The sequence below is a fragment of the Mesorhizobium sp. BAC0120 genome (genome assembly GCF_033542235.1).
Lineage (GTDB): Bacteria > Pseudomonadota > Alphaproteobacteria > Rhizobiales > Rhizobiaceae > JAWRCU01.
On sequence record NZ_JAWRCU010000007.1, the window covers coordinates 168,891 to 224,108 of the forward strand.

Annotated in this window: 57 protein-coding genes and 1 pseudogene (2 of these 58 running past the window's edge); 34 read left to right on the forward strand and 24 right to left on the reverse strand. The window is 63.1% G+C overall.

Annotation, left to right across the window (positions count from 1 at the left end; genetic code table 11):
• Positions 1-93 carry the final stretch of a DUF3592 domain-containing protein gene (locus SAZ10_RS17915; protein WP_318610714.1) on the forward strand. The gene continues 489 nt to the left of window position 1, outside the view, so 93 of the gene's 582 nt are visible here — the last part of the coding sequence; its start codon lies beyond the left edge, outside the window; it ends in the stop codon at positions 91-93.
• Between the two features lie 64 nt (positions 94-157).
• On the opposite strand, the gene SAZ10_RS17920 is transcribed toward SAZ10_RS17915, so the two are convergent.
• Positions 158-994: a helix-turn-helix transcriptional regulator gene (locus SAZ10_RS17920; RefSeq protein ID WP_318610715.1), complete on the reverse strand. Its 837-nt coding sequence runs from the start codon at positions 992-994 to the stop codon at positions 158-160.
• Positions 995-1,421: 427 nt separating this feature from the next.
• Here SAZ10_RS17920 and SAZ10_RS17925 point away from each other — a divergent pair, with 427 nt between their 5' ends.
• The 8 genes from SAZ10_RS17925 (at position 1,422) to SAZ10_RS17960 (ending at position 9,412) form a co-directional block, all read left to right on the forward strand.
• Entirely contained in the window at positions 1,422-2,810 is a 1,389-nt protein-coding gene (locus SAZ10_RS17925; RefSeq protein WP_318610716.1) for a sugar ABC transporter substrate-binding protein, read from the forward strand.
• A 65-nt stretch (positions 2,811-2,875) separates the two neighbouring features.
• Positions 2,876-3,799, forward strand: coding sequence for a sugar ABC transporter permease (locus tag SAZ10_RS17930; RefSeq protein ID WP_318610717.1), 924 nt, complete (start codon positions 2,876-2,878; stop codon positions 3,797-3,799).
• A 4-nt stretch (positions 3,800-3,803) separates the two neighbouring features.
• Positions 3,804-4,622: a carbohydrate ABC transporter permease gene (locus SAZ10_RS17935; RefSeq protein ID WP_318610718.1), complete on the forward strand. Its 819-nt coding sequence runs from the start codon at positions 3,804-3,806 to the stop codon at positions 4,620-4,622.
• Between the two features lie 26 nt (positions 4,623-4,648).
• Positions 4,649-5,704 (forward strand): ABC transporter ATP-binding protein, encoded by a 1,056-nt coding sequence (locus SAZ10_RS17940; protein ID WP_318610719.1) that lies wholly within the window; start codon positions 4,649-4,651, stop codon positions 5,702-5,704.
• Positions 5,701-5,862: a hypothetical protein gene (locus SAZ10_RS17945; protein ID WP_318610720.1), complete on the forward strand. Its 162-nt coding sequence runs from the start codon at positions 5,701-5,703 to the stop codon at positions 5,860-5,862. Before SAZ10_RS17940 ends, SAZ10_RS17945 begins: the two co-directional genes overlap by 4 nt.
• A 40-nt stretch (positions 5,863-5,902) precedes the next feature.
• Positions 5,903-8,170 (forward strand): propanediol/glycerol family dehydratase large subunit, encoded by a 2,268-nt coding sequence (locus SAZ10_RS17950; protein ID WP_318610721.1) that lies wholly within the window; start codon positions 5,903-5,905, stop codon positions 8,168-8,170.
• Positions 8,167-8,586 (forward strand): diol dehydratase small subunit, encoded by a 420-nt coding sequence (locus SAZ10_RS17955; RefSeq protein WP_318610722.1) that lies wholly within the window; start codon positions 8,167-8,169, stop codon positions 8,584-8,586. The genes SAZ10_RS17950 and SAZ10_RS17955 overlap by 4 nt, the downstream gene beginning before the upstream one ends.
• A gap of 19 nt (positions 8,587-8,605) precedes the next feature.
• A complete protein-coding gene (locus SAZ10_RS17960; RefSeq protein ID WP_318610723.1) occupies positions 8,606-9,412 on the forward strand; it encodes an SDR family NAD(P)-dependent oxidoreductase in 807 nt (268 codons plus the stop codon).
• A gap of 62 nt (positions 9,413-9,474) precedes the next feature.
• Here the strand turns inward: SAZ10_RS17960 and SAZ10_RS17965 are convergent, their stop codons facing one another.
• Complete coding sequence (locus tag SAZ10_RS17965; RefSeq protein ID WP_318610724.1) at positions 9,475-10,419, reverse strand: sugar-binding transcriptional regulator; 945 nt, start codon at positions 10,417-10,419, stop codon at positions 9,475-9,477.
• A gap of 22 nt (positions 10,420-10,441) precedes the next feature.
• Positions 10,442-10,816 carry a cupin domain-containing protein gene (locus tag SAZ10_RS17970; protein ID WP_318610725.1) on the reverse strand — a complete coding sequence of 125 codons (375 nt, stop codon included), beginning with the start codon at positions 10,814-10,816 and terminating at the stop codon, positions 10,442-10,444.
• A gap of 173 nt (positions 10,817-10,989) precedes the next feature.
• Between SAZ10_RS17970 and SAZ10_RS17975 the strand changes: the two genes are divergently transcribed.
• The 9 genes from SAZ10_RS17975 (at position 10,990) to mtnA (ending at position 20,504) form a co-directional block, all read left to right on the forward strand.
• The gene (locus SAZ10_RS17975) at positions 10,990-11,997 is read left to right on the forward strand and encodes a BMP family ABC transporter substrate-binding protein (RefSeq protein WP_318610726.1); all 1,008 of its coding nucleotides are present in this window, start codon (positions 10,990-10,992) and stop codon (positions 11,995-11,997) included.
• Between the two features lie 89 nt (positions 11,998-12,086).
• The gene (locus SAZ10_RS17980; RefSeq protein WP_318610727.1) at positions 12,087-13,604 is read left to right on the forward strand and encodes an ABC transporter ATP-binding protein; all 1,518 of its coding nucleotides are present in this window, start codon (positions 12,087-12,089) and stop codon (positions 13,602-13,604) included.
• On the forward strand, positions 13,601-14,668 hold the full coding sequence (locus SAZ10_RS17985; protein WP_318610728.1) for an ABC transporter permease: 1,068 nt from the start codon (positions 13,601-13,603) through the stop codon (positions 14,666-14,668). Before SAZ10_RS17980 ends, SAZ10_RS17985 begins: the two co-directional genes overlap by 4 nt.
• Positions 14,661-15,563, forward strand: coding sequence for an ABC transporter permease (locus SAZ10_RS17990; RefSeq protein ID WP_318610729.1), 903 nt, complete (start codon positions 14,661-14,663; stop codon positions 15,561-15,563). The genes SAZ10_RS17985 and SAZ10_RS17990 overlap by 8 nt, the downstream gene beginning before the upstream one ends.
• A complete protein-coding gene (locus tag SAZ10_RS17995; RefSeq protein WP_318610730.1) occupies positions 15,560-16,876 on the forward strand; it encodes an amidohydrolase in 1,317 nt (438 codons plus the stop codon). The genes SAZ10_RS17990 and SAZ10_RS17995 overlap by 4 nt, the downstream gene beginning before the upstream one ends.
• Before the next feature lie 20 nt (positions 16,877-16,896).
• The gene (locus SAZ10_RS18000) at positions 16,897-17,742 is read left to right on the forward strand and encodes a purine-nucleoside phosphorylase (RefSeq protein ID WP_318610731.1); all 846 of its coding nucleotides are present in this window, start codon (positions 16,897-16,899) and stop codon (positions 17,740-17,742) included.
• Positions 17,743-17,758: 16 nt separating this feature from the next.
• A complete protein-coding gene (locus SAZ10_RS18005; RefSeq protein ID WP_318610732.1) occupies positions 17,759-18,553 on the forward strand; it encodes an SDR family oxidoreductase in 795 nt (264 codons plus the stop codon).
• Positions 18,554-18,577: 24 nt separating this feature from the next.
• Entirely contained in the window at positions 18,578-19,345 is a 768-nt protein-coding gene (locus SAZ10_RS18010; protein ID WP_318610733.1) for an SDR family oxidoreductase, read from the forward strand.
• A 52-nt stretch (positions 19,346-19,397) separates the two neighbouring features.
• Entirely contained in the window at positions 19,398-20,504 is a 1,107-nt protein-coding gene (gene mtnA / locus SAZ10_RS18015) for an S-methyl-5-thioribose-1-phosphate isomerase (protein ID WP_318610734.1), read from the forward strand.
• A gap of 86 nt (positions 20,505-20,590) precedes the next feature.
• On the opposite strand, the gene SAZ10_RS18020 is transcribed toward mtnA, so the two are convergent.
• A complete protein-coding gene (locus SAZ10_RS18020) occupies positions 20,591-21,478 on the reverse strand; it encodes a dihydrodipicolinate synthase family protein (RefSeq protein WP_318610735.1) in 888 nt (295 codons plus the stop codon).
• 53 nt (positions 21,479-21,531) lie between these two features.
• Complete coding sequence (locus SAZ10_RS18025; protein WP_318610736.1) at positions 21,532-23,070, reverse strand: altronate dehydratase family protein; 1,539 nt, start codon at positions 23,068-23,070, stop codon at positions 21,532-21,534.
• A 163-nt stretch (positions 23,071-23,233) separates the two neighbouring features.
• Here SAZ10_RS18025 and SAZ10_RS18030 point away from each other — a divergent pair, with 163 nt between their 5' ends.
• Positions 23,234-23,935 (forward strand): GntR family transcriptional regulator, encoded by a 702-nt coding sequence (locus SAZ10_RS18030; RefSeq protein WP_318610737.1) that lies wholly within the window; start codon positions 23,234-23,236, stop codon positions 23,933-23,935.
• Between the two features lie 152 nt (positions 23,936-24,087).
• On the opposite strand, the gene SAZ10_RS18035 is transcribed toward SAZ10_RS18030, so the two are convergent.
• From SAZ10_RS18035 to dctP, 5 genes are all read right to left on the reverse strand, one after another.
• Positions 24,088-24,534: a hypothetical protein gene (locus tag SAZ10_RS18035; RefSeq protein ID WP_318610738.1), complete on the reverse strand. Its 447-nt coding sequence runs from the start codon at positions 24,532-24,534 to the stop codon at positions 24,088-24,090.
• A 234-nt stretch (positions 24,535-24,768) separates the two neighbouring features.
• Positions 24,769-26,238: an aldehyde dehydrogenase gene (gene aldA, locus SAZ10_RS18040; protein ID WP_318610739.1), complete on the reverse strand. Its 1,470-nt coding sequence runs from the start codon at positions 26,236-26,238 to the stop codon at positions 24,769-24,771.
• A 22-nt stretch (positions 26,239-26,260) separates the two neighbouring features.
• A complete protein-coding gene (locus SAZ10_RS18045; protein ID WP_318610740.1) occupies positions 26,261-27,568 on the reverse strand; it encodes a TRAP transporter large permease in 1,308 nt (435 codons plus the stop codon).
• Positions 27,569-27,610: 42 nt separating this feature from the next.
• Complete coding sequence (locus tag SAZ10_RS18050) at positions 27,611-28,120, reverse strand: TRAP transporter small permease (protein ID WP_318610741.1); 510 nt, start codon at positions 28,118-28,120, stop codon at positions 27,611-27,613.
• On the reverse strand, positions 28,120-29,145 hold the full coding sequence (dctP, locus tag SAZ10_RS18055) for a TRAP transporter substrate-binding protein DctP (protein WP_318610742.1): 1,026 nt from the start codon (positions 29,143-29,145) through the stop codon (positions 28,120-28,122). The genes SAZ10_RS18050 and dctP overlap by 1 nt, the downstream gene beginning before the upstream one ends.
• Positions 29,146-29,304: 159 nt before the next feature.
• On the opposite strand from dctP, the gene SAZ10_RS18060 reads away from it, so the two are divergent.
• Both SAZ10_RS18060 and SAZ10_RS18065 read left to right on the forward strand, forming a co-directional pair.
• Positions 29,305-30,300, forward strand: a complete 996-nt coding sequence (locus SAZ10_RS18060; RefSeq protein ID WP_318610743.1) for a dihydrodipicolinate synthase family protein — start codon at positions 29,305-29,307, stop codon at positions 30,298-30,300.
• A gap of 45 nt (positions 30,301-30,345) precedes the next feature.
• A pseudogene (locus tag SAZ10_RS18065) lies at positions 30,346-30,500 on the forward strand (tRNA-dihydrouridine synthase); the annotation flags it as partial.
• 194 nt (positions 30,501-30,694) lie between these two features.
• Here SAZ10_RS18065 and SAZ10_RS18070 read toward each other — a convergent pair.
• From SAZ10_RS18070 to SAZ10_RS18090, 5 genes are read right to left on the reverse strand one after another with little or no spacing between them, the layout of a single operon-like run.
• Positions 30,695-31,960, reverse strand: a complete 1,266-nt coding sequence (locus SAZ10_RS18070; RefSeq protein WP_318610744.1) for a M20 family metallopeptidase — start codon at positions 31,958-31,960, stop codon at positions 30,695-30,697.
• 51 nt (positions 31,961-32,011) lie between these two features.
• A complete protein-coding gene (locus tag SAZ10_RS18075) occupies positions 32,012-32,980 on the reverse strand; it encodes a sugar ABC transporter substrate-binding protein (RefSeq protein ID WP_318610745.1) in 969 nt (322 codons plus the stop codon).
• A gap of 39 nt (positions 32,981-33,019) precedes the next feature.
• A complete protein-coding gene (locus SAZ10_RS18080; RefSeq protein ID WP_318610746.1) occupies positions 33,020-33,994 on the reverse strand; it encodes an ABC transporter permease in 975 nt (324 codons plus the stop codon).
• Positions 33,991-35,493 carry a sugar ABC transporter ATP-binding protein gene (locus tag SAZ10_RS18085; RefSeq protein ID WP_318610747.1) on the reverse strand — a complete coding sequence of 501 codons (1,503 nt, stop codon included), beginning with the start codon at positions 35,491-35,493 and terminating at the stop codon, positions 33,991-33,993. Before SAZ10_RS18085 ends, SAZ10_RS18080 begins: the two co-directional genes overlap by 4 nt.
• Positions 35,494-35,507: 14 nt before the next feature.
• Positions 35,508-36,365 carry a hypothetical protein gene (locus tag SAZ10_RS18090; RefSeq protein ID WP_318610748.1) on the reverse strand — a complete coding sequence of 286 codons (858 nt, stop codon included), beginning with the start codon at positions 36,363-36,365 and terminating at the stop codon, positions 35,508-35,510.
• Positions 36,366-36,511: 146 nt separating this feature from the next.
• On the opposite strand from SAZ10_RS18090, the gene SAZ10_RS18095 reads away from it, so the two are divergent.
• The 3 genes from SAZ10_RS18095 to dusA all read left to right on the forward strand — a co-directional run bounded on the left by SAZ10_RS18095 (position 36,512) and on the right by dusA (position 39,516).
• Complete coding sequence (locus SAZ10_RS18095) at positions 36,512-37,267, forward strand: DeoR/GlpR family DNA-binding transcription regulator (protein ID WP_318610749.1); 756 nt, start codon at positions 36,512-36,514, stop codon at positions 37,265-37,267.
• 60 nt (positions 37,268-37,327) lie between these two features.
• Positions 37,328-38,290, forward strand: coding sequence for a ribokinase (locus SAZ10_RS18100; protein ID WP_318610750.1), 963 nt, complete (start codon positions 37,328-37,330; stop codon positions 38,288-38,290).
• A 215-nt stretch (positions 38,291-38,505) separates the two neighbouring features.
• On the forward strand, positions 38,506-39,516 hold the full coding sequence (dusA, locus tag SAZ10_RS18105; RefSeq protein ID WP_318610826.1) for a tRNA dihydrouridine(20/20a) synthase DusA: 1,011 nt from the start codon (positions 38,506-38,508) through the stop codon (positions 39,514-39,516).
• A 2-nt stretch (positions 39,517-39,518) separates the two neighbouring features.
• Here dusA and SAZ10_RS18110 read toward each other — a convergent pair whose 3' ends face one another.
• On the reverse strand, positions 39,519-39,950 hold the full coding sequence (locus SAZ10_RS18110) for an Lrp/AsnC family transcriptional regulator (RefSeq protein ID WP_318610751.1): 432 nt from the start codon (positions 39,948-39,950) through the stop codon (positions 39,519-39,521).
• A 144-nt stretch (positions 39,951-40,094) separates the two neighbouring features.
• Between SAZ10_RS18110 and rocF the strand changes: the two genes are divergently transcribed.
• The 5 genes from rocF to SAZ10_RS18135 all read left to right on the forward strand — a co-directional run bounded on the left by rocF (position 40,095) and on the right by SAZ10_RS18135 (position 43,761).
• The gene (gene rocF, locus SAZ10_RS18115) at positions 40,095-41,024 is read left to right on the forward strand and encodes an arginase (protein ID WP_318610752.1); all 930 of its coding nucleotides are present in this window, start codon (positions 40,095-40,097) and stop codon (positions 41,022-41,024) included.
• A gap of 19 nt (positions 41,025-41,043) precedes the next feature.
• Complete coding sequence (rocD, locus tag SAZ10_RS18120; RefSeq protein WP_318610753.1) at positions 41,044-42,252, forward strand: ornithine--oxo-acid transaminase; 1,209 nt, start codon at positions 41,044-41,046, stop codon at positions 42,250-42,252.
• Positions 42,253-42,296: 44 nt separating this feature from the next.
• Positions 42,297-42,608, forward strand: a complete 312-nt coding sequence (locus tag SAZ10_RS18125; protein WP_318610754.1) for a metalloregulator ArsR/SmtB family transcription factor — start codon at positions 42,297-42,299, stop codon at positions 42,606-42,608.
• Positions 42,605-43,054, forward strand: coding sequence for an SRPBCC domain-containing protein (locus tag SAZ10_RS18130; RefSeq protein ID WP_318610755.1), 450 nt, complete (start codon positions 42,605-42,607; stop codon positions 43,052-43,054). The genes SAZ10_RS18125 and SAZ10_RS18130 overlap by 4 nt, the downstream gene beginning before the upstream one ends.
• Positions 43,055-43,125: 71 nt before the next feature.
• On the forward strand, positions 43,126-43,761 hold the full coding sequence (locus SAZ10_RS18135) for an ATP-dependent Clp protease proteolytic subunit (protein ID WP_318610756.1): 636 nt from the start codon (positions 43,126-43,128) through the stop codon (positions 43,759-43,761).
• On the opposite strand, the gene SAZ10_RS18140 is transcribed toward SAZ10_RS18135, so the two are convergent.
• Entirely contained in the window at positions 43,758-44,432 is a 675-nt protein-coding gene (locus SAZ10_RS18140; protein WP_318610827.1) for a TIGR02281 family clan AA aspartic protease, read from the reverse strand. The two genes, SAZ10_RS18135 and SAZ10_RS18140, sit on opposite strands and share 4 nt — an antisense overlap.
• Positions 44,433-44,458: 26 nt before the next feature.
• On the reverse strand, positions 44,459-44,692 hold the full coding sequence (locus SAZ10_RS18145) for a DUF1289 domain-containing protein (RefSeq protein ID WP_318610757.1): 234 nt from the start codon (positions 44,690-44,692) through the stop codon (positions 44,459-44,461).
• Positions 44,693-44,801: 109 nt separating this feature from the next.
• On the opposite strand from SAZ10_RS18145, the gene SAZ10_RS18150 reads away from it, so the two are divergent.
• Positions 44,802-45,815, forward strand: coding sequence for a nicotinate-nucleotide--dimethylbenzimidazole phosphoribosyltransferase (locus SAZ10_RS18150; RefSeq protein ID WP_318610828.1), 1,014 nt, complete (start codon positions 44,802-44,804; stop codon positions 45,813-45,815).
• 124 nt (positions 45,816-45,939) lie between these two features.
• Here the strand turns inward: SAZ10_RS18150 and SAZ10_RS18155 are convergent, their stop codons facing one another.
• Complete coding sequence (locus SAZ10_RS18155) at positions 45,940-47,469, reverse strand: HAMP domain-containing sensor histidine kinase (RefSeq protein ID WP_318610758.1); 1,530 nt, start codon at positions 47,467-47,469, stop codon at positions 45,940-45,942.
• Between the two features lie 92 nt (positions 47,470-47,561).
• On the opposite strand from SAZ10_RS18155, the gene SAZ10_RS18160 reads away from it, so the two are divergent.
• The 4 genes from SAZ10_RS18160 to SAZ10_RS18175 all read left to right on the forward strand — a co-directional run bounded on the left by SAZ10_RS18160 (position 47,562) and on the right by SAZ10_RS18175 (position 50,174).
• Entirely contained in the window at positions 47,562-48,182 is a 621-nt protein-coding gene (locus SAZ10_RS18160; RefSeq protein ID WP_318610759.1) for a thermonuclease family protein, read from the forward strand.
• Positions 48,183-48,341: 159 nt separating this feature from the next.
• Positions 48,342-48,953: a glutathione S-transferase gene (locus SAZ10_RS18165; RefSeq protein WP_318610760.1), complete on the forward strand. Its 612-nt coding sequence runs from the start codon at positions 48,342-48,344 to the stop codon at positions 48,951-48,953.
• A gap of 1 nt (position 48,954) precedes the next feature.
• On the forward strand, positions 48,955-49,596 hold the full coding sequence (locus SAZ10_RS18170; protein WP_318610761.1) for a uracil-DNA glycosylase family protein: 642 nt from the start codon (positions 48,955-48,957) through the stop codon (positions 49,594-49,596).
• A gap of 86 nt (positions 49,597-49,682) precedes the next feature.
• Positions 49,683-50,174, forward strand: coding sequence for an Lrp/AsnC family transcriptional regulator (locus SAZ10_RS18175; protein ID WP_318610762.1), 492 nt, complete (start codon positions 49,683-49,685; stop codon positions 50,172-50,174).
• A gap of 142 nt (positions 50,175-50,316) precedes the next feature.
• On the opposite strand, the gene SAZ10_RS18180 is transcribed toward SAZ10_RS18175, so the two are convergent.
• The 5 genes in view from SAZ10_RS18180 to SAZ10_RS18200 are tightly spaced (at most 14 nt apart) and all read right to left on the reverse strand, a layout consistent with a single transcriptional unit that may run on beyond the window.
• Entirely contained in the window at positions 50,317-51,453 is a 1,137-nt protein-coding gene (locus tag SAZ10_RS18180) for a M14 family metallopeptidase (protein ID WP_318610763.1), read from the reverse strand.
• A 14-nt stretch (positions 51,454-51,467) separates the two neighbouring features.
• A complete protein-coding gene (locus SAZ10_RS18185; RefSeq protein WP_318610764.1) occupies positions 51,468-52,484 on the reverse strand; it encodes an ABC transporter ATP-binding protein in 1,017 nt (338 codons plus the stop codon).
• Positions 52,481-53,497: an ABC transporter ATP-binding protein gene (locus tag SAZ10_RS18190; protein ID WP_318610765.1), complete on the reverse strand. Its 1,017-nt coding sequence runs from the start codon at positions 53,495-53,497 to the stop codon at positions 52,481-52,483. Before SAZ10_RS18190 ends, SAZ10_RS18185 begins: the two co-directional genes overlap by 4 nt.
• Entirely contained in the window at positions 53,494-54,387 is an 894-nt protein-coding gene (locus tag SAZ10_RS18195; RefSeq protein ID WP_318610766.1) for an ABC transporter permease, read from the reverse strand. Before SAZ10_RS18195 ends, SAZ10_RS18190 begins: the two co-directional genes overlap by 4 nt.
• 1 nt (position 54,388) lies before the next feature.
• A protein-coding gene (locus SAZ10_RS18200; RefSeq protein ID WP_318610767.1) for an ABC transporter permease crosses the window boundary here: on the reverse strand, positions 54,389-55,218 show its 3' portion. Its footprint extends 109 nt past the window's final position; 830 of the gene's 939 nt are visible here — the last part of the coding sequence; the start codon falls outside the window, past its right edge; its stop codon occupies positions 54,389-54,391.

The following is a 55,218-nucleotide window of genomic DNA, read 5'->3' on the forward strand; positions in this document are numbered from 1 at the left end:
GCCAAGCGCGGGATCGGCACGATGAACGCGGAGGGCGCCACCGAGCACATCAAGCGCCATCGTGATACGGCGGATAGAAGTCCGCTACCCTGAGATCGGCGCTTTCGACGACGGCTGGCCCTATGACGCCGGTCGGTGATCTCCGTCCTCACCGAAGCTAGGTCCCGGCTCCAGTTGGGCGGACAAAGATCGAGAACAGCTCTCTCTGCGAGGAGATGCGCATCTTGGCGTAGATGTTCTTGCGGTGGATGCGCACTGTGCCCGCTGATATACCGAGGAGATTGGCGATCGACTCGGATGAATGCCCTTCTAGGACCAGGCCGACAACGTCGAGTTCGCGCGGTGTGAGGGGCGGCATTCCGCGCGTCCTGAGCGCTTCCTGGACGGTGCGACGCAACACCTCCTTATCGCCTTCCGTCTGACTTGGCTTGAGGCGTTCGTCCGTGCGCCAGTGCACCTCCGCGATGCGTCGAACGAGCGGCTCTACGGCGCGTAACGTCCGCAAGTCATGTACTGAAAAGGCGGACTGGCTCGGTGCGCGCATCAGCGATGTCACGATGATCCAACTATCCTTGCCGGAGATGAAAAACCCGATTTCGTCCACAGGGCCGGTTTGGACGTAGTAAGTCTTGTAATATTCGCTCTTGTAGAACTGGTCCGGCGCCAGATCCGCAAGCCTGTAAAGGCCTGACCGGACGCCGTTCGCCGTAGCTTTGTAAAGCGGGTCGAGGAGATAGGGACCGATCTCGTATTCCTTTACGTGGATGTCGAACTGTTTCGGCCCGAAGGTGTGGTGCAGGCAGATCGGCTTGGCTGACCCGCTATAGGCAAAGCTGACGGTATAGTCGAAGGGAACCAGGCGCTGGACCGTCGAAGCGAAAGTTTCGGGAAAGTCATGGCTTCCTGCTTGCGAAAGAAGCTCGCCGAGCGCGGCGAACCATTCTGGCTGGGACAGGAGCCGTCTCCGTGACCCGCCCTCGAAACTTTCCTCCATAAATCCATCCTCCTATCTAAAAAGTAATATGCCTTTTGCATTAGTCTGTATGGGAAATATCCCGTGAACTGCACTTACTTGTAAGCTTTATGCCGGCTTGTGGAATATGCCTTTGTTTGGCATCGGTCGCCATCATTGCATATTTCGGTTGCATATGCTGCTGCCCTTCGGGTTCGCTCAGGTGCTTCCGGCCGTTCCGCAAAGAGTGGCTCGGGGGGTGTTCCTCCGGGAACTGGAGGACAGCATTCGACCTCTTCCGCCATACCAATACCTCGGCGTTTCTCGACCTGACCGGCGGCCAAAGCGCTCGCGGCCACGCCAGGTCGCTTGCAGCCTGTGCTGAGCTCCAGCTGTCGATGACAGCCTTCGGCCGGGCGAACGCGCCCGATGACAGATGAAGACAACAATCAATAAAAGGGGAATTCAGATGCCTAAAGTAAGTTTACGGTTACGGACCCTCGTCGCCACATCGGCGCTGTCGGCATTTGTCGCATTCGCCTTCGTCAGCGTCGCGGGCGCCTGGTCGCTGGAGGAAGCGGCGGCGCCCTATAAGGGCGTGACGATCCGCACCATCGGTGAAGCCCTTCCGCCGCTCGAGGCGATGAAGAAACTCGCACCGGAATTCGAGAAGCGCACGGGCATCACGGTCGAGATCGAGATGTATGAGCACTCTGAAGCAGTCAGCAAGGTCATGCTCGACCTCAACTCGCATCGGGGCCGGTACGATTTCATCATCCAGCCGCACCGGGAATTGGGAAAGTTCGTCACGAACGGGCATGTCGAGCCGGTCGAGGATTTCATGACATCGGCCACGCTGCGCGATCCGGAGTTCAAGCCGGAGGAGCAGCTTTATCAGCGGCTGTGGAAGGAGATTTCCTGGTATGACGGCAAGGCCTACGGCTTCCCGTTTACGGCGCTCACCATGTACGAATGGTACCGCTCCGATCTGCTCAACGACCCCAAGGAAAAGGAAGGCTTCAAGGCCAAGTACGGCTATGATCTCGGGCCCGCTCAGGACTGGAAGCAATATCGCGATATCGCCGAATGGTTCACCCGTCCCGACCAGCAGCTCTATGGAACCGCGCTGCAGGGCAAGCGGCACGAGGCGCTCTGGTATGAATGGCTGAACTTCCTTTATTCGTTCGGCGGGGACATGCTCGATGTGAAATCAGGCTCCGAATGCGGTCCGGTCATCGTCAACAGCCCGCAGGCGATCGCCGCCACCGAATACTACAAGGGCCTCATGAAGTTCTCGCCGCCGGACACCCTGAATTACTTCTGGGACGACGTGATGGCGCTGATGCAGCAGGGCAAAGTTGCCGAGCTGATCATGTGGAACGACGCGACCTATGCGGTGGCTGTCGACGAGACCGCATCGACAGTGGTCGGCAAGATGGGCTTCGACCTTGTCCCGCAAGGCGACGGCGGCAAAGTGGCTCAAGTCGAAGGCTGGACCTACCTTGTGCCTACGGACTCGAAGAACAAGGAAGCGGCCTACCTCTTCATCCAGTGGATGATGGCCTACGACCAGCAGCTCAACCAGCATCTCAATGGCGGGGCGACTGCCCGTCCGGATGTCTACGCCTCGGCGGACGTCCAGAAGCTGCCCTATGCGAAGGCGTCCATGCAGTCGAACGAGGTGGCCAGGCCCAAGCCCACGATCCCGCAATCGAGCGAAATGACCGATATCCTCGTGCGCGAGCTGTCATCCTACCTCGCGGACGAAAAGTCGGCAAAGGAAGCGCTCGACCAGTCGGCCAAGGAGATTTCGGCGTTGCTCGGCTCATGCGCGCCTATGAAATATCCGGTCCAATGAATGGGGCGGAGTGATGTGGCGCTTCCCGTGAAGGTGAGATCTCACGGGAGGCGGACGGGGATATCATGAACAAAGCGAACCGACCCTTGCGCGGGCAGCTGATCCTGGATCGCGGCGCATCGCTGCCGCTGATCCTGCCCGCGACCTTGCTTGTCGTCGTCTTTCTTGTCGGGCCTTTCTATTACATGGCCTACACTGCGATGACCGACCTGAGCTTCGCCAATCCGGACCAGAAGGGCGCGTTCGTCGGGTTCGACAATTTCCGCAAGCTGGTCAGGGACGATCCGATCTTTTGGAGCTCGTTCTGGCTCACCATCCGCTTCGTTGTCGCAAGCGTGGCCATTGAGTTCGTGCTCGGTTTCCTGCTCGCTTTGCTCATCTGGCGCTTCATCGAGCGGCAACGCCTGCTGACGACGCTTCTTCTGGTTCCGGTGATGCTGGCGCCGGTCGCCGTCGGCCTCATCTGGCGCCTGCTGCTCCAAGGCGATTTCGGCATGGCGACTTATTACCTGCGCGCCATCGGCCTGCTGTCGCCTCAGAGCGCCGTCTTCTCGACGCCCAGCCTGGTCATGCCGACGATCGTTGCGATCGATGTCTGGCAGTGGACCCCCTTCGTGACGTTGATCATCCTGGCGGGGCTCATGAGCCTGCCGCGATCGCCATTCGAGGCGGCCACCATGGACGGGGCTGCCCCATGGCGTCTGTTCGTCGACATCCTGCTCCCGCTGCTGAGGCCGATCATCGCGCTGGTGCTTCTGCTGCGCGGCATCGACGCGTTCAAGGAATTCGACAAGGTCTTCATCATGACCGGGGGCGGACCGGGCACGGTCTCAGAGCTGCTCTCGATCTACGCATATCGCGTCAACTTCAAGAACTGGAACCTCGGTTACGGCGCCGCCGTCTCCTTCATGGTCTATCTCGTCGTCCTCATCCTGTGCTCGGTCTTCTACAAGGCCATGTACTGGAAGTCGGCAGCGGCAAGGGCGTAGGCCGATGAACAGGTCCTACAAGACCCTCGCGATCGGCGTTCTCGCTTGCGTACTGGTGCTCGCGCTGACGCCGTATGTCTGGATGCTGCTGACCTCCTTCAAAGGCCGGCTGGATATCCTCTCGCCGCAGCCGACCTGGTTCTTCACGCCGACGCTCAGCAATTATCCCGCCGTCTTCATCGACAAGGAGTACCTGCCGCTCGTCTACAACTCGCTGGCGATCTCGCTCGGATCGACCGCGCTCTCGATACTGATCGGCGCGCCGGCAGCCTATGTGTTCGCGCGTACGGACTTCGCGGGCAAGGAAGATTTGTTCTTCTTTTTCCTGACCACCCGAATGGCGCCGCCGGTCTCGATAGCGGTACCGCTCTTCCTGTTCTTCACCACGCTTGGGCTGACCGATACCATCTACGCGGTGGTCATCGCCCACACCAGCTTCAATCTCTCGCTGGTCGTATGGATGATGCGCGGCTTCTTCGCCGAGATCCCCAAGGAGATCGACGAGGCGGCGATGATGGACGGGCGCTCGAAATTCGGTGCCTTCGTGCGCGTCATTGTTCCCCTGGCCGCCCCCGGGCTCGCTGCAACGGCGGTGCTTTGCTTCATCCTGTCGTGGAACGAGTTTCTCTACGCTTTCATCCTTGTGGCCTTCGAGGGACGGCCGCTCACGGTCGGCATTCCCGGCTTGATCACCCCGCATGGAACCCTGTGGGGCCAAGTCGCCGCCGTGGCGGTGGTCGCGACCTTGCCGATCCTGGTTTTCACCTTTCTCGTCCAAAAGCACCTTGTTCGCGGCCTGACCTTCGGTGCGGTGAAGGGCTGAGGCGGCGGACGTAGGCGGAGCGTTCAATGACAGTCTCGTTCAGGCAAGTGACGAAGCGGTTCGCGGACGGAACGACCGCGCTCGACCAGTTGGATCTCGATTTCGAACTCGGCGAGTTCGTCGTGCTGTTGGGGCCGTCCGGCTCGGGCAAAACGACCGCCTGCCGGTTGCTCGCTGGACTCGAGACGCCGACCAGTGGCCGAATAGAGATCGACGGCAAGGATGTTACCGAGGTGCCGCCGCGCTTCCGCGGGATCGGCATGGTGTTCCAGAACTACGCCCTCTATAGCCATAAAAGCGTGTTCGAGAACATCGCCTATCCGCTGCGCATCCGCAAACTGCCGGCATCGGAGATCGAGAGCCAGGTGAAGGCCGTCGCGGGCCTTTTGCGGATCGGCGATTACCTGCACCGCAAGCCAGCGCAGCTCTCGGGCGGTCAGGCACAGCGGGTCGCGGTGGCACGTGCTCTCGTCTGGGAGCCCGCGATCTGCCTCATGGACGAACCGCTTTCGAACCTCGACGCGCTGCTGCGCCTGCACATGCGCACGGAGTTGAACCGGCTACACCGGAAGCTCGACAAGACTTTCGTGTTCGTCACGCACGACCAGGAGGAGGCAATGACCCTGGCGACGCGCATCGCCGTGCTCAAGGATGGCAGATTGGTCCAGTTCGACGAGCCTCGCGCCATCTATCGCCGCCCGGCCAATCGATTTGTCGCGGAATTCATGGGCCGGCCCGCGATGAACACGATCGACGGCAAGGTCGAAGGGGGTGTTTTCCGCGGCGGCGCGATCGTTTGTGCGGTTGACTGCCCGGACGGACCGGTGACGCTGGGGATCCGACCGGAGCAGATCGAGTTCGCGGACGCGGCCGCGCCGGGCGCCGTGCAACTGACTGTTGACGTCAAGGAAGCGATTGAGCCGGACACGCTGCTGATATTCCAGAACAATGGCGGGGCGGCGGTCACCCTGCGGACGCAGAAGAACTGCGACGTGATCGAGCCGGGTCAGCCCGTCGGACTGAGCTTCCCCAAGGATGCGCTGCATTATTTCGATGCCGCAACCGGGCTGAGGCTCGCATGATGCTGGCAAGCTTCGTCCCGCTTCCGCTCGCGGCGATTGTCTGGCTCGGTTTCTGGCGGGTGAACCGAAAGAGGAGGTGGTTCACCATAGGCGAAGTCATCTTCTGGGACGTGATCGTGCTGATCCTGATCCAACTCGTCTGGCTGCGATGGTTCTGAGGCGGAGACGTTTGGAGATGGTTCGCGAGGGAGAGGCAGCATGACTTCGGCACCACGCTGGCGTCGTTTCGACGAATGGGACACGCGGCCATTGCGCCACGACCAGTTCGCGGCCGAGGATCCCGAGGCCGGGTTCGCGACCTTCCACAGTCCGTGGGACCCGACGCCATCCGCACGGGTCGAGAACGGCCGCGTCGTAGAGATCGACGGCAAGCAGGAGGCCGACTTCGATATCCTCGATTCCTTCATCGCGGCACATCATCTTGACCTCGAGGTGATCGAAGAGGCCATGGCGATGGACCCGGCTGAGGTCGCCCGCATGCTGGTCGACATCAACGTGCCGCGAGAGACCCTCGAACAGCTTGCGCGCGGCATGACGCCCGCCAAGCTGGTCTCCGTGGTGTCCCGGATGTCGTCGCTGGAAATCACTTTCGCCTATTCCAAGATGCGCCAGCGCCGCACGCCGGGCAACCAGGCACATGTCACCAACGCCAAGGATGACCCGCTGCAACTTGCGGCCGACAGCGCCGTCGCGGTGGCGCTCGGTTTTGATGAGGTCGAGACGACGATGCGCGTTGCGTCCAACTCCTGGGCCAACGCGATCGCCTGTGCCGTCGGCGCCGCGGTGGGGCGGGGCGGCGTGCTGTTCCAATGTTCGATCGAGGAGGCGGAGGAACTGCGCATAGGCATGGCCGGCTTCACCTCCTATGCGGAGACTGTTTCGGTCTATGGCACTGAAGCCGCTTTCGTGGATGGCGACGATACGCCCTGGTCGAAAGCGTTTCTGACAGCGGCCTATGCCTCGCGCGGCATGAAGGCCCGCTGCACGTCGGGAGCGTCGGCCGAGCTGCTGATGGGGTTCCACGAGCGCCAGTCCGTGCTCTACCTCGAAGCCCGCTGCCTTTGCCTGCAGCGCGCGATGGGCGTTCAGGGGACCCAGAATGGCGGCATCGATGGCGCGCCTCTGACAGCCTCCATGGCCGGCGGCATGCGGGAGCTAATGGCGGAGAACCTCATCGCCGCCTGGCTCGGGCTGGAATGCGCGTCGGGCAACGACACCCGCATCAGTGAATCGGAGATCAGGGTCGGCGCCAAGATCACACCTTTTCTCATGGCGGGCTCCGACCTGCTCTGCTCGGGATTCGGGTCAATCCGCAAATACGACAACTCCTTCAATCCTTCGCTTTTCAATGGCGAGGACATTGAGGATTTCCTCGTTCTGCAGCGCGACTTTGAGGCCGACGGCGGACTGACGCCGGTCGACGAAGGCGACATTCGGGAAATCCGCATGCATGCGATCCGTGCCATAGCGGCAGTGTTTGAGGAACTGGAACTCGCCACCGTTCCGGAAAGCTGGATGGTCTCTGTGGCTGCGGCATCCGGGTCCCTTGAAACGGAAACCTTCCCGACGAGCGAGGTGACGCGTATCAGCGCGGCCATTCGCGACCGTGGGCTGACGGCGGTAGACGTGGTGCGAGCGCTGGAGCGCCGCGGCTTTGCCCGCGAGGCCGAGAACCTGCTGCTCATGCTGCGACAGCGTATCTCCGGCGACTATCTGCAAACGTCTGCCATCCTCCGTGACGGCAGGGTGATCAGCGCGCTGAACGATCCGAACGATTATCGCGGGCCGGGCAGCGGCTACCGCATGTCCGATGCGCGTCGGGATGCGGTTCGCAACGTGCGCGACTTGCAAACGCGCGAGAAGGTGCTCGAGCGCGAACGTCGGTTGGACCCGACCGCCGAACCTTGGCTGATTGTAGCGGGGGAGGCGCAAAAGGGCACCGATCCGCGCGAGGTGGTCATCGGCTTGAGCCCTGCTTTCGGAAACGAGCTGACGCAGACGACGGCTGGACACGATTTGATCGACGTGGTGCTGGCGCTGACCGACGGCATTCGCGAAGGCGGCGGCGCGCCCCGGCTGATCCGCATCCGCCATACCGCCGACACGTCGTTTCTCGGCCTTACCGCGGCGCGCCTGTCGGGCTCGGGTTACGCCATCGGTATCCAGGCCAAGGGCACGGCGGTCATCCATCGCGCCGACCGCCTGCCGCACATGAATATCGAGCTGTTCTCGAACGCTCCGGTGACGACGCTGGAACACTACCGGGCGATGGGCCGCAATGCCGCGCTCTATGCGCGCGGCGAGACTCCGGAGCCGATCATCGTGCCCGTCGACGGCCAGGCATTGGGCGCGCGCTACCACGTCCGCGTCGCCATGCTCTATGCCATCGAGACGGGCCTCGTGGTCCCGGAGGCTGCACCGGTCGATCTCGAAATGAGCATCGGTCAGGGAGGTCTGTCGCGATGAGCTCGCCGCTCGACCTCTATCCCATTTCCGAGAAGGCTCCGGAGCGGGCCGTGTCTGCCTCCGGCATGCCGCTCGACCGGTTGACGCTCGATGCCATCGTCTCGGGGCGCGTCGGCGCCGACGATATCCGCATTTCGGCGGACGTCTTGAAGCAGCAGGCCGCGATAGCGCGCGCCGCCGGCCGCGACCGCCTTGCCTTGAACCTCGAACGCGCGGCCGAGCTGGTGGCTGTCCCGCAGGACATCATTTTGGAAACTTACGAGATGATGCGGCCGGGCCGCCTGCAGGATTCGCGCCTGCTTTCTGCACGCGCCGAGATGCTGCGGCGGGATTACGGAGCCCATGCGATCGCCGCGCTGATCGACGAGGCCGTCGCCGTGTACGAACGCCGCAACCTGTTTCGCCGCCGATATTAGCTGAGAGAAGGGACTTCGGATGATTCTTGAGGGACGGACGGCGATCGTCACCGGAGCTGGCTCCGGCATCGGGCGCGCCGGATCGGAGGCGATGGCCCGGGAGGGCGCGTTTGTCGTGGTGACGGACCGCGATATGGGCGCGGCGCGCCGCACCGTCGACCGGATTCTCGGCGGGGGCGGGCGAGCAGAAGCCCGCGAGTTGGACGTCACGGACGATGCCGCGATCGCCGTGCTGATCGGCGACGTCGCCGAGAGGCACGGCCGGATCGATATCCTTCACAACCACGCCGGTGTCCAGGTTGCGGGCAGCATCGAAGAGATTGACGGCATCGCATTCGATCGGTCGTGGGCGATAAATGTGCATGCCCAGTTCGTGGCGTGCCAGGCCGTACTGCCCTTCATGAAAAATCAGCGCCGCGGCGTGATCCTCAATACCTCGTCGAATTCCGGCGTATTTCTCGATCGCGCGATGACCGCCTACATCACGAGCAAGGCCGCGTCGATCACAATGACGCGCCAGATCGCCCTAGATGTCGCGCGCTATGGTATTCGCGTCAACGCCCTCTGTCCGGGCTGGGTCGATACGCCGTTCAACGATCCGTACACGGCGCAGCTCGGTGGTCGCAAAGCGTTGGAGCACGCGATCGCAAACATCGTGCCGATGGGCCGCTTCGCGACGCCTGAGGAGATCGCCGAGGTGATCCTCTTCATGGTGTCCGACAGCTCGCGCTACATGACCGGCCATGCACTGGTCGCGGACGGTGGGGAGTCGCTGGCGGGCGGAACGAATGCGGGAAGCAACGAAGCGATCAGGCCAGCGCCCTGACTGCATCGCGGGCTCCGGCTGAGAATGGACGGGGCGAGCCGTGGTCAAACGGCCGGGCCGGTTTACCCGGCGTCGGCAAGAAGGCGTTCGGCGAGCGACTGCGTGAGCACCAGGTGAGTGGCAAGCCCCCCGGCGAGAGTGGCCTGCAGTGGCCCGATCTTGTTGTCCTGGCCGACCACGACGAGCCGTTTCGGGATTGCACGGATCGCAGCAAGATCGGCCGATATGAGCTGCCGGTTGTAAGCGCAATCGAGCACGTTGCCGTTGCGGCCGATGAGCTGCCCGGCGATAACGCCGGCTGCGCCCTTGCCGCGCAACGCCCGCAGCGCGCTGCGGCTGAGCGCGCCGCACTGAACGATGTGGCTGTCATCATCGACGCCGCCCGCCGAAAATAGCGCCAGCGTGCAGTCCGAGATGCTGGCAAGCTGGTCCCTGATGACAGGCTCGCGCTTCAGGCTCTCGGCCAGTCCTTCGTCTGACAGGACGAGCGGCGCATAGATGTTGATCCCTTTGGCATTCAGCCGGCGCGCGATCTCCATGGTGCACTGATCGGGCCGGTAGGAATACGGGGCGCCGAGATTGCCGCAGAGCTGGATGACTGTCACGCCGCGCAGATCCGCGAAAGGCATCACGTCCGCGATCTGATAGACCGTTTTGCCCCAGGCGACGGCGACACGATCATCCTTCTTCACCAGTTCGAGGAACACGCCCGCGGCAAGGACAGAGATCTGGCTATCGGAATCGAGCTCGCCATGACCTTGCGGAGCCACCCACACCGATTCGAGTCCGAACCGGTCTTCGATCCTGCGCGCGAGGAAGTCGGCGCTGAACAGTTCGGTGGAGGTGGAGATATTGACGACACCAATCTCGCGCGCCTTCTTCAGATAGGCCGCGACAGAGGCGCGCGAGATGTCCAGCCGTTCGGCAACTTCCTCCTGCCGCATGCCGTGCGCGTAGTAGAGCCAGGCGGCCTTGTGCACGATCGGATCGACATTTCTGATGCTCATGGCGGTGACTTCGGATGGGCTGTCAGGCAGCCTCGGTTTCCAGGTTGACATAGCTCTCCGGAACGAAGCGCGGTGTGCAGAGGCAGTAGAATTCGAGGTCGCTGTCGCCGGTGTTTTCGATCCGCTGTGCGGCGCCTGGCGGAATGACCGCCTGGTCACCTGGCCTAAGCAACTGCCGCTCGCCGTCGACCTCGATGATGCCCTGGCCCTTGCGGACGATATAGCGCTCGCAGATGCCGTCCAGTCTGTGGAGTTGCGTCGTCACGCCCCGCTCTACCCGGGCGACGGCAAGCGAAGTCTCCGGCGAGGCGTCGTCATTGTGCAGCTCGGTGATATGGCAGCGTTCGTCGGTCCAGAACTCTCCCCGGGAGGATGCCGGCAGGAAGAAACGGGTCATGCTCAGGGCCCTCGAACAATGTCAATTGACTCTGACAAATGCTAGAATATGCTCTTGTCCCTGTCAAAGGCATGTCCGCCTGACACTGCCGGCGATCATGAAAGCGGGTTTCATGCCCGCGCTGTGAAAAAGGGGAGCGCTGCGGTCTCGCAGCCGATCAGACGGAGGCTTTGATGGGTGTGTGGAAAAAGAGTGTAGCCGCATTGTCTCTGGCGGTGACGATGGCAGCGGGCCAGGCTTCCGCCAGCGATCTCCTGGTTTACGTCTCGCCGGATGCCATCGGTGTGAACGCCTTCCTGAAGATGGGACAAACCGGCATCGAGGCCGCCGCGATGAAGCACGGCATGGACTTCAAGACCTATGAGAGCAAGACCGCGGCGGAGCGGCGCGAGAATGTCGACGCTGCGGTAAACGAGGGCGCAAAGGTCGTCGTCGTTCTCGGCTTCGAGTTCAACGATATCCTCAAGGAAGTTGCGCCGACCGCGCCGGACACCCAGTTCCTCATTGTCGACCAGTGCATCGAGAACCAGCCGGACAATGTTCACTGTGCGGTATTCCGCGAATATGAGGCGAGCTATCTGATGGGTGTCGCCGCCGGCATGCTGACCAAAAGCAACACGGTCGGGGTGGTGGGCGCCATCGATATTCCCTTCCTGCATCGCTATACCGACGGCTACGCCGAGGGCGTCAAGTCAGTGAAGCCGGACGCCAAGGTGGAAGTACGCTGGGTTGGCGGAGACAATCCTTTTGCCGATCCGGTCCGCGCCAAGGAGCAGGCCGTGGCGCTCAACGCGACCGGAGCCGACTATATTTACACTGCGACCGCCGGCGGCGATTTTGGTGTCTTCGAGGCTGCAAAGGAGAAGGGCTTCAAGGTCTTTTCGGTGGACGTCAATCACTGCCCGGATGTTCCCGGCATCATCGTCGATCAGAGCCTGAAGCATGTGAACGTGGCTCTGGGCACGGCGGTCGACGCGATCCTCGCTGGCGAGAAGAAGACCTTCACCTCGCTTGGCATCAAGGAAGGCGGCGTAGGAGCGGTCGCGCTCGACGAGGCCGGGATGGCTTCGAGCAAGTGCCTGATTGCGGATCATCCCGACGTCGCCGCCAAGATGCGCGAAGTCGCCGCCACTATTGCGGACGGCTCGCTCAAGCTGACCGATCCGATGGCGGCAAAGTAGTCCGGCCGTATCACTTGCATGCCGCAGGCAGCAGGCCGGCGGCGGATGGATGCGCCAGGAGCGCGTCCATATCGCGAAGACCATTGCTCATGCACGCAGAATTGCACGACATACGTGTCCGCTTCGGCCCACTGCTGGCAGTAAACGGCGTGTCGATCGACATCTCCGCCGGCAAGGTGCTGGCCGTGGTCGGCGAGAACGGCGCCGGCAAATCGACGCTGATGAACGTCCTGTTCGGGCTGATCACGCCGGAGGCGGGCCGCATCGTCGTCGACGGCAGCGACCGTCACTGGTCCTCGCCGCAGCATGCAATCCGGGCCGGGCTGGGCATGGTTCACCAGCACTTCATGCTGCAAGAGCAGATGACGGTCCTGGAGAATATCGTGCTCTGCGGCGAGCCGGTGCATTTCCTCGGGATTGTCGATTTCAAAGCCGCCCGTCGCAAGCTCGCGGAGGGCTTCAGGCAGCACGGCATCGTCATCGATCTCGACGCCAAGGTGGGCAGCCTGTCGGTCGGCCAGAAGCAGGTCGTCGAGATACTGAAGATGCTCTACAGGGATGCCTCGCTGCTGATCCTGGACGAGCCGACAGCGGTGCTCACCCCGCTCGAAAAGGATCGTCTCTTCGGCATCCTGCGCAGCTTCGCCGCTTCCGGTAAGGCGGTCGTCATCATCACCCACAAGCTCGACGAGGTGATGGAGATCGCCGACCACGTCGCGGTCATGCGCGGCGGTAGACTGGTCTCATCACTGCCGCTCAAGGAAACCTCCAAGGAGCGGATCGCCCGCGAAATCGTGGGCGGCGAGCTTCCGCCACCTCTGAAGCCTGCCGCGCGCCAGCCGGGCGAGGTGGTTCTGGGCGTCACTGATCTGCGGATCGCCGGCCATGGCATGGATATCGGGCCGGTATCGTTCGAGGTTCGCGCAGGCGAGATCGTAGGCATCGCCGGTGTCAGCGGCAACGGTCAGTCGGAGCTGATCCAGGCGCTGACGGGACTGCGCAGGACAAGCTCGGGCGCCATCTCGATTGCGGGCAAGCGCGTCGAGTCATTGGACGTGCATGAACGCCGGCAGGTCGGGTTGAGCTACATCCCCGAGGATCGCCAGCGCGTCGGCCTGGCGCTCGGCGCGACAGTGGCGGAAAACGCCAATGCCGGCCGCAACGACCCACGCAGTTTCGCCAGGGGCTGGTTTCTCGATCGCGCGGCGATGGCGCGTTACGCGCGTGGGCTCATCGAGCGCTATCGCATCAAGGTGCATGGGCCGGGTGCGCTGGCTTCCACCATGTCGGGCGGAAACAAGCAGAAGCTGGTCGTCGGCCGCGAGCTGTCGCGCGGGACGCCGCTGGTGATCGCCGAAAACCCGACCTGGGGCGTCGACATAGGAGCGATCGAGCTCATCCATGCCGAACTGATGCGCATGCGTGACAGCGGCCATGCGGTGCTTCTGATCTCGACGGAACTCGAGGAGGTGCTGCGGCTCTCCGACAGGATCCTGGTGATGTATTCGGGCTCGTTGTCCAATCCCATTCCCGCCGCCGAAGCCGACCGCAACCGCCTCGGCACGCTCATGACGTCGCGGTCCGCGGAAGCAAGGAGCGCAGCATGAGCGCGCCCTCCCGCAATTGGCTGAGCGGCGACCTGCTGCCGTGGATCGTCACGCTCGCCTGGATCCTCGCGATCTTTCTTGCGCTGATGATCCTGGTGAAGGCGCCGTTCGGCACCGCGATCCAGGGCTTCTTCGACGGCGCCTTCGGTGGCCGCCGTTTCGCCTATCTGATGGCGACGCTGAGCCGCGCAACGCTGATCGTCGGCATGGCGCTTTCGGTCATGCTGAGCTTCCGCGCCGGGCTCTTCAATATCGGCGGAGAGGGGCAGCTCGTTGCTGGCGGATTGGTCTCGGCGCTCGTGGCGCTTGCCATGCCCGGACCGCCGCTGCTGGTGCTCGCAGTCTCGATCCTCGCCGGCATGGTGGCCGGCATGGCCTGGGCCCTGCTTGCCGGCGTCCTCTATCTCTATGTCGGCGTGCCGCTGCTCGTCGGGTCCCTGCTGCTCAACTTCCCGATCCGCTATGTCGCCTCCTATCTGGTGGCGCACCCATTCCGCGACGTGCCCTCCGGTATGCTGCAATCCAATCTGATGCCGGACCAGACCTGGCTGCCCTATTTCCCCGGCACGCGGCTCGATATCGGCATCCTGTTCATCGTCGCGACCAGCATCATCACCATCGTCTACAGCTACAGGACCGTGCACGGTTACCACGCCCGCCTGAACGGACTGGCGCCCGATTTCGCGCGCGCGGTGGGCCTTCCTGTGGCGCGCCTCACCTTGCAGACGCTGGCGATGAGCGGCGCGATCGCCGGCCTTGTCGGCGCGATCGCCGTGTTCGGCATCCATCACCGTTATGTAGACGGCATGCTGGTGCAGCCGCTCTATGCCTGGACAGGCATCATCGCAGTGCTGCTGGTCGGGATGATCCCCTGGCTCGTGCCGTTTTCCGGCTTCTTCTTCGCCGCACTCCAGACCGGTGCCGCGGGCATGGAGCGCGCTGCTCAGGTGCCTAAGGAGATCGCGCTGGTCATGCAGGCAGTGATCATCCTCTTCGTCGCAAGCCGCGTTTCGGTCGCGCTGATGTCGCCGTCCAGGGACAAGGGGAGCGACGGCGATGTTTGATTTCCTCCTGGACCCGTCCTTTCTCGCCTCGGTGCCGCGCTTCGTGACACCGCTGCTCCTCGCTGGACTTGGCGGTGCCATCTGCGAGCGGGCGGGCGTGTTCAATATCGGCCTGGAAGGCATGATGCTGACCGGCGCCTTCGCGGCCGTTGTCGGCGCCTATTTCGCCGGATCGCCCTATATCGGCGCGTTGGCCGCTGCTCTTGCAGGTGCGGCGATGGGGCTGGTCTTCGCCGAGTTCAACCTGCGACGCGGCGGCGACTCGATCGTCGTCTCGATCGCGATCAACCTGCTGGCCGCCGGCATCACCGCCTTCCTGCTGCGGGTGATCTTCAAAGTGACGGGCACGTTCAACAGTCCGGACATCGCCGGCTTCGCACCGATCCAACTTCCGCTGGTGAAGGATGTCCCTGTCATCGGCCCGATCCTCAGCGGGCAGTCGCTGCTCTTCTACCTCTCGGTCCTGGCAGTCCCGGTGCTGCACTTCTTCTTCGCGCGGCACAGGCTCGGCCTGCGCATCCGCGCCGCCGGCGAGAATCCGGCGGGGCTGACGGCAGGCGGCGTGAACCCGAACCAAGTGCGGCTGATGGCGCTGATCCTGTGCGGCGCGCTCTGCGGGTTGGCGGGCGCCCAGCTCTCGATCGCCAACGTCAAGCTTTTCGTTGAGAATATGAGCGCGGGGCGAGGCTGGATCGCAGTCGTGGCAGTGCTTCTGACGCGCGGCCGGCCCTGGCCGCTTCTCTTCATCACCGTTCTGTTCGGAATGGTCGACAGCCTCTCCTTCCGCGTGCAGGGGCTCGGCATGCCGCAGCAGTTCACTGACATGATGCCATATCTCGCGACCCTTGCGGTGCTCACCTTGCTGTCGTGGTGGTACAGAAAGAGACAAGCATGACCGATCTCGTCATCCGGAATGCGCTGGTCGTCACTTGCGATGCGGCTGGCACCGTCATCGCCGACGGCGGCGTCGCCGTCGAGAACGGCCGCATCAGTGCCGTCGGTACCTGGGCCGAACTCGCCCCGCTTGCCGAGCGGGCGAAGCGGGTCGTCGACGGCGCTGGCCACATCCTGATGCCCGGCATCGTCAACACGCATTGCCACGCCGGCGACAGCCTGTTTCGCGGCCTCGTCGAGGATCTGCCTCTGGAGCCGTGGCTGCAGACAGTGTGGAAGGCGGAAGGTGCGATCCTCAACCCGCGGACGTCCCATCTCGGCACCGTGCTCGGCTTCGCCGAGCTGCTGCTTTCCGGCGTCACCTCAGTGATGGATATGTTCTGGTATCCGTTCGAGACAGTGAAGGCAGCGCGCAAGGTTGGCCTGCGCGTGTCGACCGGCGGCATCTTCTTCGATCCGGCCGGCGTGACGGCACTGTCGATCGAGAAGCGCGTGGCTGAAGCGGAGCGTTTCTTCGAGGAGTTCGGCAAGTCGGAAGATGTTTTCGCAGCGGCCATGCCGCATGGCGCCTACACGGTAAGTCCGGACAATCTGAAGTCCGCCCATGCTGTCGCCCACAAATGCGGCGGTCTCTTCTGCACGCATTGCGCCGAAACGCGGGCCGAGCAGGCGGACGTGACGTCGCGCTACGGCCGCAGCGTGGTGCGCCATCTCGACCACCTCGGCTGCATCGACGATCGCACCGTGCTGGCGCACTGCGTCCATCTTGACGACGAGGAGCTCGACATACTTGCCCGCCGCGGCGCGCATGTCGCGCACAATCCGATGTCGAACATGAAGCTGGCCTCCGGCTTCGCGCGAATTCCGAAGATGTTGGATCGCGGCATCAATGTCTCCCTGGGCACGGACGGGCAGCTCTCCGGCAACGATCTCGACATGTGGATGGCGCTGCGCCTTGCCGCGACGATCCACAAGGGTTTCACCGGTCGCGCCGACGTGGTCTCCACGCGGCAGGCAATGGACATGCTGACCATCAACGGTGCGAAGGCGCTGGGTGCCGCCGATCGCATCGGCAGTCTGGAGAAGGGCAAGTTCGCCGACATGGTGATGGTCGACATCAAGCGTCCGCACGCGGTGCCGATGTTCGATCCGATGACGCATCTGGTCTACTCGACCAACAAGTCGGATGTCCGCCACGTCTTCCTGGGCGGCGAGCAGGTGGTGCGCGACGGGGCGCTGACGCGCCTGGACATCATGGAGACGGTGGACGAGGTCCAGAGCCTCGCGCCGAAGATCAAGGCGACGATCGCCTGAATATCGGGGAAGGACAAGCGATGATGGCCGAAAGCCAATCCGCTCGCGTGGAGCGGGCTCATGCTTCGATCAAGGCGAGGGTGGGGGCGCCCTGCGAGGTGGCGCTGGTGCTCGGCTCCGGACTTGGGCAGCTGGCGGACGCGGTGCAGGACGCGACGATGATCCCCTATCAAGAGATCGAGGGCTTTCCGGTCTCCACGGCTCCGGGCCACAAGGGCCAGCTCGTCATAGGCGACCTGTTCGGGCGCCGTACCGCGATCATGCAGGGGCGCCTTCATCTTTATGAAGGCTGGAAGCCGCGTGACATCGGGGCCGCCGTCTATCTCCTGAAGAGGCTCGGCGCGCGGACCTTCGTGGTCACCAACGCTTCGGGCGGACTCAATCCAGAATTCGCCGCCGGCGACGTGATGCTGATCGAGGACCATTTGAACTTCACCGGCATGAGCCCGCTGATCGGCGCGAATGACGATTCGATCGGGCTGCGCTTTCCCGATCAGTCCCGCCTCTACGGTCCCGAGCTGCGCCAGATTGCCGTCGAGGCGGCCGCGGTGGCAGGTGTCGCGATCCGCAGAGGCATCTATTGCGGTTTGAACGGCCCCGAGCTCGAAACTTCCGCCGAACGGCGCTTCTTCCGCGCCGCGGGCGGCGATGCCGTCGGGATGTCGACAGTGATGGAGGTGATCGCGGCCAACCATGCCGGCATGAAGGTGCTGGGGCTCTCCGCCGTCTGCAATGCGGCGACCGGCGGCCCTGATCAGCAGCCCGATACGATCGAGGCGGTCGTGGCGATGGCTGCTGTTTGTGGCGTCAAGATCGAGGCCATCCTGAAGCATGTTTTCCCAAAGTTGCCGAAGGCATCGGCATAGCGTGTGAGAGTTGAGAATGACGATGAAGGATATTCCGTCCGTAGCGAAACTGCTCGACCTGTCGGGCCGGGTAGCGATCGTGACCGGCGCGAGCGGCGGCATCGGTTCGGGCATCGCCCGGCGGTTCGGCGAGGCGGGCGCGAGCGTGGTGTGCCACTACAATGCCAGGAAGGAGGCAGGCGACAAGATCGTTGAAGCGATCGAGGCTGCCGGCGGCAAGGCAGCCGCGATCCAGGCTGACGTTTCGTCTGGGACCGGCGCGGCGAAGCTGGTGGACGATGCGGTCGCCAGGTTCGGCGGCGTCGACATTCTCATCAACAATGCCGGGCTGCAGCCGGCCAAGCCGCTCGCCGATGTCGCCGAGGCCGACTGGAACGAGATGATGGCCGCCAATGTCGCTGGGCCCTTCCTGCTGGTGAAGGCCCTGGTGGACCATCTGCGCCAGATGGGGAAGGGCGGTTCGGTCGTCAACATCGCCTCGATCGAAGGCCACAATCCGGCGTCGTGGCATGGGCATTACGCGACCTCGAAGGCGGCCCTCCTGATGTTCACCAAGGCGGCTGCGCTCGAGTTTGGCGAGTACGGTGTCCGTGTGAACTCGGTCTGTCCTGGCCTCATCCACCGGGATGGCATTGAGCAAGGCTGGCCGGAGGGCGTCGGACGCTGGCAGGCTGCGGCGGCGCTGAAACGTCTCGGCCAGCCTGAGGACATAGCCGATGCCTGCCTTTTCCTCGCCTCCGACGCGGCGCGCTGGATCACCGGCGCAGACTTGATTGTCGATGGCGGCGTCATGGCCCGCCCGACCTGGTGAATTTCGAACGTTAGGTGAAATGACATGAGTGCACTTCAGGACAGAGTGGTTGCGGTTACGGGCGGCGCCGGCGGCATCGCGCGAGGCATCGCCGAGGCGATCCTCGAGGCGGGCGGGCGTGTCGGCCTGATGGATCTCGACCGCGCCAAGGTGGAGGCAGCCGCCTCGGCGTTGAATGCGGGCGATCGCGTGGTCGGCCTTGTCGCCGATGTCACCGACGAGGCCAGCACGGAAGCCGCCCTGAAGACGCTGGTCGAACGGATGGGCAGGCTGGATGGACTGGTCAACAACGCCGGCATCGTCCGGCTCGGCCCTGCCGACGAGACGACGGCGGCCGGCCTTGACCTGGAACTCGCCGTCAACGTGAAGGGCGTATTCCTCACGGCGCAGGCTGCGGCGCGGCTATTCACGAATGGCGGGTCGATCGTCAACATCGCCTCCAACGCCGGTAAGGTGGGCTACCGCAACATGGCCGGCTACAATGCCTCCAAGGCTGCGGTGATCAACCTTACTCGCTCACTGGCGCTGGAATGGGCGGAGCGCGGCATCAATGTGAATGCCGTCTGTCCGGGAGGCGTCGCCACCGATATGCTGAAGAGCGTGGCCGACTTCCTTGCGCCGCGCCTGTCCCAGGACAAGGACGCGCTGTTCCAGACCATGTATCCGGCGCAGCTCGGCCGCCACATCCAGCCGATCGAGGTCGGGCGCGTCGTCGCCTTCCTTCTGTCGGATGCGGCAGTGATCATCCGCGGCCAGTCGATCAACGTCGACGGCGGCGACACGCCCTACTGACAAGTGAGCAGGGCGGAAAGATTGCGCGAGTAGGCAATCACGGGAGCGAGACATGAAAGTCGGCGATCGCCATTTCCGGACCATCTGGCTGAACAAGGACGAGCACTCGGTCGACATCATCGATCAGCGATGGCTGCCACATTCGTTCCGTATCGAAACGCTGCGCTCCATGCGAGAAGCAGCCGTGGCGATCAAGGACATGTGGGTGCGCGGCGCGCCGCTGATCGGCGTGACCGCCGCCTACGGCATCGCGCTGCAGATGCGTGACGATCCGTCGGATGCCGCCCTGGAAACCGCCTGGACCACGCTCCACGAAACGCGACCGACCGCGATAAACCTCCGCTGGGCATTGAACGAGATGCGTCGCGAGCTGAAACCGCTGCCGCCATCCTCCCGAGCCGGCGCGGCCTATGCGAAGGCCGCCGCCATGGCCGACGAGGACGTGGAGCTCAACCGGGGCATCGGCCGCAACGGGCTGGAGATCATCCGGCAGATCGCGGCGCGCAAGGGGCAGGGCGAGCCGGTCAACATCCTGACTCACTGCAATGCCGGGTGGCTCGCCACCGTGGACTACGGCACCGCAACTGCGCCGGTCTACCTAGCGACCGAAGAGCGCATTCCTGTCCATGTCTATGTGGACGAGACGCGGCCGCGCAACCAGGGCGCGTTCCTTACTGCATGGGAGATGGCCGGCCACGGTGTGCCCCACACGCTCATCGTTGACAATGCCGGCGGCCACCTGATGCAGCGTGGCCAGATTGACATGGTGATCGTCGGCACCGATCGCACGACTGCCAACGGCGACGTCTGCAACAAGATCGGCACCTATCTGAAGGCGCTCGCCGCAAGGGACAATGACGTGCCGTTCTATGTCGCGCTGCCGTCACCGACCATCGACTGGACCGTTCATGACGGACTGAAGGAGATCCCTATCGAGGAGCGGTCCGCCGATGAGGTGTCCTTCGTGCAGGGCCGGCTGGCCGACGGCACCGTGGCGCAGGTACGGATCTCGCCGGATGCGACGCCGGCGGCCAACCCGGCCTTCGACGTAACGCCGGCGCGGCTGGTGAGCGGGCTGATCACCGAGCGCGGCGTCTGCGAGGCATCGCCGCGCGGGCTGCGGGCGATGTTCCCGGAGGCAGTGAAGGCGGCGGAGTGAACCGCGCAGCATCGCGGCAGCGCAAACCCGCAAGCTCCATACCTGGAGGGCAGACCGTCATGTGAGGCGTTAGCTTCGCTGCACTCTCAAGTGTTGAGATCGGCGATTGTCTTCCGGATGACGGCTTCTACCCGCGCCCGCTCCTCGCCCTCAATTGGCAGGCGCGGCGCGCGCACGTGTTCCGGCGCGCCGTAGACGAGGTGCTCGGCGAGCTTGATGTATTGTACGAGCTTGACGTCGGTATCGAGATGGAAGGCTGGCGTCATGAGCCGGTAGAGGGGCAGCGCCGTTTTCAGGTCACCCGCGCGGCCTGCGTTGAATAGCGAGACACATTCCTTCGGCCAGGCGTTCGTCATGCCCGAGACCCAGCCGACGATGCCGAGCGCCAGGCTCTCCAGAATAAGGTCATCGACGCCGCAGAAGATGTCGAAGCGGTCGCCAAAGGCGTTGAAGAGATCGGTAACACGGCGAATGTCGCCGGTCTCCTCCTTGATTGCAACTATGCCGGGTATGTCGATGAGCTCCTTCAGCGTGTCGATATCGACGTCTACCTTATAGGCGATCGGATTGTTGTAGATCATGACGGGAAGATCGCTCGCTTCGGCGACTGCCCGATACCAGGCTGCCGTCTCGCGGCGATCGGTGCGATAGGCGAGGCTCGGAAAGGCCATCAGACCCTCTGCGCCGAGCTTCTGGTAATTGCGCGCCGCGCTGATCGCGTCGTGAGTCGAGAGTTCAGCGAGACCGGTGAGCAGAGGTACCCGGCCTGCAACCACCTCCTTTGCGGCATTTACCACGGCATCACGTTCCGCCTGCGTCAGCGTTGCGTTCTCGCCCAGCATCGGCAGCACGATGATGCCCGAGACGCCGTTCCTGATCAGACGTTCGATGCTAGCTTGCGTGGCCTCATAATCGATTTGGTCCGAGGCCTGCATCTTGGTTGTGACTGCGGGAAAAACGCCGCTCCAGGTCATTGCTGCTCCACTTTCATTTTTCAGGCTAGTTTCGGATTTCCATGCTGAAGCCACTACAGCCACGCATTCACGTGCCAGGGCGCGAATTCGTCTTGGCCGTAGCCCAGCAGCTCGCTCTTGGTAGGTTTGCCCGACGCAGTGGCGAGCATCGCGCTGAAAATCTCCTCGCCCAGTTCTTCCATCGATCTATCGCTGTCGAGGATCGTGCCGCAGTTGATGTCCATGTCATCTTCCATGCGGGCGAACATTTCTGAATTGGTCGCAAGCTTGATGGATGGCGCTGGCCGGCAGCCGAAGCAGGAGCCGCGGCCGGTGGTGAATGCGATCAGGTTTGCGCCGCCGGCCACCTGGCCGGTGGCGGACATCGGGTCGAAGCCGGGCGAATCCATGAAAACGAGGCCACATTTGTCGACCCGCTGACCATACCCATAGACCTCGACGAGGTTGGTCGTGCCCCCCTTCGCTATTGCACCGAGCGATTTTTCTAGGATGGTGGTGAGGCCGCCGGCCTTGTTGCCGGGCGAGGGATTGTTGTCGAACCCCTGCGGCTCGTCTTTCGTGTACTCCTCCCACCATTCCAGCAGCCCGATCAGCTTTTCACCTACTTCCCGGCTCGCGGCCCGTTCCAACAGCAGGTTTTCCGCGCCGTAGATTTCGGGCGTTTCGGAAAGGATTGCCGTGCCGCCACAGGCGACCAGTCGATCAACGGCCACTCCCAGCGCGGGGTTGGCGGAAATGCCCGAGAAGCTATCCGAGCCGCCGCATTGCAACCCGACCACGAGCCCGCTCGCCGGAACTGGCTGACGCTCGGCCTTTGTGGCGCTCTCCAGCATGGCCTCGACCATTTCGATGCCGCGCCTTACGCTGGCACGCGTGCCGCCGGTCTCCTGAATGACGAGCTTCTGCAGATCCTCGCCGAGCTCGAGGCGCTCTTCCTCTACAAGCTGATCGATCTGGTTGTCCTCGCAGCCCAGCCCGACCAGGAGAACGCCGGAGAAATTCGGGTGTCTGGCATAGCCGCCCAGCGTGCGGCGCAGCATGTTCATCGACCTGGATCCATCGGCCACGCTGCAGCCGGATTTGTGCGTGAGCGCCACTACGCCATCCACGCCGGGATAGGGCGCGAGCGCCGCTGGGTTGCGGAAATGATCGGCGATCATGCTGGCGACCAGCGCCGAGCAGTTCACCGAGGTGAGCACGCCGACATGGTTGCGAGTGCCGACCCTGCCATCCTGCCTCACATAGCCGTCGAAAGTGGGAAGCTCCGACTGCGCAAGCCGTACGGCATTCGAGAGTCTCGTGGCGATCGCACGGCCGGCCATGGAGCGCTCGAACCCCATATTGTGGAGGTGCACGTGAGCGCCGGCGACGATCGGCACAGTGGCCAGCCCGATCGGCTGGCCGAGGCGGTGGATGACGTCGCCACGCGTGAGCGGGCGCAGGGCGGCCTTGTGGCCGAACGGTATGTCGGTCGCGGCCAGCAGATCAAACGGGAGCAGCGCCTCGCCGGCCCGAATATCGCGTAGCGCCACGGCGACTTCGTCGCCTGCTTTCAGCTGCAGCACCGCCTTCTTCAGTTGCACCACTACCATTCCCCCTCCGAGGGCACTCCGTATAGTCGCTTGATTGTCAGCAATCAGCAAGAGCAAAGTTGCGAATAGGGTTGCGATGCGCTGGTCGATTGTCAGCAATTGCCATTGCACGCATGGAATCGTCCGAATATGTAGGGGTTCTGAACAGTTGCGAGTCGGCGAGATGGCGAAACTGGCAAGTCTCAGGGCGGAGAAAAGGCTGCTCGACCGCCGGGCGGCCGACCAGATCCGCGCGCATATACTGTCGGGCGTATTGCCGGCCGGAGGGCGTCTTCTGGAGACGCAACTCTCGGAAGAGCTCGAAGTCAGCCGCGGTACCGTGCGCTCCGCCCTTGCCCAACTTGCCAATGAGGGTTTGGTCCAGCAGGTCGCCTTCACGCGCTGGGAGGTTTCTGGCGCCTCAGTATCCGATGCCTGGGAAATCTACACTCTGCGGGGTGCGCTCGAGGGATTGGCCGCTCGGCTTGCGGCGACCAATGTCACCGAAGCCGACGGCAAACGATTGCGTGCCGTTGCGGACCAGCTCCAGCAGGCGATTCGCAAGCGACGCTTCGAAGAAGCGATAGAAATCGATTTCGACTTGCACACCGCGATCGTCGAGCTGGCACAGCACCGGCGGCTCGCCGAGCAGCACCGCTTCATCCTGCAGCAAGTGCGCTTCCATATGGTGCAATCGGGCTTCTTCCCTGAGGACTATGACGAGCTAATCGCTGCGCACAAGGCTCTGATCGAGGCGGTCATCGCCGGCGATGCCGATCGCGCCGAGAAGCTCGCCCGCAGCCACAATGACTCCGAGGTCAAGCAACTCGCAAAGATGCTGAAGCAGAACGCGAGCATGCAGAAGGTGAAGGGACGGGCCTCCTGACCGACGAGATTCGCTGCAGGTTCCAACGTCGCTTGAAACTGACCAGTCTCATCACCACTGGGATCGGCTTGCGCCGCATACGACGGAAGCGCAGGGCATCGGTATAGTGTGGCAGCGGTTGAACTCTGCAGCGAAAAGGGGTTGCCATGAGATCATTGCCGCCCCAGCGCTTGGCGCAAATTTTCGCTTAGGATCACCGCCTCGCAGCCGCAGTTGTCGAGTGCGCGCCGGATGACCGCAAGATCGGTCTCCGCGTTGTGTTCCGACGCGTAACCATAGGCGGCGGGATCGCCGGGGTAACGGCCGGCGGGATGTTGGTAGAGATCGATGCCGGCGATTACGATGCGTTTCGGCTGAAGCGCGGCGGCTACGGCCACCATCAAGGCGCCATTGGTCGGAACGACCGGCTGCGTGAAGTTTGCGAACGGCGGATCGAAACCGTCGAGGAATATGTACCCCGCGCGCGGCGGCCAGGCGCGCAACGCGTGGCGAACAAGGATCGGGCTGCCACGCGCTTCTGTCGGGAAGGCGACGACGGGCTGGCGCGGCAGTCGCACGAGATCCGGATCGCCGGTAAAGACGACGTCGGGCGCTGTCATCCAGCTCCGCTCTGCCCAAATCCAGTTCACCCTGAAGAGCGTCGCGCATGTGTATTCCGTCAGTCTGCGGTCCTCTGACGAAGGGCCGTTGCCCAGGCAGGCGATGGTTTGCGGATTGCCGAGCCGGCTCTTCAATTCACCTAGCGTAGAGATCCGATGGCCCCCGAGGAGGTTGATCAGGGATGTTCCTCTCATCGCGAGGCGAGATCAGTTCCACCGGGTCGGGAATGTCCGTCAGGCATAGTTGACGTAGATCGTCTTCTTCTGAAAGTAGGCGTCAACTCCGTATTTGCCGTCCTCACCGCCGATGCCGCTGTCGCGGATACCGGCGTGGTGCGCTTGCACTGCGTCCCCGCCCGGACGGTTGACATAGATCTCGCCGAATTTCAGCTCGTGGACCAGCCGCATCATGCGCCGCATGTCCTTGGTGAAGACGTAGGCCGACAGGCCGTAGCGTGACTCGTTGGCGAGCCGCAGCCCCTCGTCGAAATCGTCCACCGTCATGACCGGTACCACGGGCCCGAACACCTCGTCCTGCATGATGCCCATCTGGTTGTCGGTGACGGTCATTACCGTCGGCTCATACCAGTGGCCGCGAGTGAATTCGCCTTCATGGAGGCGGCGCCCGCCCGTCAGCAGCTTGGCGCCGGCCTCGCGGGCAGATTCGACCATGTGCTCGACCTTCTCGAGTTCCGGCCTGCTAAATTTGGGGCCGACATCGACCATGGTGGTAGGGTCGCCCACCTTGATTGACTTTACCGCACGCACGAACTTCTCGAGGAACTCGTCAGCGATGCGGCGATGCACATACATGCGTTCGTTGCAGATGCAGATCTGGCCGCAATTTTCGAAGCGCGACAGCACTGCCGCCCGCACGGCGGCGCCTATATCGGCGTCCTCGGCGACCACGAACGGCGCCTTGCCGCCGAGCTCCAGGCGCAGCAGCTTCAGGTCGTCCGCAGCGGCGCGGAAGATGTCCTTGCCGGCCCGCACCGAGCCGGTGAGGGTGATCAGGCGTGGTATCGGATGGCGCACCAGTGCAGCACCTATGCCTTCCCCGGTGCCACTCACCACGTTGATAACGCCGGGAGGGAAGTCGAGCTGCGACGAGAGCTGGGCGATTTCCAATGCCGAGATCGGCGTGCCTTCGTGGGACTTGATGACGATCGTATTGCCGGCCAGCAATGCCGGGCCCATCTTGCGGCACATCAGTGCAGCTGGGTAGTTCCAGGCGGTCAGCCCAACTACAACGCCATGTGCGACGCGCTGGATCCAGATCTGCTCGTTCGGCGCGTCGGAAGGGATGATATCGCCTGTGATGCGGCGCGCCTCTTCGGCGGCATAGGTAAGATAGAGCGCCGCGCTCTCGACCTCGCCGCGCGCTTCCTGGATGGGCTTGCCCTGTTCGGCAACGACGATGCGGGCGAGCCGCTCGCGGTTTTCCAGGATGAGACGGGCGAGGTCCTTCAGGAGCTGGCCGCGGGTGGCCGGAGGCAGGGCCTCCCATGCGGGCTGCGCCGCCCGCGCCGCGACTAGAGCGCGATCGGCGTCGTCCTCGCCACCTTTCGGCACGGAGGCGATGACGGCCTCGGTTGCCGGGTTCTCCACGTCGATCCATTCCTTGATTGTGGAATCCACCCATTGTCCGCCGATGTAGTGGCGGTAGCGGTCTACGCCTTTTACGAGTTCCTTCATGGCGGGCATGTACGGGTCCAGTATTCGCGCTTCAGTGGAAAGAGCCGACCGGCTGATAGCCGGCCTGAATCGGTAGCCAGAGCGTGATCGAGGGTACCAAGACCAGCACGAACAGCGTGGCGATCAGTAGTGCGAGCATCCACCAAACCTCGCTCAGTATGTCGGCGACCTTGATGCCGGTGATGCCGGAGATCAGGAAAACGAGCTGCCCCATGGGTGGCGTTATGAGGCCGATCATCATGTTGACGACCGAGACCACGCCGAAATGCACGGGATCTATACCAAGCGCGCCAACTGTCGGCATCAGGATCGGAATCACGATCAGCAGCATCAGCATCGTGTCGACCAGCGCGCCGAGGATGAGGAACAGCACCGTGACGAAGAGCATGAATGATGACTGCGACAGGTCCATCGACACCATCCACGTGCCGAGCGCGGCGGGAATGCGCTCCGACGCGACCACCCAGTTCATCACCAGAGCACCCGCTATCGTGATGGCCACGATCGCGGTCGAGCGCGAAGATTCCACGAGAATGCGGAAGAGCGCTTTGAGCGAGAGGCTGCGATACCAGAAGAGGGCAAGCACCAGGGCGCAGAAGGCGGCCACTGCCGCCGCCTCGGTCGGAGTCACGGCGCCGGAATAGATACCGCCCAGCAGGATCGCCGGGAGCGTCAGCGTCGGCGCGGCGTCTCCAATGATGGCGACGGCCTCCTTGCGGGAGGGCATGGGCTGCGTCGGAAAATTCTTGCGGCGCGCGACCAGCGCGATGTAGCCCATGAGCACGGTCGCGATCAGCAGCCCGGGCATCACGCCGCCGAGAAAGAGGTAGCCGATGGAAGTGCCGGAGATCACGCCATAGATCACCATGGGGATGGAGGGCGGGATGATAGGGCCCAGGATCGAGGCACAGGCGGTGAGCGCGGCGGCAAAGCTCGGTTTGTAGCCGGCCTTGATCATCATATCGATGGAGATCTTGCCTGGCCCGGCCGCATCGGCCAGCGCACTCCCACTCATGCCGGCGAAGATGACGTTTGAGACGACGTTGACGTGCGCGAGCCCTCCGCGGAGGCGTCCGACCAGCAGGTTGGCGAATCCGAACATGCGGTCCGTCATCTTGCCGGCATTCATCAGCTCGGCAGCGAAGATGAACAGCGGCACCGACATCAGCACGAAGCTGGAATAGATGCCGTTCAGGCTTTGCGAGGCGGCCAGGCCGAGATCCTGTCCGGTGACCAGCAGGTAGACGATGCCGGCCGCCAGCATTGCATGCCCGATCGGCATGCCGACGAGCATCCAGGCGAAGAAGAGCACGAACATGAGGAGGGCGGCGAAGGACATGATAGCTCTTCTGATCTTCAGGTGCTTGCTCGGGCGGGCTGTTTAGAGCTGCCCTTCCCAACCGGGTCTCAGAAGTCGCCTGAGTCGGACTGCCGCTTGAATGACCACCGCGGCAACGAAAACGGCGAAACAAGCGTAGACAAGGTTCATGGGGACATGCATCACCGTCGAATGCCGGCGGCCCATGAAAATTACGTAGCCGATCGTCGCTGGCAGCACCGCGAGGAAGGTCGCGCCCAAGGAGGCCGTGTTGAAGACCGCGAGCAGGCGCCGCTTGCGCAACGGGACTTGCTGATAGAGCACGTCAAAGACGATGTGCTGGCGCTCCGAGACCAGAATGTCGCAGGTCCAGAACACCACCCACACATAGGCGATGGAGCACAACTCGAGCGACCACGAGACCGGGCGGTCGAACGCATACCGGCTGACGATTTGGATAATGAAGCCGGCGAACATGGCAGCGAACGCGACCGCTGCCACCAGCTCGGCAAAGACGCGCCAGCGGCGCGCCCACAGTTCCATTGCGGGTGCTTGGGCGCCGGAAGCGAACATCAGGCTGCCTCGATACGCTTCAGCATACCGTCCGGCCAGCTCTTGGCGAAATCGGATTGGGCGAACGCCTCAAGCACCTGACCACGAAAGGCTGCGACATCCGGCGTGGTGACCTTCAGGCCCTTGCCCTGGAGGAAGCTCACAGCCTCCTTCTCGGTTGCAACGACGCCGTCGTCATTGAACTTCTTGGCGGCAGCTTCGGCGTTTTCGATCGCCTTCTTCTCGGAGTCGTCGAGCGTGCTCCAGAATTTGTCGGAGAAGGTGAAGAAGGTGTTGGCAACCATATGCCCAGTGAGGACAATCTGCTTGGCGACCTCGTAGAACTTGTTCGAGATGATGTCAGGCAGCGGGTTCTCCAGGCCGTCGATCGTGCCGGTCTGCATCGCCAGGTAGATCTCCTCGAAAGCGAGTGGCGTCGCGCTGGCGCCGAGGGCATTGCCGAGGAACTGCCAGGCTTCGGAGCCCGGCATGCGCAGCTTGACTCCGGCTAGATCTGAGGGGGTCTTGACGTCGCGCTCCTGCCTGAGAACCACATGGCGTGCGCCGATATACTGGCTGCGCAGGATGCGAAGATCGAGCTCCTTGGCAACCCGCTCCTTGTATTCTGTCCCGATCTCACCGTCATAGACTGCGTCGAGGTGGGCGAGGTCGCGGATCAGGTAGCCGGTCGTGAAGATCGAATATTCCGGGATTAGCTCGGCTATGTCCTGCGGCGAGATCATGCCGACCTCGAGGTTCCCGCGCTGCATGGCCTCGATCTCGGTACCCTGGCCGAACAGGGTGCCGTTGAAGTGGATCTGCACGTCGAAGGCGCCCGGCGCCTCCTTTTCCAGAGCATCCTTGAAGGCGACCAGCGCCTTGGACTGCCACTCCTGATCGGAACCCGGCGTGGAAATGCGGATCGGCTGACCTGCCGCGAAGGCGAGGCGTGACACGAACGGTGCCGCCAGCAGACCTGCTGCACCTGCAATGACCGCCCGCCGACCGACGGTCCGATGAAGAAAAGACGATCTCTGCCTGCTCATTGTTCCTGCCCCTCTTTGTCTTGTTGGTTGTCGGCCAGCATGCGCACGACTTGACGCTGCGATGTTTCCACCGTTCAGTCCGACCGTCAAGCTGAATGTTGACAATCTGCAATCAATCATCATTTTGCATATCTTGAGACAGTGCGCATGCGAGCCCAGATGAAAACCGACAACAAGGTGCTGCCGAAGTCCGATTGCCTTTTGGTGGCCGCCGCCACGCCGGTCACCGAGGATTTCCATCCTGATCTCGGCCTGCTTGCCGACCATGTTGGTATGCTGCTTTCCGCCGGCTGTGACGGCATTGCGATCTTCGGCACCACGGGCGAGGGAATGGAGTTTCCGATTGAGGATCGGATGCGCGGCCTCGAAGGCCTCATGGCGGCCCGCGTTCCGCCGGCGCAGATCATCGTGTCGATCGGCGCGCTCGCCATACCGGATATCGTGACACTCGCGCGGCACGCGCTCGACCACGGGGTCGACAGCGTGCTCTTGATGCCGCCCTGCGTCTATCGCGGCGGGATCACGGAGGAGGGCACGTTCAGGTTCTATGCGAAGGTCATCGACCGCATCGCACGCGCCGACCTGCAGCTCTGCCTCTATCACTTTCCGGATATCTGTGGCGTGCCAATCACGCCGCGCGTCATCCGCCGACTGGACGAGGATTTTCCAGGCATCATCAGCGGCGTGAAGGACAGCGGTGGCGATTTCGATTTCACCGAAGCGTTGATCCGCCGCTTCTCGCATCTTTCGATCTACACCGGCACCGAAGTCCATCTTCCGCAGGCACTGGCTGCCGGCGCGCGGGGCACGATCTGTGGACTAGGCAACGTCATGCCGCGGCTGATGCGGGCGATGTTCGACGCGCCCACCGCATTTGACCGCCGCAAGCTGCTGCCGGCACTGCTGTCGGGCGATTTCATCCTCTCGCGTCGGCCGTTTGCCGCCTCCGTGAAAGCGGTGCTCGCATCCGTCACCGGACGGGCCGGCTGGACGCGCGTGCTGCCGCCGATGTCGGAAGTGCCGATGCCGGAACGCGAGTGGCTGCTCAAAGACTTCATGCGTTGGGAAGCTGGGTTGCCTTCGGCCTGGCGCAGCTTCGGCCAAGCCGATACGGAGAATCCGGCGAAAGACGCCAGGCTGCTGAAGGCATCATGATCGTAGGTGCCGGCGGCGTCGAAGACGCGAGGCTTCACTGCGGGTGAGCCGGCAAAGCTCGCGGAAGCGGCACAAACAGCCGACGTGTTCGGCTATGACGAGGTTTACCCCAATGTCGGCGCCCGTCGGACCGTGTGCAGCCCGGCACGTTCGGCACCCGTCTGATGCGCACGCCGGCTCTCGTCGGCGCGTGCGTCGCTCAATGAAGCGGGCGGTCGCAATTTCTACGGTGAAGTGACGCCAGCGCGTATGGCGAGCGGACTATCACCGAGCGCGGCATTTGCGAGGCATTGTCGCGCCGGCTGCGCGCAATGTTCCCGGAGGCGATGAAGGCAGCAGGAGACGGAGCGTCGCGGCGGCGAAGCGGATCGGCTCGCTTGCTTCCCGCCACGGCTCAGGAGCACCAGCGTATCGCTGTCAGCAGCAGCACTTCAGTGAGCTCCGTAAGCGAGTCGATCTCGACGAATTCATCCGGCCCGTGTGCGTTGCCGCCGCGCGGGCCGAAATGCAGGCTGGGACCAGCGGAATACCGGTTGAACAGATATCCGTCACCCCCAAAAGTCGCTCCGACCGGCTCGTGGCGCCTTCCGCTCAAATCGTCATATGCCGACAGCAGCACAGCGACGCCATCGTGATCGACCGGCGTGTCGGCACCTGAAAGATACCGGCTGGCCGGCTGGAGTTCCACCGCTCCCCCATTCTGCACCAGCAGGTCGCCGAGCGCTGCGCGAAGTTCGGATTGCAATTCGGCCTCGGTCATACCCGGCAAGGTCTGGATGAAGAACTCAGCCGTTGCGACTACCGGAACGCCGATGTTGCCCCCAGGCTCATCGCCCGCCGCGATCTTGGATACGACGAGATCGCGCGGGTGCCTCTCACCGGCGAACAATCCCGGATGCACGCGTGTGTTGATGCTGTCCTCATACGCCTGCAGCCGGCGGATCGCTTCCGCGAGCAGCACGATCGGGTTCACGGTCGTCTCGCCGCCATAGGCGACGCCGCCTTGTCCCTTGGCGATCAGATTGAACACCTGGCCGCCACGCGTATGCGGGCAAACTTCCATGTTGGTCGGTTCCGGGATGATCGCAAGATCGCCGACGTGCCCCCGCAGGATCGCCGCCAGCGTGCCGTTCGCGCCCGCATTCTCCTCGTCGACGACGCTTTGCAGGATGACGGAGCCGGGCAGTGCGATGGCTTCATCTGCAAGGATCTTGAGCACGGTCGCGCAGGCTGCGACACCGGCCTTCATGTCATAGGAGCCCCGGCCGTAGAGCTTGTTGCCGCGGATCAGGCCCGAGAACGGGTCGCCGGTTTCCCACGGGAGCGGCGCTCTCGTGACGGTGTCCATATGCCCGTTGAAGACGAGCGAGCGACCGTTTCCGGCGCCGGGCAGAGTAGCGACAAGGTTCGGCCGCCCGGCATAGTCTCGGCCGGGCCACCAGTCTGGATGCGCGACGGCCCCCTCGACGGCGTCAGGCTCGAACTGATCTATCGAAACACCCGCCAACGGTGCCAGGAACTCCTGGAGCACCGCCTGTCCCCGCGCTTCCGTGCCCGATGGAACCTTGTTTTCGGTCGGCATCTTAACGAGAGCCACCGTCAGATCGATGAGCTGCGACCTGTAGCGCTCGACGAGCTGCTTAGCTTTGCTGGGTTGCATCGTTTTTCCTGTCAAGAAAGTCGGGCGGCCTTGTCGACCGCCCGCAGAGGTTCACTTGTCGTAAAGGGCGCGCCAATAACGCTGGTCGGGCTCCGTGCCGTGAAGCACCGCGTCCGCCTGCTCGACATTCTCCTTGGTGATCGGCGTGCTTTGCTCGGGGATCACCGCGGGAACCTTGCCGTCGCCCAGATGATGCAGAGCGGTCTCCACCGCAATGAAGCCTTGCAGGTAGCCGGGGGTAGCGATGGTGGCGGCCATCGTTCCCTTCTTGACGGCCTCGATGGCATCGGATGTGCCGTCATTGCCAATGATGGCGACCTTGCCGGTTAGCCCGGCTTCCTCGACTGCTCGCGCGGCGCCGAGCGCCATCTCGTCATTTGCCGCATAGACCACGGCGATGTCGTTGGCCTGGAGGACGTTTTCGGTGACCTGGACCGCCTTGGTGCGATCGTACTCGGCGGGCTGCGAAGCGACCAGGTTGAACTTCGCGCCGTTCTTTCCTTCCTTCAGTCCCTTCTGAAAGCCTTCCGACTTCTGTCGGGCGGTTTCCGTGCCGAGAATGCCGACCAGCTCGAGAACGTTGCCGCCTTCAAGATTGTCCGAGATCCAGCGTCCGCCGAGCTCGCCCGACTCGATGTTGTCGAAGAAGATGGCCGTGACCACCTCTGCGCCCTGGATGCGTTCACCAGTGGTGAAAACGGGGATGCCTGCAGCGTTGGCTTCCTTCACCGCGCTGACGATGCCGGCCGTGTCGACCGCCTGCACGACGATCGCGTCGACGCCCTGCGCGATGAGATCCTCCATCTGTTGCACCTGCTTGGAGACTTGGTTGTCGCCGCTGAGATGGATCATCGTGGCGTTCTTTTCGGCCGCAGCCTTGTCCGCGCCCTTCGACTGGTCCACGAAGAATGGGTTGTTCAAGGTCGGATAGATGAAACCGATCTTGTATGCATCCTTTGCCCACGCGCCTCCCACGGATGCCATGAGCATCATGGCCGACGCTGCCAGAAGTTTCTTCATAGTTGCTACTTCCTCCTTGCTGATGGTCAGTTCTTTAGGTCAGCGCCTTGTGGAGGCGCGCAGGTAGCGGTCCGCGAGCACTGCCGCCGCGACGATGCAGCCCGTCGCCACTGCCTGGTAATAGGAGTTGACGTTGAGCAGGTTCAGCGCGTTCGAGATGAGGTTCAGCAGAGCAGCGCCGACGATCGTGGCCCACACGCGCCCCTCTCCGCCGAGCAGGCTGATGCCTCCCAGGACCACCGCCGTGATGGCAATGAGTTCCATGCCGTCCCCGGCTGTCGGAACGGCTGAGCCGAGGCGCGATGCCAGCACGGCTCCGGCGAAAGCGGTGAGCACGCCGGCAATCGTGAAGACGTAGATCTTGTTCCTAACCACCGGAACCGCGGCAAGGACGGCAGCTTCCTCATTTCCGCCGATGGCATAGACGTAGCGACCGAAGATGGTCGCCCTCATCACGACCCACAGGACGAGATAGACTGCTATCGCGAGCCAGATCGGCGCAGGTAGTCCGAACCAGCGGTCTTGGCCCATGATCAATGCGGTCGGATTGGTGATCGCGATGGGGCTTGCGCCGGTATAGATCAGCGTGAGCCCTTTCGCGACCGACAGCATCGCCAGAGTGACCACGAAGGAGGCCAGGCGGAAGCGTGCGACGAGAATGCCGTTCATCAGCCCCGCAGCTCCGCCTACGGCGATTGCAGCGAGCAAGGCGACGGGAAAGGAAAAGCCGTCCTGAAGTACTCCTGCAAACACGACGGCCGCGAGCGCCAGCACAGCGCCTACCGATAGATCGATGCTGCCGATGAGGATGACAAGCGTCTGCCCGGCTGCGACCAGAGCAATGATACTGGTCTGCCTCGCGAGATTGACGAGGTTCACCTCCGTGAGCATCCGCGGTGTGAAGAAGCTCAGGACCAGGAGAAGGATCACGAAGACCCCGATCTGACCGTAGCTGCGGAGGAATTTCAGCATCTGCTCACCGTTGATGCGCTGCGCACCGGCTACATCGTTCATTGTCTTGCTCCCTGTCCGGTGGCGAGCGCGCCAAGGCGCTCCGCATTGGCTTCGCTCTTCGAGACATGGCCGCTCACTGTGCCCCGATAGAGCATGACGACGCGGTCGCTCAGGCCGAGCAGCTCGGAGAGATCACTGGTGATGAGCAGGATTCCGAGGCCTTGGCGGGTGAGGTCGTCGAGGAGCTGATAGATGTCCGCGCGCGCACCGACATCCACGCCTCGGGTGGGCTCGAGGAGGATAAGCGTGCGTGGCTTCGTCGCCAGCGCTCTCGCCAGAACTATCTTCTGCTGGTTGCCGCCGGACAGCTCGCCGGCAGGCTGCTGGAGCCCGGCGCTCCGGACATGCAAAGTGGCGGCCAGTTCGGCTGCCGTCGCTGCCAGCCGACGGTTTTTCAGAAAGCCCGCAAAGCTTTCCTGGCGCGCGATCGGAAGGGTGATGTTGTCGAGAATGGAATGGGTGAGGACCAGCCCTTCGTGCCGGCGATCCTCACCGACATAGCCGATGCCGGCGCGCACCGCATCCGCGACCGTATGGTTGCGCAGGGAATCGCCGCCCGCACGGATCTCGCCCGAAATCAGCGGCTGCCGGCCGTAGATCGCCTGGGCGAGAGGTTTCTGGCCGGCCCCCACCAGGCCGCCCACGCCCACGATCTCGCCGACACGAAGTTCGAGGTCGATGCCGCTTGCGCCGGCGGTGTGAAGGTCTTTGATGCTGAGGACGAGTTCCCCAGGCGTGCGCTCGCGGCGGGGGTAGAGATCCCTGATCTCGCGTCCGACCATCTTCTTGACTACAAGTTCCTCCGAAGCCGTGGGCGGCAATTCGCCGACGATCATCCCATCGCGCAGGACGAGAACGCGATCCGCGACATGACCGATCTCGTCGAGGCGATGGGAGATGTAGACGACAGACTTGCCCGCCGTGACGAGCCGACGTACCAACGCGGTCACGTGCGTGACCTCGGCCGGGGCGAGGGCGGCGGTTGGTTCGTCCAGAATGACGAGCTGGGTTTCGTCACGCAGGCCCTTGGCTATGAGGACAAGCTGGCGCTCGGCGATGCTGAGCTCCCCCATCGCTGTGTCCAAGTCTCTGCTGAAGCCGAGCGAACGCAATTCGCGGGTCACGGTTTCCAGCCCCGAAGCCTTGCGCACGAATCCGAAGCTGGTGGTTTCGCTGCCAAGCTCCAGATTTTGCCGCACGGTCATCTGCGGCACCGTCTGAAGCTCCTGGTGGCACAGATAGACCCCGGCTCGCTGTGCGGCGCGCGCGTCCGGGAGCACCAGCTTCTGCCCCGCCGCGGTAATTCTGCCCGTGTCCGGCTGGATCGCCCCGGCCAGGATGCGCATAAGGGTGCTTTTGCCCGCGCCGTTCTCGCCAAGCAGCGCCAGACAAATGCCTTGCTCGAGCCTGAGGCTGACATCGGTCAACGCCGCGACGGCACCGAACCGCTTCGAGATTCCCTCTATCTCGAGAGGGAATAGGGGGTGACCGGAAGCCATCGCGGGCAGGGGACTCAGGAGTCGTTGAGGATACGGGAGGGCGGCTCGGCCGTGGCGCGATCGACCCAGACTTCGCAGTCGGGATGCTCCTGCGCCAGCGTGCATGGATACGCGACCGTAGGCTCATGCATGAGCAGAACGCGCAATGTGTGCTGCTTCCAGGCGGCGCCGTCGCTGATGAGCAAAAGCCGGCGCGAGGACAGGATATCCTTCATGCCGATCGTCACCGCCATTGGCGGAATCGTCTTTGTGTCCCCGCCGGCAGAACGGTGAGCAAAGGCGACGAGGGTCTCGTCGTTCAAAGGCAGGATGCGGGTCGTCGACTGGCGCATGTCGTCCAGTGAAATGTGCCACCAGCGGGAAAAGGGTGGCTCATTGTTGGCGATGTGGCCGGAATAGCCGAAGCCGCCATAGCAGAGATCCGCGCCACCACGCTCGGCAATCCACTCGGAATAGCGGGTCATGTTCTCGGGGTTTGGGAAGAACAGATTCTCCGGCCTGGGCTGCAGCTCGGGATCGATGCGCTGGAACAGGTTGCGCATCATGTAGCCTTTGAAAGACCATGGATGGTCGAGCGGCAGCAGGCGACACTGCCAATCCATCCATTCATCCATGTTGAAGCAGGTGACGTTGCGCCATGAAATGCGTTCGCGGTTGGTCAGTTCAACCAGCAGCGGGTAGTGCTTTTTCGGCCCTACCGGCAGGATCAGCACGGTCGGGCGCCCCTCAGCGTTGTTGCGCTTGATGAGGTCTGCGATCTCCTGGGCGAGATCGCGGAACATGTCCGGAGCTTGATCGTAGATCCTAAGTGGCAAGCGCGACTTTTCAGCCAGATGCTCCGGCGCGAGCTCCATCATCTCGTCCCAGGTCAAGCTTATCTCCTTCATGCAATGACATCGGCAAGACGCGCCGACGTCCAGAATGTTGTATCAACATATCATTGGTTGGAAACAAAGCAACCCTGTTTCTTGCCGACTCGCCCTCGGTGCGGCATGATCTGTGGAAAAGGAGTGCAGGGGTGGCCTCAAAGACAAAGCGTCAATCGTTGATCCTGGATCGCGTCGCGAACGGCGGTTCACTGGAAATCGCGGAATTGTCGGCAGAGCTCCGCGTGACCGGGGAAACCATTCGCCGCGACATCAGGGAATTGCAGGCGCGCGGGCTCGTCCGCAAGATTCATGGAGGGGTGACTCTCCCGCCACTCGTGACGGACGGGACCTTCCACGAGCGCATGAAAGACAACAGTGAGGGCAAGCGCCGAATCGCCGAGGCGATCGCTTCGTTCGTCCAGGATGGCGATGCGCTGATCATAGAGACTGGAACGACTGCGACCTATGTAGCTCAAGCGCTGAGTGCCAAGCGGCGCCTGACTGTCGTGACGAATTCCGTCGATGTGGCGCGCGCTCTGGCGTTCCATGAGGATAATGCGGTCTATATGGCAGGCGGCAGGCTGACGCCGGCCGACGGCGCCGCGCTCGATCACACCGCCGCCGGCTATATGGCCAGCTTCCGGGTCAAATATGCGATCTTTTCGGTTGCGGGTGTGGATCCAGTCGACGGTCTGATGGCGAACAATGTGGCCGAGGCGGAGTTCACCAGGCTTGTCGTCTCGCGCGCGGAGATCCCGGTGCTGGCAGTGGATGCCTCCAAGTTCGGGCGGCGCGGGCTGGTGCGCGTGGTGGAACCAGCCGCCGTGGGTATCGTGGTGACCGACAGGGTTCCGCCCAAGCCCTTTGCGCCTCTGTTCGAAGGTGTCGATTTACGCATCGCCTAGAAAAATGTTGATTCAACATATTTCCGGACTATCCTCCGTCGCGTAACGGAGAGTGCTGGTGTGAGAACTTCTGACATCGTCGTAGTCGGTAGCCATGTCTATGGCAGCTACATTGACTGTGATCGGCTGCCGCGGCCGGGCGAAACCGTTTCGGGAAGCAACTACCGAGCTTGCGTCCTCGATGACGGCGGCAAGGGCTCGAACCAGGCATTGTGCAGCGCCCGGCTAGGGGCATCGACAACTTTAGTGGGCATGATCGGATCCGACGAGCCTGGCCAGGCAGCCATGGGAATGCTCGCCTCGGAAGGCTGCGATGTCAGTCATGTTGCGCGCCACCCAGTCTTGCCGACGGGGGTCTCTGTTGCATTGATCGAACCGTCCGGCATGTCGGTCATCGTTACCGACCCTGGAGCGAATACCGGTGTAACTGCCGAATTCGTCGAGGCCAATCGCGACGTCATCGCGCGCCACCGCTTCTGTCTGACGCAGTTCGAGATACCGCTTGCCGCCGCTTTGAAGGCGGCGCGGATCGCCTCGGAGGAGGGCGTTCGCGCCATGGTCACGCCGGGCCCGATGCAGCCCCTTGGCCGCGACGATCTCGACGGCATTGATATCCTGATACCGAACGAAACCGAGACAATGGAACTGCTCGGCAGCGAAGCAGATGGGCTGAAGCCCGCCGAATTGGTGCGTGCCCTGGCCGGACGATGGGGCTTACACAACGTGGTCATGACTCAGGGCAGTCGCGGCGTAGTTTGTTTTTGGGAGGGTCAGGTCGTTGGCGTCCCGGCCTTCGAAGTGGAAGCGCGAAATACGATCGGTGCGGGAGATGGTTTTGCGGCGGCTCTAGCGAGCGCATTGTGCCGAAAAATGGAGATCGAGGATGCGCTGATCTTCGCGTCGGCAGTGTCTGCGATTGCGGTAATGCATCCTGGTGCGCCTTGGTCCTCCTATCCCGGCCCCGAAGCTGCCCATGCATTTCTCGCGAGCCGCGGTCTGGCGCGCCTTGCGCACTTCAACTGAGCTATTATCTCTGATCCGATCCAAAGGCCCGGTGGATTGCGACCTCATCACTTTCGTTCAGGAGCAAAGATTCTGGCCCTGGGCTGTCGGTCTCGATTGCGCTACAGCATGAGCGCCTTCGCTACAGCATTGCTGCGCTTAGGCCGTATAAATGGGCTAAGCTCGACAGAGTTGCGCTGGAAATTTACTGCATAAAACCCGACTAAGCCGCTATGATGAAAGGAAAATTCAGAAATTGCGCGGAATTGCGTCTGGCCGTCGCACCCATGATGGACTGGACGGATCGGCACTGCCGTTTCTTCCATCGCCAGCTCACGCGCCGTGCGCTGCTCTATACCGAGATGGTGGTGGCCGATGCGGTCATCCATGGAGATCGCGCGCGGCTGCTCGGCTTCGATGCTGAAGAGAACCCTGTTGCGCTGCAGCTCGGCGGCTCCGAGCCGGCCAAGCTTGCGGAAGCGGCAAGGATAGGCGAGGCGTTCGGCTATGACGAGATCAACCTCAATGTCGGCTGTCCGTCGGACCGGGTGCAGTCCGGCACGTTCGGCGCCTGCCTGATGCGCACACCCGCTCTTGTTGCCGAGTGTGTCGCTGCGATGAAGCGGGCGGTCGCAATTCCTGTCACGGTGAAGTGCCGTATCGGGGTGGACGAGCAGGATCCGGAGCTTGCTCTTGACGAGTTGGCCGACGCGGTATGGACGGCCGGCGCCGACGCGCTCTGGGTGCATGCGCGCAAAGCCTGGCTGCAGGGCCTGTCGCCGAAGGAGAACCGCGATATCCCCCCGCTCGACTATGACCGTGTCTACCGTCTGAAAGGGGGGCACCTCGATCGTTTCGTCGGCATCAATGGGGGTATCCAGTCGCTCGATGCGGCTGTGGATCATCTGCAGTATGTCGACGGCGTGATGCTCGGCCGTGCCGCCTATCACACGCCGGGCCTGCTCGCCGAGGCGGATCCGTTGATCTTCGGCGACCAGCCTCACGACGCGGATTGGGCTGGCCTGATCGAGACGATGTCCGATTATGCGGCCCGCCACATAGCGGCTGGCGGCCGGCTTTCACAGGTCACCCGGCACATGGTCGGACTGTTTCACGGCCTTCCCGGCGCTCGCCGCTGGCGTCAGATCTTGTCGAGCGAAGCGACCAGGCCAGGTGCCCGGCCGGATGTGTTGCACGCCGCCTTCGCCGCGGTAGACTTGTCGGCCGGCAGCCGGGAGGCTGCCTGAGCTCACGGCGTCGCGCGTTTCCGCGCATTGAGCAGGATGTTCGTTTCCGTCGTCCGGATGCCGTCGATGAGCCTTAGCCTTCTTAGCGTCTCGTCGAAGGAGGCGAGGTCGCGATCCTCCAACTCGGCGACGAAATCCCAGCGGCCATTGGTGCTATAAAGAGCGCGGACCTCCGGCAGGCCACGGAGACGCTGCGCGACGTGGTCCGCCGCCTTTCCCTCGACCTCGATCAGCACGATCGCGCGGACCGCCGCCTGCCGCAGTTCGGCGCCGAGCCGGATGGTGAAGGCTTCTATGGTGCCGTTCTCGACCAGGCGGTGAATGCGTGCCTTGATCGTCGCGCGCGAGACGCCGGTTACGGCAGCGAGGCTTGCGACCGGAAGTCGCGAATCGTCTCGCAGCAGGCCGATGAGCCTATGATCGAGATCGTCCATCTTCTTTCCAAACTGCCGATTGCTGCCTGTCAAAATGTACAATCAACTGCGCGAAACTGCCAGAACTTCGTGTGTCTGGTGACAGTGGATTCGCGCCATATTGGGCCAGGTACCTCAACAAAGGACTGGTCGGGCGGTTTGGACATGGCTTCGCGGACAATCGAGCTGATCGGCGCGCCGGTAGAGGCCGGCGCTGGGCGGCGCGGCTGCGTGATGGGATCGATGGCGCTGAGGGTCGCCGGCATCGATGCCACGCTGGCTTCGCTCGGCTATGCAGTCGTGGACCGGGGCGACCTGACGCCGGCCGCCGTTCCGGATATCCGCTTACCGGGTCAAGCTCGCAACGCCGCGGAGATTGCTGGCTGGACGCGGGCACTGGAAGCTGGCGGCTACCAGTCGATGCGACGCGGCGCCTTCCCGGTGTTCCTCGGTGGCGATCACAGCCTGTCGATGGGAAGCGTCTCCGGCATCGCCCGCCATGCAGCGGAGGCAGGCCGGCCGCTTTTCGTGCTGTGGCTCGACGCGCATGCCGATTTCAACACGCCGCAGACCTCGCCTTCGGGCAACATGCACGGCATGCCGGTTGCGTTCTTTTGCGGCGAGGGCGGCTTTGATGGCATTCTGGCAGCGGACCGGCCGCTGGTGGCGCCTCAGAATGTGTTCCAGCTCGGCATCCGATCCATCGATCCGCCCGAGCGCGATGCGGTCGGACTGCGTGGTGTCAACGTCTTCGACATGCGCGCGCTCGACGAGCGGGGGGCGGCAGCCATCATCCGCGAGGTGATCCGCACCGTCTCCGAGGCGCGGGGGCTCCTTCACGTGAGCCTCGACGTCGATTTCCTCGATCCGGACGTGGCGCCCGGCGTTGGCACCACTGTGCCGGGCGGGGCAACCTTCCGCGAGGCACATCTCGTCATGGAGATGCTGTGTGACAGTGGCCTCGTGGCTTCGCTCGACCTCGTGGAGCTCAATCCGTTCCTCGACGACCGAGGAAAGAGCGCCCGCGTCATGGTCGAGCTGGCCGCCAGCCTGTTCGGCCGCCGCATCTTCGATCGGCCGACCCAGCCGGCATGAGAGTTTGGTGAGAGTGAATATGATGATTGCTGACGATTTCATCTCGACCGAGCATCGTCTCGGCGCGCACAACTATCAGCCGCTCGATGTGATCTTGTCGCGCGGCGAGGGAGTGTGGGTCTGGGACGTCGAGGGCAGGCGATATCTCGACTGCCTGTCGGCCTATTCGGCCGTGAACCAGGGCCACTGCCACCCGAAAATCCTTGCCGCTATGATCGAGCAGGCGAAGAAGCTGACGCTCACCTCGCGTGCCTTCCGCAACGATCAGCTTGCACCATTCTACGAGGAGATCGCTGCGCTGACAGGCTCGCACAAGGTGCTGCCCATGAATTCCGGCGCCGAGGCGGTGGAATCCGCGGTCAAGGCTGTTCGCAAATGGGGTTACGAAGTGAAGGGCGTGCCGGAAGGCAAAGCCGAAATCATCGTCGCCGCCGACAATTTCCACGGCCGAACCATGGGCATCGTCGGCTTTTCGACGGATCCGGATGCCCGCGGCGGCTTCGGGCCTTTCGCGCCGGGCTTCGTCATCGTGCCCTTCGGTGACGCGAAGGCCTTCGAGAAGGCAATCACGCCCAACACCGTTGCCTTCCTCGTCGAGCCGATCCAGGGCGAGGCAGGCGTGATCATCCCGCCCGCCGGTTACTTCACCCGCGTGCGCGAGCTCTGCACGAAAAACAATGTCACGCTGATCCTCGACGAGATCCAGACCGGGCTCGGCCGCACCGGCAGGCTGCTTGCCGAAGAGCACGAAGGTATCGAGGCCGATGTGACGCTGGTCGGCAAGGCGTTGTCCGGCGGCTACTATCCTGTTTCGGCGGTGCTCTCCAACTCGGAGGTGCTGGGCGTGCTCCAGCCCGGCCAGCACGGCTCGACCTTCGGCGGCAACCCGCTCGCCTGCGCGATCGCGCGTGCAGCGCTGAAGGTCCTCGTCGAAGAGGGGATGATCGAGAACTCGGCGGCCATGGGCGAATATTTCATGGCCGGCCTGAAATCGATCCGCTCGAACCTCGTGAAGGAGGTGAGGGGGCGTGGGCTGATGCTGGCCGTCGAGCTCAACGCGGAAGCCGGCGGTGCCCGCAAATATTGCTACGCGCTGAAAGACCTCGGCGTGCTTGCCAAGGACACGCATGGCCACACGATCCGCATCGCCCCGCCGCTAGTCGTGAAGAAGGAAGAGATCGACTGGGCTCTGGAGCAGTTCGACAAGGTGCTGACAAAGGAAGTCTGAGCTCGCCCTTGTCAAACCGATAAGTATCGACTTATAAATCAGGCATGGAATCGGAAATCTTTCGTGTCCTGGCCGACCCGACGCGTCGCGCGGTGTTCGAGAGGCTCGCCTCCGGCGAGATGAGCGTCGGCGCGCTGAAAAAGGGCTTCGATATCTCGCAGCCAGCGATTTCCCAGCATCTGGCGCAGCTGCGAAAGGCTGGCCTTGTGGCCGAGCGGCGCGAGGGCCGCAACACTTTCTATGCGGCGAATCCGGCAGCGCTCGACCCGTTGCTCGCCTGGATCGATCGCTATCGCAACTTCTGGCCCGACAGGATCGAGCGCCTCAAGACAGTTCTGAAGGAAATGGATCAATGAGCGAGAGCAAACACCGGAAAGAAGACGAGGAATCGCGTTCGATCGCATTCGAATGCGACTTGCCCGAGCCCCCGGACAAGGTCTGGCGCGCGTTGACCACGCCCGAGTTCGTTTCCGAATGGCTGCTGCCGACCGATCTTGTTCCTGAAGCCGGAGAGAAATTTGCCTTCCGGGACTCTCCCGAGACGGAGATCGAATGCGAAGTGCTGTCAGTCGAGCCGCAACGGTCGATCAGCTTTGGCTGGCGCGATGCTGAGGCTCGCCGCAATCGCCTGAATTCGACGGTGACGTTCGAGATCGCCGGAACTGACAGAGGAGGAACGCATCTCAGGATCGTCCACGAGGTTCGCTACGAAGCACAGGCCGTCACGGCAATCGCAACCATACCGCGTGTCACCGCCACGGCCGCGAACGACAATTTGATGCAGCTTCGGCTGGCCGCCTGAGCGAGACCGCGAAAGCGTCGCACCGTTTGCGACAAGAGCCCGCGACAACAAACCAATTGTAGAGGTCCGCCATGAGCATAGCCAATCTTGTCCCGGTCGTTATCGAGCAGTCGAGCCGCGGCGAGCGCTCCTTCGACATCTTCTCGCGGCTCCTGCGGGAGCGCATCATCTTCCTCAACGGACCGATCGACGACAATGTCTCCGCGCTGGTCTGCGCGCAGCTCCTGTCGCTGGAATCGGACAATCCGAAGAAGGAGATCTCGCTCTACATCAACTCGCCCGGCGGCGTGGTGACCAGCGGTTTCGCGATCTACGACACCATGCAATACATCAATTGCCCGGTCTCGACGGTCTGCATGGGCACCGCCCGCTCGATGGGCTCTTTCCTCCTGATGGCCGGCACGCCGGGGCTGCGGATCGCGCTCCCCAATTCGAGCGTCGTCGTCCATCAGCCGCTCGGCGGTTTCCAGGGGCAGGCTTCGGATATCGAGCGGCATGCGCAGGATATCATCAAGGTCAAGCGGCGTATGATCGAGCTTTACGCGAAACATTGCGGCCGTACGCTGGAAGAGGTGGAGCGCACGCTCGATCGCGACTACTTCATGAATGCCGAGGAGGCAAAGGCCTGGGGTCTCATCGACCACATCTACGAGAAGCGGTTGCCCTCCGCGGCGACTGATCTGTTGACTTCCGGCGTGTCGAACTAGTCGCGCAGGATCATCCGGTCGCCGCGTACATCGAAACCGGACAGGGTACCGATGAAATTCATGCCGAGCAGGCTCAATCCGATGGAGCCCTGCTCGGTGATGAAGACAGGAACGCGGTGGCGCGTGATGGTGCCTACGCTCAGCGTGTCGGCGACGACTACCGCAGCGCGGGCACTGCCGTTCGCGGTCTCGACCGGAACGTTGAAATTGAGCGCTGAGGTATCGAAGCCGACCCGGCGGGCGTCCGCGAGGGTTAGCACGCTGGCGGATGCACCCGTGTCGACGATGAAGTCGACGGTCTTGCCGTTGACGGCGCCGCGCGCGCCGAAATGGCCATTGGCAAGCTTCTCCAGCATCACCGTGTTGCCGTCGTCGCTGATGGAGAGCGGGCTGCCCGGGATCAGCCCGGCGGTAATCCGGTTCGCGACATCTTGCAACTCGTAGCGGTACTGATAGACGGCAATCAAGGCGAGGATCGCAAGCACCCAGAGGCCGAGGCTGCGGGCAATGTCTCCGAGCCGCCGGCCCGAACCGAGAATGCCGGCTGCCAGCACCAGGCCCCAGATGCCGAGGTAAAGCGCCTGGCCGACGCTGTTGGAAGACGTGCCGAGACCGCCTCCCGCCGTGTCGCTGGCGATCAGCAGGATCAGGCCGATGCCGATCGCGGCCATCGCGATCCAGAACAGGTTTGTGCGGCTCAAGCGGTTTCACCCCGTTCGCGCGCCATGCGAGCGCGTCGTGTCTCGCGGCGCGGTCGGCGCTCGACGGTTTCCAGCCGGGCGGGCAGCTCGGCCATGATAGCGCGGCGGTCATCCGGCGTCATCGATATCCAGCCGGAGATCTCGTCGCGCGTGCGGCCGCAGCCGAAGCAATAGCCGGTCTTCATGTCGATCGAGCAGACGAGGATGCAGGGCGATTCGATGGCCGTCATTCCGTAGAGCGTCCCAAGCGTTGATCAGATGATGCAGCGGCTGTCGGATTGCAAGCTCTCGCGCCTGCACCACATTGTGCCTGATCTCTATCACGGCTATTGCGCAGGCATGAATTCTTCAGTTGCAGCGGCCTCGGGCCTCCCATTCGATGACTTCCGTTCGCTGTTGGCGAACCTACCTCCATTGGACAGAAGTGCGGCAGTCCGTGTGCGCGACGACTTCGCCCGCATGGACAAGCCTGCCCGTTCGCTTGGCCGCATCGAAGGGATGGCTATGTGGCTTGCTGCATGCACAGGCCGCATGCCGGCAGTGACGCGACCGGTCGTTGCCATCTTTGCGGGAAACCACGGCGCTGCGCGCCACGGCATCTCGCCGCGTCCGATTGAGGCGACGCAACGCCTTGTCGAGTTGGCTGCGGCGGGAGGCGCCGCGATCAACCAGCTTTGCATCGCCTACGATCTCGGCCTGAAGCTCTACGATCTTGCGCTTGAACTGCCGACGGCGGACTTTACCGCGGACGCCGCGCTGGACGAGCGCGCCACCGCGGCGACAATGGCTTTCGGCATGGAGGCTGTGGCAGGCGGCGTCGATCTCATCGCGCTTGGCGACATCGGCGTCGGCGGCTCGACCGCCGCCGCGGCGATCGCAGCCGCGCTCTTTGGCGGCGGCGGTGCTGATTGGGTCGGGCCGGGTTCGGGCGCAGATACTGACATGATCGCTCGGAAGGCCGAAATCGTCGATCGCGGTCTTGCCTTGCACGCCGCGCATCTCAAGGACCCGCTCGAGGTACTCGCCCGCTTCGGCGGCCGCGAATTCGCAGCGATCGCCGGCGCCATTCTCGCGGCGCGGATGGAAAATAAGGCGGTCATCCTCGATGGCTTCACGAGCACCGCCGCTGCGGCGGTACTGCAACGCGTCAATCCTGCAGCGCTCGATCACTGCCTGCTCGCGCATGTCTCGAGCGAACCCGGCCATCGCAAGCTGGCCGGGAAGCTCGGCCTGAAGCCCCTGCTCAATTTCGGTCTCGGCCACGGGGAGGGGACCGGTGCCGCGATTGCGGCAGGTATCGTCAAGGCCGCCGCGCTGGTCCATTCCGGAATGACCGCCGCCTTGCCGAAATGATCTGAAGCATGATCCCGAACCGAAGGTCAGCGTAGCAAAAAGTTGCAGACTTTTCGGATAAGATCATGCTGCAAAAACAAAGAGCTAGAGCAGGATGAACAACTCCGCTCGAATTCATCTTGCTCTAACGTCGCCGCCCGGCGACGCGCTGCACTGCCACCGTAGGCATCGCCGGCAACGCCTCCATGACGCGAACGGGGGGAAAGATGGCGACCGCCTCGGTTCCTTCGCGCAGCTTCGAATGCAGCTGGAACTCGCCGCCATGCAAGTGGAGCAGGCCCTGCACGATCGGCAGTCCGAGGCCGGTTCCCTGCTCGGCGCTCTTGATGGCGATGGACCCCTGGCCGAAGGCCGAGAGCACGACCGGTATCTCGTCGGCCGGGATGCCCGGTCCGTTGTCCTTGACGGAGAGATACTGTCCGCCACCTGCCGTCCAGCCGACGCGCACGCGGATCTCGCCGCCGGTCGGCGTGAATTTCACAGCGTTCGACAAGAGGTTGAGCGCTATTTGCCGCACCGCCCGTTCGTCGGCGAAAAGCCGTGGCAAGGTCGGCTCGAACTCCTGAATGATGCGAATGCCTTTGTTGCGAGCCTTCAGCTCCATCATGTGGCAGCAATCTTCGACGAGACCGAGCAGGGTCAGCGGCTCCTCGTTGAGCTGATAGCGGCCGGCTTCGATTCGCGAGAGGTCGAGGATCTCGTTGATCAGGTCGAGCAGATGCTGCCCGGAATCGTGGATGTCGCGGGCATATTCGCGGTAGGTCGCGTTGCCCATCGGCCCGAGCACCTCGTTGCTCATCACCTCGGAGAAGCCGAGCACGGCGTTGAGCGGCGTCCTGAGCTCATGGCTCATCGAGGCGAGAAAGCGCGATTTGGCGAGGTTGGCTTCCTCGGCGCGCCGGCGCGCCTCGTCCGACATGGATTTGGCCGTCTCCAGCTCTGCGATGAGCGAATCCTTCTCCGTTCGGAATGACAGGAGCATCAGCGTCGATTTGTTCAGCCGGGTCGCGACATAGGAAAAGAACGGCAACGAGAGTATCAGCAGGCCGACCATCATCGTTTCGATCGGCATCCAGGACGTGGCGCTGGTGAACGCGTAGACGAAGACCGGCAGAATGAAGGTGACGATCAGAGCCCCGCGCAGCGATGAGGTGATCAGAGCAGTCGCTGCGATCGCAAGCAGGATGACGACCGCCTTCACCGCCGTGAACTGGTCGAGCCTGCAGTCCGTGCAGCCGAGGGATGCGAAATAGGCCCAGCCGAGCCCGCTGACGAAATGCGCGACCAGGAAGTTGCGGCGCACCGCCGACGCGTCGATGTCGGCTGCTTCGGTGCGGTCGGCGCGCTGCGCAACGATGGCAAGACCCCCGTAACAGGCGACGGCGATCATGGCCCAGATCAGAATATCGACGCCCAACCCTGCGAACAGACCGGCCGCCCCGATCACCAGCACCAGCAATGGGATAGCCGTTGCGCCGCTGACTACGGCGTGCGCGTGCAGCTTCAGGAGCTCGCGATCGAAGACCGGGTTGCCAGCCTGTTGCGACAGACGATCGCGTGTGCGACGCACCGCACGGGCGACATCGCTGTTGCGATGCGCTTTGGTGCGGTCCACAATGTTCTTGTCCGCAAGGTTGGAGCGTACCAGCGCCATCAGGCTTCTATTTCAGCGTGCCGCCCTTCCCGGAGCTGGCGGCCGTTCATTCCCGCAAACTAATTGTCAATGATTAATGGAGCCTTCCCCCGATGACCCGGCGCCCGGCGGAAAGCTACCGGCGCCGCCGCTATTCTGCGCGCCCGAGGAGCCGGTTCCAGCAGCTTCTCGATTATGCGCTGGCAGCGGCAATACTCGGGCTTCTCGCTCTCGTATCCGCGCGGTTGGATCATGTGTCCACCAGGCAACTTGCAGGCGAGCCAATGATAAACGACGGCGATTCCATCACGCTGAAGGGTGAACGTATCAGGTTGCGCGGCATAGACGCGCCGGAATATATGCAGACCTGCGAAAGGGATGGTGTCACCTATCCGTGCGGCCGCCGGTCTCGCGAGGCGCTGGCGAGGCTTGCCAAGAACGGCCCGGTCAACTGCTCCGGATGGGAGCGCGACCGTTACGGCCGGCTGCTTGCAACCTGCACTGCCGGCGGCATCGAACTCAATCGCCGGCAGGTCGAGGAGGGCTGGGCGGTCGCTTACGGCAACTATGAGGACGCCGAAGAATCTGCCCGCGAAAGAGGACTGGGCATCTGGGCCGGCTCCTTCGAACGCCCGCGCGACTGGCGCGCGGAGCATGGCGGAAGGGCCGAAGTCGATCACGGGGCATTTGCCCGGATCCTCAACTGGCTCAAGGCGATCTTCGGCTTCGTATGAGGCGTGGTCTGTGCTGTCCTCCCGCAGGACGGCGTGCTCCTGGACGGCCGGCCTGCGAGATAGAAGTTTGGCCCGGAAGTCAGAATGGTAAAACAAGTAGTTATCGGCGGGTGTTGATTTGAAACCGAGCGTTGTGGTGCTGATGATTGGAACAAGACGATGAAGCTGTTCGACGGCGGCCGCGCGCCGAATCCGCGGCGGACACGTATCTTCCTTGCCGAGAAGGACATCACCATACCGCTGGTGCCGGTCGACATGGGCGCCTTGGAGCACAAAGGCGATGCAATTGCCTCGCGCAACCCGCTAAGAAGGCTGCCTGTGCTCGAGTTCGACGACGGGACAATCCTTTGCGAATCGGTGGCGATCTGCCGCTATTTCGAGGAATTGCAGCCCGAGCCGGCACTGTTCGGCAGAGGGGCTCTCGGCAAAGCAACGGTCGAGATGTGGCAGCGTCGCGTCGAGTTCAACCTGTTCGGGCCCGTCTCGGCCGCTTTCCGGCACATCCATCCTGCCATGAAGGAGTGGGAGGTTCCGCAGGTTTCCGAATGGGGCGAGGTCAACAAGGCGAAGGCACTGGAGTTCATGCAACTCCTCGATCGCGAGCTTTCCGGACGAGAGTTCGTCGCCGGCGACGAATTCTCGATCGCCGATATCACAGGACTGGTCGCTGTCGACTTCATGAAGCCCGCGCGTATTTCTGTACCTGAAGAGCTCGTCCACATCCGCCGCTGGCACAAGGCGATCTCCAGCCGGCCGAGCGCTGCTGCCTGACGTGACTCCCGAACTGGAATCCGTCCTTTCCGGAATTCGCGCTTGTCGCATCTGCCGCGACGCACCGCTCGGCAAGCCATTGCCGCACGAGCCGCGTCCCGTGCTTCTGCCATCCTCGACAGCGAAAATACTGATTGCAGGCCAGGCGCCCGGCACGAAGGTGCATCTCTCGGGCACGCCCTTTACGGATGCCTCGGGCGACCGGCTGCGCGACTGGCTGGGCGTAAGCAGTGACGAATTCTACAATCCGGATCTCTTCTCCATCGTCCCGATGGGCTTCTGCTTTCCGGGCCAGGACGACAGGGGCGGCGACTTGCCGCCGCGGCGCGAATGCGCTCCGAATTGGCGCTTGCCGCTGATGGCCGCCATGCCGCAGATCGAGCTGGTGCTCACCATCGGCCTTTACGCGCAGGCTTGGCATATCGGCGCTTCCGACAGCCGCTCGCTCACCGAGAGAGTCCGCGACTGGCGAGCGATTTTCGAGCGCGATCAGAAGCCGCGCGTCATTCCATTGCCGCATCCCTCATGGCGCAACACCGGCTGGGTCAAACGTAACCCATGGTTCGAAATGGATTTGCTGCCCTTCCTGAAAACGGAAATTCGCAGCAGGATCGGCAGCGCTTCTTGCAATCCAATACCCTGAAATTCTCAATCTGCGAGAATTTTGTTCTTGTTTTGTGATGAAATCCCGGGACAATGAGACGATCTTTCCGCGCCCGGAGTTCTTCCATGGATCGTCTCGACCGCAAAATCCTTCGCCTTCTCCAGGAGGACGCAACGCTCGCTGTCGCCGACGTTGCCAAGAAAGTCGGGCTGTCGACGACGCCTTGCTGGCGGCGCATCCAGAAGCTCGAGGAGGAAGGCATCATCAAGCGCCGCGTTGCGATCCTCGATCCCTCACGCATCAACGCCCGCGTCAACGTCTTCGTGTCCATCCGCACCTCCTCACACAGCCATGAATGGCTGCGCCGCTTCTCCGAAGTGGTGCAGGAGTTTCCAGAAGTGGTGGAGTTCTACCGCATGAGCGGCGAGGTCGATTACCTACTGCGGGTCGTCGTGCCGGACATCGCCGCCTACGACGCCTTCTACAAGCGCCTCATCGCCAAGATAGAGATCCGGGACGTGTCCTCGGCCTTCGCAATGGAGCAGATCAAATACACGACCGAGATGCCGCTCGACTACATGGTCCTCGACAAGGAGTCGGCCTCGAACGCGGCGTGATCACGATCGATCGTCAGCTTCGCTCCAGCCGCATGATGAGGCTGGGCGAACTGGCGCGGGTGTTCCTCCGAAACCCGGGCGGCGTAGCGAACATATCGGCCGCGCCCCCGAAGCTGTAGCCCGGCGAGCCCCGGTGGAGGTGTCAGTCCTCCAGCAGATAGCCCTTCCGGTGGGCCAGAGCTCTGGCGCCGGCAACCTTGGCGATGACTTGGTTGGCGGCGACAAGCTTCTTCAGCCGCCTGGTGACGACCACACCGTCTGTGCGTGCACGGACCGTGATGCGCGCTTCCTCGCCGATGCCATGGGGGTTGACGATATCGGCAATGGGCTGGCCGTCCGTGACCGTCTCCCCGAGTTCAGTCCGGTAGACAATGATGCCGAAGACGGGCGTGCGCACGATATCGCAGGCGTCAAAACCGGTTACGTCGCAGAGCGGGGCGGGCGAGGGGCGGGCCGGTCCGGCGAGATAGCCCCGGCGCCGCAGCGAATTCATGAGCGCGGCGATGTCACCGACTGCAAGCTCGTCGTCGATATCGATGAAGCCACGGAGTTCCACGGTCGCGGCGATGCAGGCGGTGGGCACCGGCTTGTCCGGGAAGCTTGCTGCAATCTTGAGCCAGGGCTCAACACAGGCCTCGGCGAAGGTCGAGCCCCCGGAAGCGGGTTGTGAAAAGACAGCGCGGCAGCCGAGCTCGGCCGCGACATCGGTGAGATCGGCCGCGATCTCGGGCTGCGCGAACATGTGCATCAGGCCTTCGTCATCGCAATGAAGGTCCAGCACAAGATCGGAATCGAAGGCTTCACGCGCCAGCGTCGTGTAAAGGGAATCGACCTCGAGGCCGCCCCGGCGCTCTTCCAGCAAATCCCGGATCGCGCGGCGGATGAGGACGACGTTCTCTTCCCGATCATTCCCCAGTCGGCCGGCGAGGCGGCTTGTCAGCTCTTTGCCGAGAGCGGGCCAGTGACGGTTGAAGTTGCGGCCGCTCGCGAGATCGAAGCGGCCGAGGTGGTCGCCATTGACGAACTGCGCCAGACCGAGCGGGTTCGCATAGGGAACGACGACGATCTGGCCTCGGACCTCGCCCCGCATGTCCGCCGCGTCGAGCGCTTCGACGAGGTGATGCGCAACGAGCAGGCCGGGAGCCTCGTCCGCATGGAGTGCTGCATGGATATAGGCTTTGGGCCTGGTGTCCGCCGCGCCGTAGCGGATCATGCGTACGCTGCGCCGGCTGCCCGGCGCGCCATTGGCAAGCGGAATGTCGAGAATTTCACGAGGCATGCGTAGTCGGACTTTCAGGCTGGGTCGGCCAGGAGCAGTTCGGATGTCTGATGCTCCAGTGGGAAATGACAGTTGAAGCTATGCGAGCCGTCTTGGTCCACCGACGGCTCGGGGAAGACGCGACTGCAGATATCGCGCGCATACCGGCAGCGCGTGTGGAACTCGCAGCCGGATGGCCGCCTCATCAGGCTCGGAACCTCGCCCCTGATCTCGACCCTGTCGAGCAGGGCATCTGGGTCGGGCTGCGGGTTGGCCGAGAGCAGCGCTTCCGTGTAGGGATGGCGTGGCCTCTCGAAAATGCGCTCCGTCGAGCCGACTTCGACGAACCGGCCAAGATACATGATCGCCATGCGATCGGTCATGTGGCGCACGACGTTGAGATTGTGCGTGATGATGAGGATGGCGATGCCGAGCTGATCCTGCAGCCGCGCCAGAAGGTTCAGCACCTCTCCCTGCACCGAGACATCGAGGCCCGCTGTCGGTTCGTCGGCGATGATGAGGTCCGGATTGAGCGCCAGCGCGCGCGCCACACCGACCCGCCTCGCCTGACCGCCCGAAAGCTGGTGCGGATAACGGCGGCCGAAATCGGCTGGCAGGCCGACCATGCCGAGCAGGCGCTCCGCTTCGGCAGCGGCGTCGCGGTCCTTTATTCCGTGGATGCGGAAGGGCTCCATCAGGAGCGAGCGCACCGTGAGCCGCGGCGAGAGCGAGCCCACCGGATCCTGGAACATCATCGCCATTCGGCGCAAATAAAGCTTGCGCTCGTTCGGACTGAGCCCGGTGATCTCCCGTCCCTCGAAGGAAATGCTGCCGCTCATCGGCGGCCGAAGGCCGATGATAGCGCGCGCAACCGTGGATTTGCCCGAGCCGCTTTCGCCGACGAGGCCAAGCGTTTCGCCCCTGCGGATGTCAAAGGAGACGCCGCAGACGGCATCGATGAAAGGCTGGCTGGTCTGCGTGGCGAGCGCTTTCAACGGGCTCATCCTCCGGAAGCGAACGCGAAGATCCCTGACGGAGAGAAGCGCACTCATGCGGGCATTACCCGTGCCTGATCGAGAAGGTGACAACGCGCAGCCTGCGCTGCGCCGATCGCATGCTCCGCCGGCCGCTCGCTGGCGCAGCGCGCAAAGGCATGGCGGCAGCGCTGACGGAAGATGCAGCCGTGTCGCGCGCCGATGAGGCTGGGCACTTCGCCCGGGATGGTCGGCAGCAGTTTTGTCTTTTGCCTGATCCGTCCAGGGTCGCACTCGAGCAGCGCACGCGTATAGGGATGACCGGGATTCTGGAAGATATTGCGCACGGTGCCGTATTCTACGACTTCGCCCGCATACATGACGGCAACCCGGTCGCAGAGCTCGGCCACTGTTCCGAGATGGTGCGAGACAAAGAGAATCGAGCAGCCGATCTCCTTCTGAAGTTCCTTCAGGAGATTGACGATCTGCACTTCGAGTGTGGCGTCGAGCGCGGTTGTCGGCTCGTCCGCGACGAGCAGAGCTGGTTTCACGAGAAGGGCCATCGCGATGCAGATGCGCTGGCGCATGCCTCCGGAGAATTCGTGAGGATAGCCGCCAATGCGGCTCTGCGGATCGGGGATGCCGACACGGCGCAGCATCTCCACCGCGCGCTCCCGCTTCTCGCGCCGGCTTCCCGGCGCATAGTGTTGCGCGTCGATCATCTGGCCCTCGATGGTTCGCACCGGGTTGAGCGCCGTCATCGGGTCCTGGAAGATCATGGAGAGCCGGTTCCCGAGCAGGCCGCGGCGCGCTGCGGCAGGCATCCGCAGCAGGTCGCGGCCCTCGAACAGAATTTCACCGCCCGTCACCTCTGCGTTTTCAGCAAGCAGGCCCATCACCGTATAGGCGAGTGTCGATTTCCCCGAGCCGCTTTCGCCGACAATGCCGACCACCTCGCCAGCGGGCACGCCAAGCGAGACGTTGCGCAGAGCATGCACCCTGCCGCGCGGCGTGCCGAAATCGAGATCGAGGCCGCGTATCTGGAGGAGGTCGGATCCGGGAGTCTGCTGCATAGGGCTGGGAGGTCTCATAGATCTTTCCGCAGCTTGGGATCGAAGATGTCGCGCAGCGCTTCGCCGAGGAAAGTGAAGCCAAGCGTTGTCACCACGATCGGAATTCCGCCGGCGATGACGAGCCAGACCGACTTGTGGATATAGCCGTAGCCGTCGCTCAGGATCGCGCCCCAGTCCGGAGTGGGTGGGCGTACGCCCATGCCGAGGAAGCTCAGGCCCGCTTCGAGCGTGATGACCAGCGGCACGTCCATGCTGACAAGGATGAGCAGCGGCCCGATGACGTTCGGCAGCACATGCAAGGCAAGGATGCGCAGTGTGCCCGCGCCCATGCTGCGTTCGGCTTCGATGAACTCGCTGTTGCGCAGGGCGTGCGCCTGGGTGCGCACGACGCGTGCGTAGATCGGCACCGAAGTCACCGCGGCAACGAAGATGACGCTGGTAAGGCTGGGGCCGAGCAGGGCCACGATCGCAAGCGAGAAGATGATGACCGGGAAGGAACGGATCGTGTCGAAGACGAGGAGCAGGAAACTGTCCAGCCAACGCGGCCCGAACCCCGCGATCAGGCCGAGAATGAGGCCGACCGTGAGCGAACTGCCGAGCGACGCAAAGGCGACCAGGAGCGCGATCCTGCCGCCCATGACAACCCGAGAGAAGGTATCACGACCGAGCTGGTCGGTTCCCATCAGGAAATCGAAGGAGGGCGGCGCAAGGCGCGGCCCGACCATGATGCGTATCGGATCGTGTGTGATGATCAGCGGGGCGAACACTGCGCTTGCGACCATTACCACGACCAGCACCGCCCCGAATATCCCGAGCGGATCCTTGCTCAATTGGCGCAGAAACGAGAAGAAAGGGCTGCTGCTGCGACTTTCGTCCGCGGGCGCGCGAATTGCCTCGACTTCCGCCATTCTACAGCTTCTCTCGGATTCTGGGGTCGAGCGCGGCATTGACGAGGTCGGCGACGGTCGTCGAAACGACGAACAGGACCGTCGTGACCAGCACCGTGCCCATAACGATCGGATAATTCCGCGAGTCGACCGCCTTGACGGTCAGCGCGCCGATGCCCGGCCGGGCGAATACGACTTCGACGAACACCGCGGCGGAGAGGAGATGCGCCATGCCCACGCCGATGATCGTCACGGTCGGCAGGATCGCGAGCGGCAGAGCATAGCGCGCCACGATGCGGTTTTCCGACAGGCCGAAGGAGCGTGCCATGCGGATATGGTTTTCGCCGAGGATCTCCAGCATGGATGCGCGCACGAGCCGCGAAATATAGCCGACCCAGCCGATCCCGACGACGAAAGCGGGGAGCACAAGATGATTGAGACGATCCGTGAAACCGCTGCCTGCCCCGATGGCCGGCAGCCAGCCGAGGCCGACAGAGAAGATCAGGAGTGCATAGATCGCCATCACGAATGAGGGAATGGCGATGGTCCCGACAGCCATGACCCCGATGATCTTGTCGATCACCGAATTGCGCCGCACCGCCGAATAGCACCCCAGCGGCACCGCGACGACGACTGCCCAGGCGATCGAGACCAGGATCAGCTCGATCGTATAGGGCAATTGCTCGAAGACGATGTCTGCGACGGGCCGCTGCGTGAAGACGTCAAAGCCAAGATCGCCGTGCAGCAGCCCGACAAAAAAGGTGACGATCTGCACGAGGAGCGGCTTATCGAGACCCATCTGCTGGTGAAGCAGCGCCTTCATCTCCGGAGTCGCCCGCGGACCAAGCAGGA

Bases quoted from the DNA above. Each gene is read 5' to 3' on its own strand.
- SAZ10_RS18160 (WP_318610759.1), top strand. From the start codon at position 47,562: ATGACCCGGCGCCCGGCGGAAAGCTACCGGCGCCGCCGCTATTCTGCG.
- SAZ10_RS18140 (WP_318610827.1), bottom strand. From the start codon at position 44,432: ATGGCCGCGATCGGCATCGGCCTGATCCTGCTGATCGCCAGCGACACG.
- SAZ10_RS18070 (WP_318610744.1), bottom strand. From the start codon at position 31,960: ATGCAACCCAGCAAAGCTAAGCAGCTCGTCGAGCGCTACAGGTCGCAG.
- SAZ10_RS18000 (WP_318610731.1), top strand. From the start codon at position 16,897: ATGATGGCCGAAAGCCAATCCGCTCGCGTGGAGCGGGCTCATGCTTCG.
- SAZ10_RS17995 (WP_318610730.1), top strand. From the start codon at position 15,560: ATGACCGATCTCGTCATCCGGAATGCGCTGGTCGTCACTTGCGATGCG.
- SAZ10_RS17975 (WP_318610726.1), top strand. From the start codon at position 10,990: ATGGGTGTGTGGAAAAAGAGTGTAGCCGCATTGTCTCTGGCGGTGACG.
- SAZ10_RS17990 (WP_318610729.1), top strand. From the start codon at position 14,661: ATGTTTGATTTCCTCCTGGACCCGTCCTTTCTCGCCTCGGTGCCGCGC.
- SAZ10_RS18145 (WP_318610757.1), bottom strand. From the start codon at position 44,692: ATGACGGCCATCGAATCGCCCTGCATCCTCGTCTGCTCGATCGACATG.
- SAZ10_RS18035 (WP_318610738.1), bottom strand. From the start codon at position 24,534: ATGACAGCGCCCGACGTCGTCTTTACCGGCGATCCGGATCTCGTGCGA.
- SAZ10_RS17955 (WP_318610722.1), top strand. From the start codon at position 8,167: ATGAGCTCGCCGCTCGACCTCTATCCCATTTCCGAGAAGGCTCCGGAG.
- SAZ10_RS17980 (WP_318610727.1), top strand. From the start codon at position 12,087: ATGCACGCAGAATTGCACGACATACGTGTCCGCTTCGGCCCACTGCTG.
- SAZ10_RS18135 (WP_318610756.1), top strand. From the start codon at position 43,126: ATGAGCATAGCCAATCTTGTCCCGGTCGTTATCGAGCAGTCGAGCCGC.
- SAZ10_RS17960 (WP_318610723.1), top strand. From the start codon at position 8,606: ATGATTCTTGAGGGACGGACGGCGATCGTCACCGGAGCTGGCTCCGGC.
- aldA (WP_318610739.1), bottom strand. From the start codon at position 26,238: ATGCCCGCCATGAAGGAACTCGTAAAAGGCGTAGACCGCTACCGCCAC.
- dusA (WP_318610826.1), top strand. From the start codon at position 38,506: ATGAAAGGAAAATTCAGAAATTGCGCGGAATTGCGTCTGGCCGTCGCA.
- SAZ10_RS18050 (WP_318610741.1), bottom strand. From the start codon at position 28,120: ATGTTCGCTTCCGGCGCCCAAGCACCCGCAATGGAACTGTGGGCGCGC.
- rocF (WP_318610752.1), top strand. From the start codon at position 40,095: ATGGCTTCGCGGACAATCGAGCTGATCGGCGCGCCGGTAGAGGCCGGC.
- SAZ10_RS18130 (WP_318610755.1), top strand. From the start codon at position 42,605: ATGAGCGAGAGCAAACACCGGAAAGAAGACGAGGAATCGCGTTCGATC.
- SAZ10_RS18030 (WP_318610737.1), top strand. From the start codon at position 23,234: ATGGCGAAACTGGCAAGTCTCAGGGCGGAGAAAAGGCTGCTCGACCGC.
- SAZ10_RS17925 (WP_318610716.1), top strand. From the start codon at position 1,422: ATGCCTAAAGTAAGTTTACGGTTACGGACCCTCGTCGCCACATCGGCG.
- SAZ10_RS17930 (WP_318610717.1), top strand. From the start codon at position 2,876: ATGAACAAAGCGAACCGACCCTTGCGCGGGCAGCTGATCCTGGATCGC.
- SAZ10_RS18085 (WP_318610747.1), bottom strand. From the start codon at position 35,493: ATGGCTTCCGGTCACCCCCTATTCCCTCTCGAGATAGAGGGAATCTCG.
- SAZ10_RS18025 (WP_318610736.1), bottom strand. From the start codon at position 23,070: ATGGTAGTGGTGCAACTGAAGAAGGCGGTGCTGCAGCTGAAAGCAGGC.
- SAZ10_RS18075 (WP_318610745.1), bottom strand. From the start codon at position 32,980: ATGAAGAAACTTCTGGCAGCGTCGGCCATGATGCTCATGGCATCCGTG.
- SAZ10_RS18195 (WP_318610766.1), bottom strand. From the start codon at position 54,387: ATGGCGGAAGTCGAGGCAATTCGCGCGCCCGCGGACGAAAGTCGCAGC.
- SAZ10_RS18125 (WP_318610754.1), top strand. From the start codon at position 42,297: ATGGAATCGGAAATCTTTCGTGTCCTGGCCGACCCGACGCGTCGCGCG.
- SAZ10_RS18165 (WP_318610760.1), top strand. From the start codon at position 48,342: ATGAAGCTGTTCGACGGCGGCCGCGCGCCGAATCCGCGGCGGACACGT.
- SAZ10_RS18060 (WP_318610743.1), top strand. From the start codon at position 29,305: ATGAAAACCGACAACAAGGTGCTGCCGAAGTCCGATTGCCTTTTGGTG.
- SAZ10_RS18045 (WP_318610740.1), bottom strand. From the start codon at position 27,568: ATGTCCTTCGCCGCCCTCCTCATGTTCGTGCTCTTCTTCGCCTGGATG.
- SAZ10_RS17985 (WP_318610728.1), top strand. From the start codon at position 13,601: ATGAGCGCGCCCTCCCGCAATTGGCTGAGCGGCGACCTGCTGCCGTGG.
- SAZ10_RS17940 (WP_318610719.1), top strand. From the start codon at position 4,649: ATGACAGTCTCGTTCAGGCAAGTGACGAAGCGGTTCGCGGACGGAACG.
- SAZ10_RS17950 (WP_318610721.1), top strand. From the start codon at position 5,903: ATGACTTCGGCACCACGCTGGCGTCGTTTCGACGAATGGGACACGCGG.
- SAZ10_RS18110 (WP_318610751.1), bottom strand. From the start codon at position 39,950: ATGGACGATCTCGATCATAGGCTCATCGGCCTGCTGCGAGACGATTCG.
- SAZ10_RS18185 (WP_318610764.1), bottom strand. From the start codon at position 52,484: ATGAGTGCGCTTCTCTCCGTCAGGGATCTTCGCGTTCGCTTCCGGAGG.
- mtnA (WP_318610734.1), top strand. From the start codon at position 19,398: ATGAAAGTCGGCGATCGCCATTTCCGGACCATCTGGCTGAACAAGGAC.
- SAZ10_RS18175 (WP_318610762.1), top strand. From the start codon at position 49,683: ATGGATCGTCTCGACCGCAAAATCCTTCGCCTTCTCCAGGAGGACGCA.
- SAZ10_RS18180 (WP_318610763.1), bottom strand. From the start codon at position 51,453: ATGCCTCGTGAAATTCTCGACATTCCGCTTGCCAATGGCGCGCCGGGC.
- SAZ10_RS17970 (WP_318610725.1), bottom strand. From the start codon at position 10,816: ATGACCCGTTTCTTCCTGCCGGCATCCTCCCGGGGAGAGTTCTGGACC.
- SAZ10_RS18080 (WP_318610746.1), bottom strand. From the start codon at position 33,994: ATGAACGATGTAGCCGGTGCGCAGCGCATCAACGGTGAGCAGATGCTG.
- SAZ10_RS17920 (WP_318610715.1), bottom strand. From the start codon at position 994: ATGGAGGAAAGTTTCGAGGGCGGGTCACGGAGACGGCTCCTGTCCCAG.
- SAZ10_RS18150 (WP_318610828.1), top strand. From the start codon at position 44,802: ATGAATTCTTCAGTTGCAGCGGCCTCGGGCCTCCCATTCGATGACTTC.
- SAZ10_RS18005 (WP_318610732.1), top strand. From the start codon at position 17,759: ATGACGATGAAGGATATTCCGTCCGTAGCGAAACTGCTCGACCTGTCG.
- SAZ10_RS18190 (WP_318610765.1), bottom strand. From the start codon at position 53,497: ATGAGACCTCCCAGCCCTATGCAGCAGACTCCCGGATCCGACCTCCTC.
- SAZ10_RS17945 (WP_318610720.1), top strand. From the start codon at position 5,701: ATGATGCTGGCAAGCTTCGTCCCGCTTCCGCTCGCGGCGATTGTCTGG.
- SAZ10_RS17965 (WP_318610724.1), bottom strand. From the start codon at position 10,419: ATGAGCATCAGAAATGTCGATCCGATCGTGCACAAGGCCGCCTGGCTC.
- dctP (WP_318610742.1), bottom strand. From the start codon at position 29,145: ATGAGCAGGCAGAGATCGTCTTTTCTTCATCGGACCGTCGGTCGGCGG.
- rocD (WP_318610753.1), top strand. From the start codon at position 41,044: ATGATGATTGCTGACGATTTCATCTCGACCGAGCATCGTCTCGGCGCG.
- SAZ10_RS17935 (WP_318610718.1), top strand. From the start codon at position 3,804: ATGAACAGGTCCTACAAGACCCTCGCGATCGGCGTTCTCGCTTGCGTA.
- SAZ10_RS18020 (WP_318610735.1), bottom strand. From the start codon at position 21,478: ATGACCTGGAGCGGCGTTTTTCCCGCAGTCACAACCAAGATGCAGGCC.
- SAZ10_RS18155 (WP_318610758.1), bottom strand. From the start codon at position 47,469: ATGGCGCTGGTACGCTCCAACCTTGCGGACAAGAACATTGTGGACCGC.
- SAZ10_RS18010 (WP_318610733.1), top strand. From the start codon at position 18,578: ATGAGTGCACTTCAGGACAGAGTGGTTGCGGTTACGGGCGGCGCCGGC.